We start from the raw sequence: 57,671 nt of genomic DNA, 5'->3' as shown, positions 1-57,671 counted from the left end.
CGCGGTGGCGGCGGGCACCAGGCAGGAGGCGACGAGACGGCCGTCGACCTGGACGTTGCAGGCGCCGCACTCACCCTGCGAGCAGCCGTCCTTGGCGCCGGCGAGGCCGAGCCGTTCGCGCAGCACGTACAGCAGGGATTCGCCGATCCACGCCTCGGTGACGGGGCGGTCGGTGCCGTTGACGCGCAGCACGTACGAGATGTGCGGGTGCTCGTCGCTGTCCGTGACGTGGGTGGCGGCCGGGGGCGCCGCCGCCTCTTGGGCCGGTTCCTGAGCCGGTTCCTGAGCCTGTCCTTGGGCCGGTTCCTGAGCCGGTTCCTGAGCCTGTCCTTGGGCCGGTTCCTGGGCCGGTTCCTGGGCCGGTTCCAGGACCGGGTCATGAACCGGATCCGGTTCCGGATGCGGGCTCGGTTCCGGATTCCGTTCCGGTTCCGGTTCCGGCGTCGGATCCGGCGCCGGTCTCGGTTCCGGGGCGTCCTCGGCCGGGACTGGGGCCGCGTCATGGGCCGGCTCCGGCGTCGCCCATGGCGCGGGCGCACCGCCCGGCAGGGTGGCCGGGGGGTTGCCGCTCGTCCACTGCGAGGCCAGCGCCGACGTCGTGAACTCGCCCGACTCGTCCGGAAGATCCCCCTGGGCGACCGGGATCGTCCACTGCCCGGTCAGCTCCGAGGGAGCGGGTGCGGGCGCCGCCGGGAAGTTCCACTGCGCCGTCGCGTTCGGGTCGTGCGTCGCCCACGCCTCCGGCGGCACGTACCCGTGCCCGGGCGCCTCCAGTGGGGCGCCGCTCGTGGACATGTCGGGCGGCAGCTGGACGAAGGCGGTGGCGTCGCCGTCGTACTCGCCCTGGGGCGTCGGCTGCCAGCCGCCCTGCCCCTGCCCCTGCTGGTTCTCGTTCTCGTCGGTGGTCACGACAGCGCCCTCCCCAGTACCCGTCGGGCCAGCGCGGCGACCGTGCGCCGCAGGTGCAGTACGGCGGGCGGCAACTGCTCCTCGCCCGGCGGGTCCGGGATGCACGCGGCCGCGACGTATTCGCCGAACGCCGTCAGCGCCTCCGGCGCCAGCCCCCGGTCGCCGTCCCAGTCGATGAGCGAGGCGATCCAGCGCTCCGCCTCCAGCGGCCGCAGCGGCATCGGGGCGATCGCCCCGACCGCGCAGCGCACGCCGCGCCGCGCCGGGTCCAGGACGACCGCGACGGACGCGGTGGCCCGCCCGGGGCCGGTCCGGCCGGTCGCCTTCAGGAACACCTGCGGGGCGTGCAGGAGGGGGACGCGTACGAAACCGATCAGTTCGGCCGGGCCGAGCAGCTCCCGGCCCGCCAGCAGGTGCGTCACCGGGATCTCGCGCGTACCGCCCGGGCCCGCGACGACCAGGTCCGCCTCCAGGGCGGCCAGCACGGGCAGGGAGTCGCCCGTGGGCGCGGCGGTGACGATGTTGCCGCCCAGGGTGCCCGCGTTGCGGATCTGGGGCGGTCCGGCCGCGCGGGCGGCGGCGGCCAGGGCGGGGATGAGCGCCGCGAAGTCGGGGCGGCCCATGCGCGCGTGCGTGAGGCCGGCGCCCAGCAGGGCGTGGCCGTCCTGGTACTGCCAGCCCCGGATCTCGTTGACGCGGCCGAGGCCGACGAGGCCGGCGGGGCGCAACTGGCCCTTGTTGACGGCGGCCATCAGATCCGTACCGCCCGCCACGGGCACGGCGGCGGGCATGGCGCTGAGCGCCGCCACGGCCTCGCCGAGCGTGGCCGGCAGCGTCACGGACTGCGCCGCCTGCGGTGCGTGCGTGGTCAACCCAGCTGCCCCTTCCCGGTGTCCCGGCTGTCCCGGCTGTCCCGCCTGTGTTGCCGTACCGTACGTGCTCACAGCCCCGACGTGGCAACTCTGGCACATCTTCGAGGCCGCTCGACGCGAGGGTCCACGAAGGACGCATCCGCCCCGGACATCCCGTGACCTGCGAGATGGACCGGTTTGCCACGCCCTTGGCGGCACGCGCGGATTGCCACTTCTCGGCGACCTTGTACGACTTATTCCTGGCGGGTCGGCGGGCCCCACGGTCCCAGGTGCCGGGCTCGGGCGCGTGGGCCTTGCCCCGGGGCTCACACGTTTGGCGGCGCCCCCTCGATCGGGCGTCCGAGCACCCCCGGTCGCCTCTGCCACGGCAACGGGCCGCCGGGCGGGCGGTAGTCGACGCCGAGCGCGTCGAGGCGCCGGTAGTGGGCGGTCATGCGGCGCTCGAAGTCCGCGAAGTCGCGCTCGGCGGGGGCGGCCGGGAGCCGGGTGGACCAGGCCACCTCGGCGAAGGCGGCGAGGCGCGGGAAGACCTGGTAGTCGACGCGGGAACGGCTCTCCATGACCTCGGTCCAGACGTTGGCCTGGGTGCCGATGACGTGCGCGGCGGCGTCCGGGGACAGCCCCGGCGGTACGGGCTCGAAGCGGTAGACGTCCTCCAGGGTGCGTACGTAGCCGATCGGCACCGGCTCGTCGGCGCCGCCGTCCTGCCGGTGGTCCAGGTACACGTGCTGCTCGGGGCACATGACGACGTCGTGGCCCGCCTCGGCGGCGGCGATCCCGCCGGCGTACCCACGCCAGGAGGACACGGCGGCGCCGGGCGCGAGGCCGCCTTCCAGGATCTCGTCCCACCCGATCAGGCGGCGGCCCCTGTCCGCCAGCCAGCGGTCGAAGTGCCGGATGAACCACGCCTGGAGCTCCTCCTCGCCGGCGAGCCCGAGTTCCTCGATGCGGGCCTGGGCGACCGGGGAGGCCTTCCACTGGTCCTTGGGGCACTCGTCGCCGCCGAGGTGGATGAAGGGCGACGGGAAGAGAGCGAGGACTTCCTCGAGTACGCCTTCGTAGAAGCGGAGGGTGCTGTCAGTGGGGGCGAGTACGTTCGGATTGATGCCCCAGGTGTCCCAGACGGGGAGGGTGGTCGTGTCGATGACGTCGGTGTTGCCGAGCTCCGGATATGCGGCGATGGCGGCCTGCGAGTGGCCGGGTATGTCGATCTCGGGTACGACGCGGATATGCCGCTCGGCGGCGTACGCGACGATCTCGCGGATGTCGTCCTGGGTGTAGTAACCGCCGTGCGGGGTGTCGTTCCAGAGGTCCGAGGCCCGGTGCCCCCACTTCGTACGCGTCCGCCAGGCGCCGATCTCGGTGAGCCGGGGATACCGCTCGATCTCGATGCGCCAGCCCTGGTCGTCGGTGAGGTGGAGGTGGAGGACGTTGAGCTTGTGGGCGGCGAGGAGGTCGACGTAGCGCAGGACGTCGTCCTTGGGGAGGAAGTGGCGGGCGACGTCGAGCATGACGCCGCGCCAGGAGAAGCGGGGGCCGTCTTCGACGGTGACCATGGGCAGCTCCCACTCCCGGCCGGCCGGCCCGATGGGCGCCTTGCGGTACGCGTCGGGGCCGAGCAGTTGACGGAGCGTCTGGGCCCCCCAGAACACCCCGGCGGCGCTGCCTCCCTCGATGACGACCGCGACGTCTTCGACGGAGCCGTCGGTGGACAGCCGGTAGCCCTCCGGGCCGTACTCCCGTTCCACGCGCGCGCTGATCCGCAGCAGGATCCCGCGCGGATCCCTGCCGGGCGCCAGCGGGAGACCGGTGGCGGCGCCGATCGTGGCGCGGAGCCGGCGGGCCACGCCCTCGGTTCCGGGGCGCGCGTCCAGTGTCGTGCCCTCGTCGAGCGAGAGGTAGCCCGGGGAGCTCCCCCGGCACGCGGCGGTACGGGGCGCCGGGATCAGGTCCGTGAGCTCCACGGGGTCCATCGAGTCGTGCGGGTCCACCGGTTCCGCCTTTCGGGGTGCGGGAGTTCGGGAGTTCGGTTCGAAAGAAGCGGCGGCGCGTCAGTCCTTGACCGCGCCGCCCAGGCCCGAAACAAGGCGGCGCTGTACGAGTACGAAGAAGACCAGCACCGGGATGGTCATCACGGTCGACGCGGCCATGATGCCGCCCCAGTCGTTCTCGTCCGGCTTGAAGAAGACGAGCAGGGCCATGGGGAGCGTCGACTGGGAGGTGTCGCTGATGATGAACGACTTGGCGAACAGGAAGTCGTTCCACGTCGAGATGAAGGAGAAGACGCTCGTCGCGACGAGCCCGGGGAAGACCAGCGGGAAGAGGATCTGCCACAGGAAGCGGGTCCGGCTCGCGCCGTCGATGTACGCGGCCTCCTCCAGGACCTCCGGGACCGCCTTGACGAAGCCGCGCAGCATCCAGATCGCGAAGGGGAGGGAGAAGGCGATGTGCGGCAGGATCAGCGAGCCGAGGGTGTTGAGCTGGCCGAGGTCCCGCATGAGGAAGAACAGCGGGATGGTGAGCGCCTCGATCGGCACCATCTGCGCGACCAGGAACATCACCAGCAGCGTCGTACGGAGCCGGAAGCGGAACCGGGTGACCGCCGTCGCCGCGAGGAACGCGATGAGCGCGGAGGCGACGACGACGGCGGAGGCGACCAGCAGGCTGTTGAGGAAGTAGCGGCCGAAGTCCTGCTGTTCGAAGACGCGGCGGAAGGAGTCGAGGGACGGGGACAGGGTCCAGGGGCGGGGGTTCGTGGACTGGATCTCGCCGGCCGGTTTCAGGGCGGAGAGGGCCATCCAGTACAGGGGGAAGGCGACGACGGCCGCCACGAGGAGGGCGGTGGCCTCGGCGGCGAGGCGCCAGGGGCGGTGGACGCGACGTATCGGGCTCACAGCTCTTCTCCCTGACGGCGCAGCAGGCGGAGGTACACCAGGGTGACCGCGAGCAGGATGAGCAGCATGACGACGCCGATCGCGGAGCCGAGGCTGTACTGGGAGGACGCGAAGGCCTTCTGGTACGCGTAGACGTTCAGGACGAGGTTCTGGCCGGCGATGCCACCGCCGTTCGTCATCACGTAGATCTGGGTGAAGACCTTGAAGTCCCAGATGACCGACTGGATGGTGACGACGACCAGGATGGGCCGGAGCATCGGGGCGGTGACGGAGCGCCAGGTCCGCCACTGGGAGGCGCCGTCGAGGGCGGCGGCCTCCAGGACCTCGGAGGGGATGGCCCTGATGCCCGCGTAGACGGTGACCATCACGAACGGGAACGAGCACCAGACGACCTCGAACAGGACGAGCGCGAAGGCGCTGTAGCGCCCGTACGTCCAGGAGAAGTCGCCCAGGCCGAGCAGCCTGTTGACGGGACCGAAGTCCGGGTCGAAGAGGAACACCCAGACGGTGGAACCGGTGATGGCGGGCGTCGCCCACGCGCCCAGCGCGGCCAGCATGAGCGCGAGGCGGGGCACGGCGCGGACGCGGGTGAGGAGTACGGCGAGGGCGCACCCGACGGCCAGGGTGGCGACGACACACGCGGCGGCGAACAGCACAGTGGCGAGGAGGACCTGCCAGAACTGCGGGTCACGGAAGAGGGCCGCGTAGTTGCCCAGGCCCTGGAAGGAGGTCGGTTCGCCACCGCTGACCTGGGCCTGGGTGTACTCCAGGAACGAGATGAGCCCGAGCTGGTAGATGGGGTACACGAGCAGGGCACCCAGCACGACCAGCGCGGGCGCGAGGTACATCCACGGGGCCCGTCCCCCGTGCCGCCCCGGCGCCGTCCGGCCCTTCGCCGACCACCCGCCCCGGCCGCCGCGCTTCCCCGAACCGGGGAGGGCACCCTGGCCGGACGGGATGGACGGGGTGGACGGGCCGGCCGGGATCACGTCGGACGTCATCGGGTCAGCCCGCCGCCGAGGCGAACGCCGCGTTCATCTTCTTCGCCGCGTCGTCGGACGCCGTCGCCACGTCCTTACGGCCGCTCACGATCTCCTGGAACATCGTCGGCAGGACCAGCGAGGCGTCGATCCCGCCCCAGCCCGGGGAGGCGGGGACGAACTTGGTACCGGCCGACAGCGTGTCGATGAACGGCTTCACGAACGGCTGCTTCTTCGCCGCCTCCGCCCGCACGTCCGCGTACGTCGGCAGGAAGCCCATCGCGTCGAACAGCCTCCGCTGCGTGTCCTTACCCGCCAGCGACTTCATCAGGTCCACGGCCAGCGTGCGGTGCGAACTGCTCTTCAGTACGCCGATGTTGTTGCCGCCCGCGAACGCCGGCGCTATGGACCCGGCGGTCACGCCCGGCAGCGGGACGACCGCGTACCTGCCCTTCGCCTCGCCCGCCTCCACCGCCGCGCGGCTGAAGTCGCCGCCGATCGCCATCGCGGCCTTGCCCGAGGCGAAGGCCGTGACGGTCGCGTTGCCGCCCATGGAGGCGCACTTGGCGGCCGGGCAGTTGTCGTCGCTGAAGAGCGAGGTGTACGCGGTGATGCCCGTGCGGGCGGCCGCGCCGTTGATGACGGAGGTGTACGAGCCGTTCTTCTCCGTGGCCAGTTCGCCGCCGTTCGCCCAGATGAAGGGCAGCGCGCCGTACGTGTACGCGCCGCCGACGGCGATGCCGTACAGCTCCGGCTTCGCCGTGCGGATCTTCTTCGCGGTCGCGATCAGTTCGGCCTGCGTCCTGGGCGGGGCGAGGCCCAGTTCCCTGAACACGTCGGTGCGGTAGTACAGGGCCCGTACGCCGACGAAGAGCGGTGCGCCGTACACCTTGCCGTCCACCGTGACCGACGCCCGCGCGGTCGGGTCGGTGTCCTTGGCCTCGGCCCAGGCGCCGAACTCGGCGGTGACGTCGGCGAGTCCGCCGTCCTTCACGTACCCGGCGGTGTCGGTGTTGCCGTACTCGATGACGTCCGGCGCGCTCGCCGGGTCGTTGAAGGCGGCCTTGACGCGCTGCGCCCGGGTGTCGACGGGGATGTACTCGACCTTGACATCGGCGCCCTCGTGCCGCTTCTCGAAGGCGGCGACGGCCGCGTCGACGACCTGCTCCTTGGGCTTGTTGTTGACCTCCTGGAAGAGCCAGACGCGAAGGGTGCCGGTCTTCGCGTCCTCCTTCGCGCCGGTGCCGGCGGAGGTCTGCGGGGCACATGCGGCCATCGCGAGGACGACGAAAGGAGCGACGAGTCGGGCAGGAAGTTTCATGGGCGGATCCCCTCCGAAGGCGTTGCAACATACGCAACGGTCATTTCGTACCGCACAACATGCAGGAGGGTAGAGCCGGCCCGGGACCCCCACAAGAGGTCTCGACCACTTCGTGATCACACGACGACGAAGGCCCCCGGAGCGCGTACACACGTACGCGCTCCGGGGGCCACCGCCCGTACGGCCCGCCGGGCCGGGGGCGTTACTTCTTGTCCTTGCCGCCCTTGTCCTTGTCCTTGTCGCCACCGGCGCCCATGGACTCGTAGATCTCCTTGCACATGGGGCAGACCGGGTACTTCTTCGGGTCACGACCCGGTACCCAGACCTTCCCGCACAGCGCCACCACGGGAGTGCCGTCGAGGGCGCTCGCCATGATCTTGTCCTTCTGGACATAGTGGGCGTAGCGCTCGTGGTCGCCGTCGCCGTGCGACACCTGCGGCGTCGGCTCTACGAGGGTCCCCGTACCTGCCCCGCGCTCGGGCTCAAGAGTGCTCATGAGCTCCAAGGGTACTCACGTCGGCGCCATCCCGGGAGCGAGGCCCCGCGCGCCCGGCGGCGCACACCGGCGTACGGGTGTGAAGCCCGTCACCCACCGGTCTCCGGGGCGGGCAGCCTGGGCACGGCCCGGGCACATGGCCGAAAGTTGTCGTAATTACCCCGAGTGGCCCGACGAGCTCAGTTGAGCGAGGGATCGTCCGGGTACGTGGCGATCATCGCCAGCTCGCTGCGCTGGCGGCGCAGGACCTCCCGCCACAGGGTCTCCGGCCTCGGCGACGAGACGTCCCCCGGCTCGGACTCCACGACGAACCAGGCGCCCTCGGCGAGCTCGTCCTCCAGCTGACCCGGGCCCCACCCCGCGTACCCGGCGAAGATCCGCAAGCTGCCCAGCGCCGCGGCCAGCAGTTCCGGCGGGGTCTCCAGGTCCACGAGCCCGATCGCGCCGTACACCCGCCGCCAGCCCAGCGGCCCCTCGTCGCCCGGGATGACCGCGAGCCCGAGCGCCGCGTCGAGCGAGACCGGACCGCCCTGGAACACCACACCCGGCTCGCCCGCCAGCGGGGCCCACCCTTCGAGGATGTCGCCGACACCGACCGGTGTCGGACGGTTGAGGACCACGCCGAGGGAGCCCTCGTCGTCGTGATCGAGCAGCAGCACCACCGCGCGGTCGAAGTTCGGGTCCGCCAGCGCGGGGGTGGCGACAAGCAGCCGTCCTGTGAGCGAGGACACCTCGGTCATGCCAGACATGATCCCGCATCCCGGCCCTCCGCGGGGGGTGAGCGGCCGACTCGCGACCACCGGGAACGATCCGCTGCTCACACGGCGCCCGGTGTCCGTCCTGGCCGAAAGCGGACCGTAACCGTCCGCAAGGAGTGAAGGACAGAGGGTGTTGTGCCGAATTCATTACATCTGACTGGCGTCCTTGGGCTACCAAGAAGCCCACTCCGCCCCCTTACCCTTTTCCCTGGCCCCCTGCCCCCCTCTCCGGAACGCGAGATTCATGACCGGCACAGACGATGTACTGCTTGTCCACGGCGGAACCCCGCTGGAGGGCGAGATCCGCGTCCGCGGCGCGAAGAACCTCGTGCCCAAGGCGATGGTCGCCGCCCTCCTCGGCAGCGAGCCGAGCCGACTGCGCAATGTGCCCGACATCCGTGACGTCCGCGTCGTCCGCGGACTGCTCCAGCTGCACGGTGTGACCGTCCGCCCCGGCGAGGAGCCGGGCGAGCTGGTCCTGGACCCCACGCACGTCGAGTCCGCCAACGTCGCCGACATCGATGCCCACGCGGGCTCCTCCCGCATCCCGATCCTGTTCTGCGGCCCGCTGCTGCACCGCCTCGGCCACGCCTTCATCCCGGGCCTGGGCGGCTGCGACATCGGCGGCCGGCCGATCGACTTCCACTTCGACGTGCTGCGCCAGTTCGGCGCGACGATCGAGAAGCGGGCGGACGGCCAGTACCTGGAGGCCCCGCAGCGGCTGCGCGGCACGAAGATCCGGCTGCCGTACCCCTCGGTCGGCTCGACCGAGCAGGTGCTGCTGACGGCCGTGCTGGCCGAGGGCGTCACGGAGCTGTCCAACGCGGCGGTGGAGCCGGAGATCGAGGACCTCATCTGCGTTCTGCAGAAGATGGGCGCGATCATCTCCATGGACACCGACCGGACCATCCGGATCACCGGTGTCGACAAGCTCGGCGGCTACACCCACCGCGCGCTCCCTGACCGCCTGGAGGCGGCCTCCTGGGCGAGCGCGGCGCTGGCGACCGAGGGCAACATTTATGTGCGCGGCGCCCAGCAGCGCTCGATGATGACGTTCCTCAACACGTTCCGGAAGGTGGGCGGCGCCTTCGAGATCGACGACGAGGGCATCCGCTTCTGGCACCCGGGCGGCCCGTTGAAGGCGATCGCCCTGGAGACCGACGTACACCCCGGTTTCCAGACCGACTGGCAGCAGCCGCTGGTGGTGGCCCTGACGCAGGCGGCGGGCCTGTCCATCGTCCACGAGACGGTGTACGAGTCGCGGCTCGGGTTCACCTCCGCGCTCAACCAGATGGGTGCGCACATCCAGCTGTACCGGGAGTGCCTGGGCGGCTCGGACTGCCGCTTCGGGCAGCGGAACTTCCTGCACTCGGCGGTCGTGTCGGGCCCGACGAAGCTCCAGGGCGCGGACCTGGTCATCCCGGACCTGCGCGGCGGCTTCTCGTACCTGATCGCGGCGCTCGCGGCGCAGGGCACGTCGCGGGTCCACGGCATCGACCTGATCAACCGCGGCTACGAGAACTTCATGGAGAAGCTCGTGGAGCTCGGCGCGAAGGTCGAACTGCCCGGCAGCGCGATCGTCTGACGCCCCGTAAGCCCTTCCGACGGCCCCTCGCCCCCCGCGAGGGGCCGTCGGCCGTTCCCGGCCCGTACGGGCCCGTAGGGGGCCTGTACGGGCTCGTACGGGGCCGGTACAGGCTCGTTACGGGGCCGGTACGGGCTCGCACGGGGGCCGGGTACGGGCTCGTACGGGGCCGGGTACGGGCGTGTACGGGCTCGTACGGGGCTCTACGCGGCCGCAACGCCGCCGCACGGCCGTCAACGCGCGGAGGCCCGTCGCACGCGGCCGGCGTTACGTGCGGGCGCCGGGACGCGGCCGCAAGAAAGCCGCATCAGCGGCGCACGAGCCGCCGCCCCTGCGGGACGTACGCGCCGCACACACCGGGCCGCACGAGCCCCGCACCAACGGCGCACGGGCCCGCCCGTACGGGACGCACGAGGCCCTATGGCCCGCCCACGGGGGCTGTGCCGGGCAACCACGCACGCGTGCGGTGCTGTGTACCGGGCCGGCCGCGCCGGCCTCCCGCGGCGGACGCCGGGCACGCGGAAGGGCGGCCACCCCCTCAGAGGGGTGGCCGCCCTTCTCAACGCGCCATGGCGGCTTACTTGCCCTTGGCGGCTTCCTTGAGCTTGGAGCCCGCGGAGACCTTCACGCTGAACCCGGCCGGGATGTTGATCGGCTCGCCGGTCTGCGGGTTACGAGCGGTGCGAGCGGCACGCGAGGTGCGCTCGAAGGTCAGGAAGCCGGGGATGGTGACCTTCTCGTCGCCCTTGGCGACGACCTCACCGACGGTCTCGGCGAGCGCGGCCAGCACGGCGTCGGCGTCCTTGCGGGTCACCTCGGCGCGGTCGGCCAGGGCGGCCACCAGCTCACTGCGGTTCATGTTGTTACTCCCGTGTTCTTCTTGCTGTTGAGGCGTGCCACGCGGCGGAGCCGCATATTGGGCACAGCGAAGCCGATGCTGCCAGGGCCCTCGGACAGTCCCCGGGCCCGGGTCTGCTGTCAGACCCTCGCGCCCGAATACGCATCCTGCCCCCACCAGCGGCGGGAAAGCCAATCCGGCACCCTCCGGAGTCACACGAAAAGCGCCACAGCCCCGCCGTGGTGACGTTGGGTCGACTCCTCCGAGACTCTCCGAGACTTCCCGGGGCCGAACCGCCACCCTAAAGGCGGGTTTACGGCCCCGGGAGTCACGACGCGCCGGAGGTCAGACGGACGTGGGCGCCGTCACACCGGAGCCGGCGGCCTTCGCGGCCTCGCGCACCGCGCCCGCCACCGCGCCCGCGACCTTGTCGTTGAAGACCGACGGGATGATGTAGTTCGGGTTCAGCTCGTCCTCGGTGACGACGTTCGCGAGGGCGGTCGCCGCCGCCAGCATCATCTCCGTGTTGACCGTGCGCGACTGGGCGTCGAGCAGGCCGCGGAAGACGCCCGGGAAGACCAGCACGTTGTTGATCTGGTTGGGGAAGTCGGACCGTCCCGTGGCCACAACTGCCGCCGTCTGGCGGGCGATTGCCGGCTCGACCTCGGGGTCCGGGTTCGCGAGCGCGAACACGATCGCGCCGTCCGCCATGCCCGCCACGTCATCGCCGGACAGGACGTTCGGGGCGGACACGCCGATGAAGACGTCGGCGCCGTGGACGGCCTCCTTGAGGGTGCCGGTGACGCCCTCGGGGTTGGTGTTGTCGGCGATCCAGCGCAGCGGCGACTCGGAGTCGGCGGCGACGAGGTCCTCGCGGCCCGCGTGGACGACGCCGTGGATGTCGGCGACGACCGCGTGCTTGACGCCCGCCGCGATCAGCAGCTTGAGGATGGCCGTACCGGCCGCTCCGGCGCCCGACATGACGACCCGTACGTCGCCGATGGCCTTGCCGACGACCCGGAGGGCGTTGGTCAGGGCGGCGAGGACGACGATCGCGGTGCCGTGCTGGTCGTCGTGGAAGACGGGGATGTCCAGGGCCTCGCGCAGCCGCGCCTCGATCTCGAAGCAGCGGGGTGCGGAGATGTCCTCCAGGTTGATGCCGGCGAAGCCGGGGGCGATCGCCTTGACGATCTCGACGATGGCGTCGGAGTCCTGGGTGTCCAGGCAGATGGGCCAGGCGTCGATGCCGGCGAACCGCTTGAAGAGGGCCGCCTTGCCCTCCATGACCGGCAGCGCGGCCTTGGGGCCGATGTTGCCCAGGCCCAGTACGGCGGAGCCGTCCGTCACAACTGCGACGGAATTGCGCTTGATGGTGAGGCGGCGGGCGTCCTCGGGGTTCTCGGCGATCGCCATGCACACGCGGGCGACGCCGGGCGTGTAGACCATGGAGAGGTCGTCACGGTTGCGGATGGGGTGTTTGGACGCCATCTCGATCTTGCCGCCGAGGTGCATCAGGAACGTACGGTCGGAGACCTTGCCGAGGACGACGCCCTCGATGCCGCGCAGCTTCTCGACGATCTCCTCGGCGTGCGCCGTGGACGTGGCGGCGATGGTGACGTCGATCCGCAGCTTCTCGTGGCCCGACGCGGTGACGTCGAGGCCGGTGACCGAGCCGCCGGAGGATTCCACAGCCGTGGTGAGCTGGGAGACCGCGGTTCCGCTCGCGGGCACCTCCAGCCGGACCGTCATCGAGTACGAGACGCTGGGCGCCGTTGCCATGGCCGTGTTCCTCTGCTTTCCCTGGTTCGTTGCCGCGCCGCGCCGGCGGGTGGCCGGGCGGAGCCCTCCGATGGTCGCACCTACCTGCGAGTAGCAGGTAATAGCGGTCGTTTCGGTCGTTCAGTTTTTCGGAAACTGTTTTCCACCATACGAGAGATCATGGTCTTGGCGGAAGCCCCAACGGACAAACGACAGCAGGCCCGCGCCATCGGAGGATGACACGGACCTGCTGTTCACTGCTTGAGTGGCACCGACCCGCCATGCTCGCCTCGCGGCAAGTGGTCGCTCGTAGCGACGAAGGTTGGGCCCGGGGGCTTGGATCGAGCCGGTGCCACCACCCAGGCTAACAAACCGCCCCGGTAAGTGATCCCCCTCCCGCGCGTTCAGTCCCTGAGCAGGTCCGGCACGCCGTCCGCGTCCGGTTCGTCCCGCCGCCCCGACACCACCGTCAGCTGCTGCGTCGCGCGCGTCAGCGCCACGTACAGCACCCGCAGGCCGGCCGGGGACTCGTCGGCGATCTCCGCCGGGGAGACGACGACCGTCGCGTCGTACTCCAGGCCCTTCGCCTCCAGGCTGCCCAGCGCCACCACCCGGTCGCCCAGGTCCGCCAGCCACCGCGCCACGTGCCCGCGCCGGTTCATCGCCACCACGACGCCCACCGTGCCGTCCACCCGGTCCAGCAGCCGCCGCGCCTCCTCGCGTACGACGTCGGCGAGGTCCCCGTCCCGCACGGCGACGAAACGCGGCTCCACGCCCGTGGAGCGGACCGCCCGCGGCGCCTCCATCCCCGGCATGGCGAGGGCCAGCACCTTCGAGGCGAGCTCCGCGATCTCGGCCGGGTTGCGGTAGTTCACCGTCAGCTCGAAGCGGCGGCGCGGCCGGGTGCCCAGCGCCTCGTCCCGCGCCCCGGCCGCCTCGTCCGGCAACGGCCACGACGACTGGGCCGGGTCGCCCACCACCGTCCACGTGGCGTGCCGCCCGCGCCGGCCCACCATCCGCCACTGCATGGGCGTGAGGTCCTGCGCCTCGTCGACGATCACGTGGGCGTACTCGGTCCGCTCCTCTGCCAGCCGCTCGGCCCGCTCGCGCTGGGTCTCCTCCCGTACCGGCATCAGCTCCTCCAGCCCCGTGAGCTGGTCCAGCGGGTCCAGCTCCCGCTTCTTGCGCGGGCGCGCCGGGGCGCCGAGCAGCGTCTGGAGCTCGTCCAGCAGCGCCACGTCGTGCACGGAGAGCTCGTCGCGTCTGAGGGAGCGGGCCAGGCGCCGCACCTCGCCCGGGTTGAGCACCCGGCGCGCCCAGCGGCCCAGCCGCTTCTCGTCGGCCATCGCTTCCAGGACGCGCCGGGGTGTGAGCTCGGGCCACCAGGCGTTCAGGAACTCGATGAAGCTGTCCTCGGTGGTCACGTCCTCGTCGAAGGAGGAGCGCAGCTCGGCGGCGAGCTCCGCGTCACCGGGGTGCCGCGATGCCGCGCCCGACTTGGTGTACAGGGCGTCCAGCAGCAGCTTGCGGGCCCGGGGGCGCAGCAGGTTGACCGGCGCCGTGCCGCCGAGCACGGCGTGCCGGATCCGGGCCAGCTCCTCGCCCTCCAGCTCCAGGCGGCGCCCGAAGGCCACCACCCGCAGCCGCTCGGGCGCGTCGCCCAGCTCCAGGGCGCCCCGCACGGCCTTGCGCAGCACGGCTCGCATCCGGGAGGAGCCCTTGACGCGGGCGACGGCCGGCTCGTCGTACGCCGTGGCCTCCGCCCCGTCGACCAGGCTGCCGACCGCGCGGATCGCCACCTGGCCCTCCTCGCCCAGCGACGGCAGGACGCCCTCGGTGTAGGCGACCAGCAGCGGGGTCGGCGAGACGATCAGGATGCCGCCCGCGTATCTGCGCCGGTCCTGGTAGAGCAGGTAGGCCGCGCGGTGCAGCGCGACCGCCGTCTTGCCGGTGCCGGGACCGCCCTCGACGTACGTCACGGAGGCGGCGGGCGCGCGGATGACCAGGTCCTGCTCCGCCTGGATGGAGGAGACGATGTCGCGCATGGTGTGGCTGCGCGCCTGCCCGAGCGCGGCCATCAGCGCACCGTCGCCGATCACCGCCAGCTCCTCGCCGCCGAGCCGGGCCTTCAGCTCGGGGCGCATCAGGTCGTCCTCGACGCCGAGGACCTTGCGGCCCCGGGAGCGGATGACCCGACGGCGTACCACCCGGCCCGGGTCGACCGGTGTGGAGCGGTAGAACGGCGCGGCGGCCGGGGCGCGCCAGTCGATGACCAGCGGCGCGTAGTCGGAGTCGAGGACGCCGATGCGGCCGATGTGCAGGGTCTCGCCGATGTCGGCGGTGCTGTCCGGGCGTACGGCGTCGTCGGCGGGCTCGACGGAGGTGTACGCGCCGTCCGGGCCCTTCTTGCCGTCCTTGCCGTACAGCAGGTCGATGCGGCCGAAGAGGAAGTCCTCGTACTCGTTGTTGAGCCGGTTGAGGTGGATACCGGCCCGGAACACCTGGGCGTCCCGCTCGGCGAGCGCGCCGGGCGTGCCGACCTGGCCGCGCTTGGCGGCGTCGTTCATCAGGAACTCCGCCTCGTGGATCTTCTCCTCGAGGCGGCGGTACACCTGATCCAGATGGTCCTGTTCGATACCGATCTCTCGGTCCCGGACCGTATCGACACCACGGTCGGCTTCCTGCGCGGCCACCGAGGCCCCCTTCTGACGTGCTGGGCAGCCGTCGAGCGTACGCCACGGGAAGGGGGTATGTCAGGCGGTGGCCGCGTCGACCTCCACCAGGCGCTGTCCGTCGAACGTCCGGACCTCGAAGTGGTCGATGTCGTTCCGGTCCATGGCGGCGCCCCCGTGGACGTACAGCGGGTTCTTGCCGACCTCGTGCGTGCTGCCCGGGATGCCGTATCCCCACTTCGGGACGGCCCAGGACGTGACGACCTCCTCCTCACCGGTCTTGGAGACGGCGATCAGGTTGCACTTGAGCGGGCCCTTGACGTTCTTCAGCTCCAGGACCGTGTGGGTGCCCCAGGCCTTCTTCTCCATGCCGACGGTGGCGCTGACCTTGGTGGACGCGTCGGTGTGCTGGACCTTCTCATCCATATGGTGGAAGAAGGCGTCCTCGGCGGGGCTGGTGGGGTGCGGGTCGATCGCCTGGTTGGTCCGGTTCGTCTCCTCGCCGGAGGTGGCGACGAACGCGGCCGTGGGACCGCCGATGATCAGCGCGGCGGCCGCCGCGACCAGGAAACGGCTGCGGCGGCGGCGCTGGGCCCGTTTGGCGGCCACCTCGTCGACGAGGCGGTCCAGCATGGGTGCCGGTGGCGCGCCGCGGGCGCCGGGCCGGTCCGGCACCGGGAGGACGACGGGCTGGGCCGCCGGGCCGGGGGCCTCGGCGAGCATGGCCAGCATCGGTTCCATCCCGGAGAACTCCTCCAGGTGGTGGGCGCACAGGTCGCAGCCCGCCAGATGCGCCTCGAAGGCGGTGGCTTCGGCGTCGTCCAGAATGCCGAGCACGTACGCGCCGACGGCGTCGTGCACCGACTCGTTCCCCTGTGGAGCGTGGTGCGACGTCATGCCGAGATCCCCCTCTCCTCCAGCGCGAGCTTCATCGAACGCAGTGCGTAGAACACCCGGGACCGGACGGTCCCGCTGGGTATGCCGAGGATCTCGGCAGCCTCGTTGACCGTACGCCCCTTGAAATAGGTCTCGACCAAGACTTCCCGGTGAGCCGGGGTCAAATCGTCGAGCGCATCAGAGAGCGTCATCAGCCACAACGCCTTGTCGATCTCGTCCTCCGCGGGCATGACCTCGAGCGGCGACGGATCGACCTCCTGCGGCCGGGCCTGCCGGCTGCGGTGGCCGTCGATGACGATACGCCGGGCGACCGTCACCAGCCAGGGTCGGACAGAGCCGGTCGCCCGATTGAGCTGACCGGCGTTCTTCCAGGCACGGATGAGCGTCTCCTGTACGACGTCCTCGGCGCGCTGGCGGTCGCCGGCGACGAGGCGGAGTACATAGGCGAGCAGGGGCCCGGCGTGTTCACGGTAGAGGGCCCGCATCAACTCTTCGTCCGGGACGTCGGGTTGGGTGCGGGCGGGCACCGCTCGATGCCGGGCTCGATGCGTCCCCCGACGGTCATCGGCCACGGCGGCATCCTTGCGCACCTGGAACCTCCCGGTCGAGACCTTGATCTGACTCGTTGTCCCCCATCACTACGGACGCGGCAGCCGATCGACTCAACGCGGGGAGATTCTTTCTCAGGAAGTTTTCGGAACTAGCCGTGTGTACGCGCCCGGTGACGGGCCACCCGCTCCCGGTTGCCGCACATTTCGCTGGAGCACCAGCGGCGCCGGCGCCCCCGCGAGGTGTCCAGGTACACACGCCGGCAGCGCTCCCCCTCGCACTGGCGCAGCCGGGCGCGGGTGGCCGGGTCGGTGAGCAGCTCGACGGCGTCGCGGGCGACGACCGCGAGGAGAGCTCCGCAGTCGGGCGGGGCGGTCAAGGCCCGTACGAGGCGGCCTTCTTCGCCCGGTACGGCGCGGGGCGCGGGCGGCGGGGCGGCGGCGAGGGCGTTGAGGTGGTCGAGGCGGGGGCCGGCGTACCGGCCGTGGCCGGCGAGTTCGTCCCGTACCAACCCGTCGATGTCCCGGGCGAGTTCGGCGAACCGTTCCACCCAGTGCCCGTCCACCGCGTCGAGCGGGGTGCCCGCCGGTACGAGCCCGGCGGTGTGGAGCCACTGTGCGAGCCGCCCGGCGTCGGACGGCGGCTCGGCCATCAAATCCAGGCAGAGCCGCCCGGAGTGGAACCGCCATGCCACCATGCGCCCCAGAGTGCCCGCCCGGACCCCGGACCGGAACCCCGCCTACCCGATCGGTGGGCCCTCGTCGGCGGGGTCGGCGTGGCCGGAGTACGCCCATTGCGCGAGCGCGTCGGCATGGTTCGCCCCCTGAGTCGCTTGCGGCACACCCCCCCGCGCATGCACAATGCATGCATGGTGGCTCTTCAGATCCGTGACGTGCCGGACGAGGTGCGCGACATACTGGCCGACCGAGCTCGGCAACTTGGCCAGTCGCTCCAGACCTATCTCCTGTCCCTGGTCACCGCCGAAGCGGAACGGGCGAACAACCTGGCGCTGCTGCGCGCTTTCGAGGACCGCGCCGACGGCGTCGACACGGATATGACGGAGACCGTGGCCGAGATCGAGGCAGGCCGGACGGAGCGCGACAATTGATCGTCATCGACGCCTCCGTACTCACCGAGGCCCTGACCGGTGACGGCACAGCAGGAAAGGCCGCCCGTGCCCGGCTCATGCGCGACACCCACTGGGCGGCCCCCGAGCATCTCCTTGTCGAGACCTTTCACGCGGTCCGGGGGCGACTGCTCGGACAGAAGATCACCCCGGAAAGGGCCGACGCGGCAGTTGCAGCCCTGTCCGACGTATCCCTCGAGACGGTCCAGGTACGGCGTCTGCTCCCGCGCATGTGGGAGCTGCGGCAGAACGTGTCGGGCTACGACGCCGCCTACATCGCGGCGGCAGAGACCTTCGGGTGTCCACTGATCACCGGAGACGCGCGTCTCAGCCGCTGCGGAGCCTCGCGGTGCACCATCGAGGTCATCGGCTGACGCACCCCTCCGCCCTACGCGTCTGCGTACTTGGCGTCCGCGCCGGGGTCCAGGGCCAGGCGGTAGCCGCGTTTGACAACCGTCTGGATCAGTTTGGGGGCGCCGAGGGCCGAGCGGAGGCGGGCCATGGCGGTTTCGACGGCGTGCTCGTCGCGGCCGGCGCCCGGGAGGGCGCGCAGCAGGTCGGCGCGGGAGACGACCCAGCCGGGGCGGCGGGCCAGCGAGTGGAGCAGGGACATGCCGGCCGGCGGCACGGGGCGCAGGTCGCCGTCGACCAGGACCGCGTGGCCCCGGATCTCGATGCGGCGCCCGGCGACGGGGAGGGTACGCGCCCGCCCGGGCAGCTCCTGGCACAGCAGCTGCACGAGGGGGCCGAGCCGGAAGCGGGCCGGCTGGACGGTGTCGATGCCGTGCGCCTGGAGCGGCAGGGCGGTGACCGGCCCGACGCAGGCGGCCAGCACGTCGTGGCGCAGCGCGTCGAGCAGCTCGGGCAGCAGGCCCCGGTCCTGGGCGCGGGCCAGCATCGACGCGCCCGCCGGGGCGCTGGTGAAGGTCACCGCGTCCAGCGACCGGGAGACGGTCGCGTCGATGAGCCGGTCCAGGGGCGCGAGGTCCTCGGGCGGCATCCACCGGTACACCGGGACGACCACGACGTCGGCGCCCGCGACGCGCAGCGCCTCGACGAACCCGGGGAGCGGCTCCCCGTGCAGCTGGAGCGCGATGCGGCGGCCGGTGACGTCCTGGTCGAGGAGCCGGTCCAGTACCTCGGCCATGGAGTCCGAGGCGGGCGACCACTCCTCGGTCAGCCCGGCCGCCCGTACCGCGCCCTTGACCTTGGGGCCCCGGGCGAGGACCTGTGCGCCGCGCAGGCGGTCGAGCAGGTCCTCCCCGTACCCCCAGCCGTCGGCCGCCTCCAGCCAGCCCCGGAAGCCGATCGCGGTGGTGGCGACCACGATGTCCGGGGCCTGGCTGACGAGGGCCTTGGTGGCGTCGAGGAGTTCGGCGTCGTCGGCGAGTGGCACGATCCGCAGCGCCGGGGCGTGCTGGACGGCGGCGCCGCGGCGTTCCAGCAGCGCGCCCAGCTCGTCGGCGCGGCGGGCCGCGGTGACGCCGACGGTGAACCCGGCCAGCGGGCCGTGGGAACCATGCTCGTGCTCGTGCATGAGACCAGAGACTGGCAAGGATCCGTGACGGTCTCGGTTCACTGGTATTTCCCCCCCGTTACGGCCGTGGGCGTTCACACCTCGGAGTAGCTGAGCTGCCGCTTGGCGGGGACCTCCACCGGGCGGCGAAGGTATACCGCCCAGGTGACGGTCACGCACGCACCGTAGAAGAGGAGGAAGGCGACGAAGGCGGAGGTGCCGGTGCCGGCGGTCTGGAAGGACTGCCGGAAGGCCAGGTTGATGCCGAGCCCGCCGATCGCGCCGATCGCCCCGATCAGTCCGATCGCGGCGCCGGACAGCCGCCGCCCGTACGCGTCGGCCTGCTCGCCCTCCAGTCCAGAGGCGTGCGCCTTGGCCTGGAAGATGGCGGGGATCATCTTGAACGTGGAGCCGTTGCCGAGCCCGCTGAGGATGAACAGGGAGATGAAGCCGACGAGGAAGACGGCGAGCGACTCGATCACGGAGGCGTAGACGACCACACCGGTCGCGGCGGCCATGGCGACGAAGGTCCACACCGTGATGCGGGCGCCGCCGTGCTTGTCGGCGAGGGAGCCGCCGAACGGCCGGATCAGGGAGCCGAGCAGCGGCCCGATGAAGGTGAGGGACGCGGCCTGGAGCGGCGTACGCCCGAACTGGGTCTGCAGGACCAGGCCGAAGGCGAAGCTGTAGCCGATGAACGAGCCGAAGGTGCCGATGTAGAGGAACGCCATGATCCAGGTGTGGGCGTCCTTGACGGCCTCCTTGACGGCGCCGGTGTCGTTCTTCACGGGTGCCAGGTTGTCCATGTACAGCGCTGCGCACACGGCGGCGATCACGATCAGCGGGATGTAGACACCGAGGACGATCCGCGGCTGGGCGGCCCCTGCCGTACCGATGATGAGCAGGCCGACCAGCTGGACGACGGGGACGCCGATGTTGCCGCCGCCCGCGTTGAGGCCGAGGGCCCACCCCTTCTTGTGGAGTGGGAAGAAGGCGTTGATGTTCGTCATCGAGGAGGCGAAGTTGCCGCCGCCCACGCCGGTGAGCGCGGCGACCAGCAGGAAGGTGCTGTACGACGTGCCCGGCTCCATCACGGCGTACGCGGCGCCCGTGGGCAGCAGGAGCAGCAGCGCGCTGAAGATGGTCCAGTTGCGGCCGCCGAAGCGGGCGACGGCGAAGGTGTACGGGACCCGGATCACGGCGCCGACCAGCGTCGCCACGGCGATCAGGGCGAACTTGCCGGCCGGGTCGATCCCGTACTCCGGGCCCATGAACAGGACCATCACGGACCACAGCGTCCAGATGGAGAACCCGATGTGCTCGGAGAAGACGGAGAAGAGCAGATTCCGCTTGGCGATCTTCTCCCCCTTCTCCCGCCAGAAGGTCTCGTCCTCAGGGTCCCACTGCTCGATCCACCGGCCGCTCATTCGCGTACCTCCACTGCTGCTGTCAGGTCCTGAATCCCGTCAGGACCGACGCTAGGGAGGATGCGTTTCAGCCCGGTCATATGACGTGACCGGGCTGAAACCTTGCTCTCACCCGAGGCTCGGGCGGACTGTGAGCGCCGCGTCTAGCGCTGCGCCTTCTTCGGTGCGCCGTTCGGCCAGAGCCTGGGCTTGCGCTTGGCCGCGACGTCCTCCAGCCACCCCACGGCCATGATCATCAAGCCGATCAGCGGGAAGACGACTATCAGCATGAGCACGGTGTACGCGCTCTCCAGATAGCCGGAATACGTCGGCCAGACGCCCGGGATCTTCCACAACAGGTCGATGATCGGGATCGTGGCCATGATCAGCAGGTTGTGCCAGAGGTAGATCGTCACGGCCCGGTTGTTGGCGAGGGTCACCAGTGTGTCCCAGGCGGCCAGCTTGCCGGGCAGTTCCTTCCAGGACGGCGAGTACTGGAGCAGGATCACGCAGAAGCCGAAGGACCAGGTGGCCTGGGCGAGCGGGATGTCGTTGAGGTCCCAGCCGTCCGGCCCGAGGTGCCCGGACGCCCACCACAGGCCGAAGGACATGATCAGCGCGGACACGGAGACCGAGATGTAACGGGGGACCTTCTGGAACAGGCCCTCGTTGTGCGCGAAGCCCAGCACCCAGCAGGAGCCGTAGGTGGCGAAGTCGGTGATCGCGTTGCCGGTCTCGCCGGGGATCTTGATCAGGCCGGAGCCGACGATCGCGGTGAGCCCGAGCGGCGCGAGCAGCGTCACCCATGGCAGCTTGCGGAACGCCCACAGCAGCAGCGGCGAGGCGATCACGAACCACAGGTACGCGCGGATGTACCAGAGGGGCCCGGCGGCCTGCACCGCCCACGTGTCCTCCAGCAGGCCGGCCTGGTCACCACTGTGCCACGGGAACGGCGGGGCGCCGACCGGGAAGATGTAGGTGGCCAGCTTGGCGAACCACCACAGGCCCTCTTCCTTCAGCGGCTTCCAGCCGAAGTAGAACATGATCGGTACGACGGTGAGCGAGAACACCCACATGGGCGGCAGCAGCCGTCGGATACGCCCCCGGATCACGCCCCACGCGGGCCGCGACAGCGAGCGCGCCATCAGCGACCCGGCGAGCGCGAACATCACACCCATGGAGGGGAAGAGGACGGTCAGCCACGCCCAGCCGAAGATGTGGTAGACGATCACCCGGACCAGCGCGATGGCGCGCAGCACGTCCAGGTACCGGTCACGGCCGGGCCGCGACGCCGCCGGCGCGGGACCGCCCGCCGCGGGCGCCTTGTGCCGCGCCCGCGGCACGCCGCCGGTGGTTTCCAGGGCGGGGGCGGTGCCCACGGCACTCATGGTGGCCGTGTTGCCGGCCGTCTCGCCGGCGGAGCCGATACGGAGCCCGCCCGGCTGCTCGGGGCCCGGCTGCTCGGGGCCCAGCGGGTCGGGGCCCAGCGGGTTGGGGCCGGTTCCGTACGGGTCGGCGGCGGGGCCGCTGCCGTACGGCTCGGGGCCATTGCTGTACGGGGCGGCGGCGGGGGCGACGGGGGCCGGGGCGCTGCCGTACGGGTCGGGCTCGTTGCCGTACGGGTCGGCGGCGGGGCCGGCCGGACCGGAGGCGTTGCCGAACAGGTCGGCACTCCCGTACGCGTCCACGCCGTGCGCCGCCGGGGCGGGGCCGTTGCCGACGGGGCCGTTGCCGTAGACGTCGGGGCCGACCGGGCCGGGCTCGCCGAACGCGTCGGTGCCGGAGCCGAGCGGGCCCACGCCCCGGAAAGGCGCGTCGCCCTCGGCCGGGGCCGGGGCCGGGGCGCCGAACCAGTCGGAACCGTCGCCCGGAGGGCGGTTGTTGGGGGTCGTCATGCGACGGGCCTCCGATCGTCACCGCTGCGCCGCTGGCTCGGTATGGAGCCGGGCGCCTCCACCACACCGGTCCGGCGCAGCTTCTGCCAGCGCAGTCGGCCGCCGGTGAGAGCGGTGATCCAGGACTGGAGCAGCACCACATACATGAGCTGCCGGTACAGGAGCTGCTGGAGAGGCAGCGAGATGAGGTGGACCATGGGCTCGCGGTCGAGCTTGAAAGCGTACGCGGCGCACACGGCCTGGATGGCGAGGACGCCGAGCCAGGCGACAACGGTCTGGCCGGTGGGTCCGAAGACCAGCCCGTACAGCAGGAAGACATCGATGAGCGGGGCCAGCAGCGGGAACAGCACCATGAACAGCGACACCAGCGGCAGGCCGACCCGGCCGAAGCGCCCCGAGGGGCCGCTTTCGATGAGCGCGCGGCGGTGCTTCCAGATGGCCTGCATCGTGCCGTACGACCAGCGGTAGCGCTGCGACCACAGCTGCTGCACGGACTCCGGCGCCTCGGTCCAGGCGCGGGCCTTCTCCGCGTAGACCACGCGCCAGCCGTCGCGGTGCATGGCCATGGTGATGTCGGTGTCCTCGGCGAGGGTGTCCTCGCTCATGCCGCCGACCCGCTCCAGGGCCTCCCGGCGGAACGCGCCGACCGCGCCCGGGATGGTGGGCATGCAGCCCAGCAGGTCGTACATGCGGCGGTCGAGGTTGAAGCCCATCACGTACTCGATGTGCTGCCAGGCCCCGATGAGCGAGTCGCGGTTGCCGACCTTGGCGTTGCCCGCGACCGCGCCGACGCGCGGGTCGCCGAACGGCTGCACCAGCTCGCGGACGGTGGACGGTTCGAAGACCGTGTCACCGTCCATCATCACGATGATGTCGTAACGGGCGTGCCGGATGCCGTTGTTGAGTGCCTCGGGCTTGCCCGAGTTCACCTGGCGCACCACCCTGACGTTGGGCAGCCACATGTTCTCGACGATGTCGGCGGTGCCGTCCGTGGAGCCGTCGTCGATGACGATGACCTCGATGGGATGGTCGCTGGCCATCAGGGAGCGCACCGTGTTCTCGATGCACTCCTTCTCGTTGTACGCGGGGACCAGCACCGTCACCGGTTGGGTGACGGGCGCGCCCCACGTGAAGCCGCGCCGCCGCACCTTGCGGGCGTGCGCGAACGACAACAGCAGCATCAGGCCGAAGCGGGCGATGACGAGGACGCCGATGATGGCGAGGCCGCCGACCAGCACCGTGGTGGTGCTCTCCGAGACGGCGACGGCCCCGATCCAGGCCCTGCCCTTCCACAGCTCGAAGCCGGTGACCGGGGTGTGGGCGCTGGGCGCGCCGAGTGCCTCGGTGAGGACGGTGAACTCGTACCCCCGCTGCTGCATCTGCGGCAGGAAGCGGTCGAGGGCCGCGACGGTCTGCGAACGGTCGCCACCGGAGTCGTGCATCAGCACGATCGAGCCCTGGGTGCCCTTGGGCGTGGCGCGCTTGATGATCGCGTCGGCGCCGGGGCGCTTCCAGTCCTCGGAGTCGGTGTTGTTGAAGGCGGTGATGTAGCCGCGGGTGCCTATGTACTGCGTAACGGGCCAGGCCTCGTTGTCGAGGGCGCTGGAGAACGACGAGTACGGCGGGCGGAAGAGCGACGTGCGCACACCGGCGGCGCCGGCGATGGCCAGCTGGTTCTGGGACAGCTCCCAGTCGATGCGGTTCTTGGTCTGGAAGGACAGGTCGGGGTGGTTGAAGGTGTGCAGGCCGACCTCGTGGCCCTCGTTCACCATCCGCTCGACCAGGTCCGGGTAGCGGGAGGCCATGGTGCCGGTGACGAAGAAGACGCCGTGGGCGTCGTACTCCTTCAGCTTGTCCAGGACGCGCGGGGTCCAGACCGGGTCCGGGCCGTCGTCGAAGGTCAGGACGAGCTTGTTGTCGGGCACGCTCAGCGCCGTGGGGGCGTTCTTGTCGCGCGCGTCGATGACCGGTCCGCCCTTGAGGATGTGCTCGGGCACCTGGTCGTAGGCGACCGGGGGGCGTACGCGGTGGTCGGCGAGGATCTCGCTGTGGACGTAGCCGCGCAGCATCAGCATCGCGAGGAGGGCGACCAGGAAGAGGGAGGGCAGCAGATAGCGCATGGGCAGCCTGCGCCGGCGGACACGCCTCTGTTTCGGGGCGCGCCGCCTGCCGGGGGATGTCATTTACTGTGCGCCTTCCGCGGCCATCTGCTGGCCGCCGCTCTCTCCGACCGGCGGGTCGGTGGGTTCGTCTTCCGTCGGGGTCGTCGGGGTGTCCGTGGGATCCGGATCAGCCGTCGGGGGCGGGGTGACGGGCGGCGGCTGCTGGGTGACGCCACCGTCGGTGGGCCGGGACGCGGTGGGCCTGTTGCCGGGCTTGTCGACGTCCGGTCCGCCGTCGGTTTCACGGCTGGGCGTGACGTCCGGCGCCGAGGACGCGCCGGGGCGGGGGGTGGCGGACACGCCCTGCGAGGCGCCGTCGGCGGGCTGCGGGATGACCGCGCCCGTGGAGTCGGTGGGCGCCGGGGCGCCGGGGACGGCTCCTGGGGTGTCGTCCCTGGGTGCCTCGCTGATGCTGGGCGCGGGCTCGACCTGGGTGGTCTCGGTCTTCTTCTCGTCGGCGGGGCCGGGTATGAGCAGCCAGGGCGCGGCGGAGTTGCCGCCGATCACCGAGACGACGAGCGTGATGGCGTACACCGCGCACGCGGTCGCCAGCACCCAGCCGAGCCTGCGGAACTTCTTGCTGCGGCGGCCGCTCTCGTCGACGAACACCGGTCCGTCGGAGGGCTCCTGGTCCGCGGCCGCGGGCGCGGGTACGGACGGCGGTCCGGAGGCGACCGCCGCCACGGTCGCGGTAGCGGTCACGGCCGGGAGCTGTGCGGTCTGGAACTCCGGACCGCCGGCCTCCAGGCCCAGGCTGTCGGCCCGGTAGGCGATGGTCTCGTCCTCATGGCCGAGACCGATGCCGCCGGGCTGGTGTCCGAAACCGTCGCCGGCCGCGTGCCCGGAACCGTCGGCAAGGTAGCCCAGCGCGTCGGCCACGTAGCCGGAAGCATCGGCGCGGTACCCCTGACCGTCAGCAACGTGTCCGGAACTGTCGGCGCGATAGGCCTGGTCGTCGCCGGCGTGTCCGGAACCGTCGGCGCGGTAGCCGGAACCGTCGGTGCGGTAACCCGGCCCGTCGGCCGCGTAGCCGGAAGCATCGGCCCGGTAGCCCCGGCCGTCAGCAGCGTGTCCGGAACCATTGGCGCCGTAGCCCGGCCCGTCGGCGGGGTAGCCCAGCGCGTCGGCGTGGGGTTCGAGGCGGTCTGCCTGGTAGCCGTGTTGGTCAGCCTGGTATCCAGGCGTACCGTCCTGGTATCCATGGCCGTGGGGCTGGAGTCCGGAACCGTCGCCTCGACGCCCGAAGGCGTCGAACGCGTCGAAGGCGCTCAGGCTGTCCACCTGGACGGTGCTGTCGAGTGGCTCATTCTGGTGCCCATCCCAGGCACTTTCTCGCCAATTGTCCACTTTTGTACGCACATCCCCCACTGAATGGACCAAGGGTGCGCACACGGACTACCTGGGTACTCGCGCCGGACCGGGCCCCCACCCTGCCGGAGCGCCCCCACCTACTGCACCCGGACCATGAATGTAGCGCACGCCTGTGACAACAGGGCTTATGGTTCATTCATTCGGGCACATGTGCGTCAAATCACCCTCCGGAAGCCAGGCCCCGGCCGGCCGCTCCAGCCATCCCTCCTTCCCGGCCAATTCGGCCGCCGCCGCACGCAGCGCGTCGAGGCCCGGGTGTTTCAGCCCCTTGCGCCACACCAGCGAGACCGGTGAGAGCGGTACGGGGTCGACGAGTGGCCGGAGCACGCTCCCGGGCATGGCCGGAAAGTCCACGGCGACCAGGACGGGCGTACGGGTTTTGGCCATGACCCGGCGGAACTCCTCGAACCCGATCGCCACCGGTGCCGGCGGGGCGATCTTGATCCCGCGCCCGGCGAAGAGCCGCTCGGCCAGGTCGGTCCACTCCCTGGTGCCGGGGTTGCCGGCACCCGCGTACACGGACTCGCCCGCGAGCGCGTCCAGTTCCACCTCCGGCCGGCCGGTCAGCGGGTGGCCGGGCGGCAGCAGCACGGCCATCGGCTCGTACCGTACGGGCTGCGCCGCCAGCCGGGCGCGTACGGCGGACGGCAGGCCGGCGAACCGCCCGAAGGACACGTCGAGCCGTCCGGCGACTATCTCGGCGGCCGCGCCGGTCAGCCCGCTCTCGTAGCGGGCCATCAGCTCGCAGTGAGGGGCCAGTTCGCGGGCCCGTGCCAGCACCCGGCCGCTGATCATGCCGTCGGTGTTGAGGTCCACCAGCAGCGGCCGCGCCTCGTCGGCGAAGGCGGCGCCCAACTCGTCGTACGCCGCCAGCACGCCGTTCGCGTACGGCAGTAGCCGCTCGCCGTCCACCGTGAGCGCCACCTGCCGGGTGGTACGGGTGAACAGCTCGGCGCCCAACTCCCGCTCCAGGCGCCGGATGTCGCGGCTGAGCGCCTGCTGGGCGACGTACAGCCGGGCGGCGGCGCGGGTGAAGTGCAGCTCGTCGGCGACGGCCACGAAGGCGCGCAGCAGCCGTGGTTCGATGTCTTGGGGCACGCGCCGAATTTACAACAGGGGTGCGTCAATGGGCCCTCACCAGGTGTTGGACCCCGGCAGCAGCGCACGGCAAGGCTGGGCGCATGCCGCAAACGACGAACTCTCCGCTGCTCGCCCTCACCCCCGACTCCCTCGTCCTGACCCCGCGCTACCAGGAACCCCGCGCCACCAAGTCCGCCCACAAGTCGCCCGGAGCCCTCGCCTCCTACCGCCGCCTGTTCGCGACGCCGGGCGCCCGGGCCTTCACGGCCGGGAACCTGATAGCCCGCCTCCCCATGGGGATGTTCAGCGTGAGCGCGGTCATCATGATCGCCGGTACGTACGGTTCCTACGCCCTCGCCGGCGCCGTCACCGCCACCGGGCTCGCCGCCACCGCGCTGGTGGCGCCGTTCACCGCGCGGCTGGTGGACCGGTACGGGCAGGCGCGCGTCGCCGTGCCCGCCACCGTGGTGGCCGTCCTCGGATCGCTCGCCCTGCTGCTGTGCGTGCACCACCACGCGCCCGCGTGGACCCTGTTCGCCGCGTACGCCGCGACCGCGACGACGCCCAACACCGGCGGCATGTCCCGCGCCCGGTGGGCGCATCTGCACCGGGACGACCCCGCCGCCTTCCACACCGCGAACGCCTTCGAGCAGGCCGCCGACGAGCTGTGCTTCATGCTGGGCCCGGTGCTCGCCGCGTTCCTGTGCGCCGCGCTGTTCCCGGAGGCCGGCACCCTGACCGGTGCGATCCTGCTGCTCACCGGGGTGCTGGTCTTCGCGGCGCAGCGCGCCACCGAGCCCCCCGTCTCGCCCCGCACCGGCCGGGCGCGCACACCGCTGCGTACGCCCGGTATGCCTGCCCTGCTGGCGGTGTTCCTGGCGACGGGCGCGGTCTTCGGGTCGATGGAGGTCGTCACGCTCGCCTTCGTGGACGGCCCGGCGGCCGGCGCGGTGCTGGCGCTCCAGGCGGCCGGTTCGTGCGTGGCGGGCCTGGTGTACGGCTCGGTGCGGCCGGCCCGCCATGTGGGGCGCCGGCTGCCGGCCTGCCTCGCCGCGATGACCGCCCTGATGTCGCTGCCGCTGCTCGCGGCGACCGGCACCGGCTCGCTGCTCGCGCTGGCGGGCGCCCTGCTGCCGGCGGGGATGGCGACCGCGCCGACCATGGTGACGGGCATGACGCTGGTCCAGCGCCTGACGCCGCCGGCGCAGCTCAACGAGGGCATGACGCTCGCCGTCACCGCCCTGCTCGGCGGTATCGCGGTGGGCTCCGCGTCCGGCGGCTGGACGGTCGAGCACGCCGGCGCCCCCGCCGGTTACGCCGTGCCGGTCGCGGCGGCGGCGGTCGCCCTGGTCCTCGCGGCGGCGGGTACGACGAAGGCCCGGCCGTCGTGACGACAGCCGGGCCTTCGCCCACATGGGATGACGGGTTCCGGGGGCACGCCCCCGGAGGTACCGCTCGTGGAGATGGCGGGAATCGAACCCGCGTCCAACGGTGCAGAATCAGGGCTTCTCCGTGTGCAGTCCGCTGCGATTTTCTCGGCCCCGGAGATCACGCGGACAAGTCTCCGACGGGCTCAGTCACTGTTTGGTTTCCCTCTACACCCCGTGACCGGGTCTAGAGGTTTAGTTCCCTGGCTGATGCCAGGATCCGGGTCGGGAACAGCCCCGGGCTGACACTTCGCAAGCTCGCTACTTAGGCAGCGAGGGCGAAGGAATCGCGCTTGGTGTTGGCGATTATTTTTTGCGACATATGGTTTACGAGATCATTGCCGCTTCCTCGACACGCTTCCCCTGCTTCGACATCCGCTGTCGAAACCGATCATCCCCATGTTGATTTTTCAAACCGTGCCCCGGAGGGGGCGCGCCCCCGCTGTGAGGGGCAGGTGCCATCGTACGTGACCAACGCCGGACGGTGCCAGCCTATTCCGGGGCGGCGGGCGTTTCCGGGGCGGCGGGCGTTTCCGGGGCGGCGGGCGAGCCGGTCAGGCCCGCTCGCGGCGCTTGACCGCCGAGATCACCCGCTCCGCCTCACGGCGGTCCTGCTTCTCCCGCAGCGTCTGGCGCTTGTCGTACTCCTTCTTGCCCTTCGCCAGCGCGATCTCGACCTTCGCCCGGCCGTCCTTGAAGTACAGCGACAGGGGCACGATGGTGTGACCCGTCTCCTGGGACTTCGACTCCAGCTTGTCGATCTCGTACCGGTGCATCAGCAGCTTCCGCTTGCGGCGGGCACTGTGGTTGGTCCACGTCCCCTGCGCGTACTCCGGTACGTGCACGTTGTGCAGCCAGGCTTCGTTGCCGTCGATCTGGACGAACCCGTCCACCAGCGAGGCCCGCCCCTGGCGCAGCGACTTCACCTCGGTGCCGGTCAGTACCAGCCCGCACTCATAGGTGTCGATGATGGTGTAGTCGTGCCGCGCCTTCTTGTTCTGCGCGATCAGTTTGCGCCCTGTGTTCTTTTCCTTGGCCATAGTGCCCCCATTTTCGCACTACGAGCCGCCCCCGAGGCCACTCAATACCGTGCGGGCCCGCTCCTCGGCACGGTCGGCGGCCACCAGGTCCGGCGTGATGCCCCGGCCGTCGACACTGTGCCCGGCGGGCGTGCGGTAGTGGCCGACGGTCAGCTCGGCGACCGACCCGTCGGGCAGCCGGCTCGGCATCTGGACCGACCCCTTGCCGAAGGTGCGGCTACCGACCGTGACCGCCCGGCCACGGTCCTTGAGGGCCCCGGCGAGCAGCTCGGCCGCGCTCATGGTGCCGCCGTCCACCAGCGCCACCAGGGGCCTGCCGGTGTCGCCGCCCGGCTGCGCGTACAGCGCCTGTTCCTTGCCGTGCACGTCGTACGTGGCGACGAGGCCGCCGTCCAGGAACGCGGAGGCCGCCGTGACGGCCTCGGTGACCAGGCCGCCGCTGTTGCCCCGCAGGTCCAGCAGGACACCCGCGCCCTTGGGAGCCTTCCGCACGGCGTCCCTGATCCGCTGCCCCGTGCCCTTGGTGAACGCCGCGACCCGGATCCTCAAGGAACCGTCGTCCAGCCGCTGCACGGTCACGTCCTCGGTGGCGAGCATGGCCCGCCGCAGCCTCTCGCTCCACGCACGCGTGCCGCGCTGCACCCCGACGGCGACGACCGAGCCGGGCGGGGCGCCGTCCCCCCGCAGCAGGGCGACGACCTCGGCGGCGGGGCGGCCGTCCACGCGGCGGCCGTCGACCGTGCGGATCCGGTCCCCGGCCTTCAGGCCCGCTCGGTCCGCCGGGCCGCCGGGCTGGACGCGGTCCACCTCGATACGCCCGTCGGCGGCGCGGCGGGCGGACAGGCCGACACCCGTGTACCGCCCGTCCAGGGCCTGCTCGAACTCCTCGTACGCGCGCTGGTCGTAGACGGCGCCCCAGCGGTCGCCGCTGCGGCTGACGACCTCCTGGGCCGCCTTGGCGCCGGACTTGCCGTCCGCCATGGCCTCGGCCGCCGCGCGGGCCAGCTCCCGCCGGTCGACCTCGCCGCGCCCGGCACCGGCGCTGGGGGCGGCCCGGGAGACGGGCCGCTCGGGCGGGTCCTCCTCCTGGGGAAGGCAGTTGGTCACCGCGGCGGCGGCGAGGACGGAGGCGAAGACCAAGGTCAGGGCCGCCCCGCGGCCGCGAGCGCCGCGGGGCCGGGTACAGAACTCGGGGCCCAGCATGGCGACCACTCTAGGACAAGCGAACGGCGCCGTACGGTTGTTGACCGTACGGCGCCAGGGGCGATCGTCACACCTTCAGGTACTTGCGCAGCGCGATGGCGGCCGCAAGGGAGGGCATCAACAGGCCGATGACGACGACGAGCGGCAGCACCGTTATCACCGCGTCCCAGCCGATGAAGTTGACCAGCGGCATGCTCTGGGCGAGGTTGAGCCCCGCGTCGATCATGAAGTACCGGCCGACCAGCAGCATCACGCAGGCCACGACGCCACCCAGCAGACCCGCGACGGCGGCCTCCATGATGAACGGCATCTGGATGTAGAAGCTCGACGCGCCGACCAGCCGCATGATGCCGGTCTCCCGGCGCCGGCTGAACGCCGAGACGCGCACCGTGTTGACGATCAGCATCAGTGCGATGACGAGCATCAGCGCCATGACGCACAGGGCGGCGACGTTCATGCCCCGCATCATCTGGAACAGGTTCTCCAGCGTCTGGCGCTGGTCCTGTACGGAGTGCACACCGGCCCGCCCGGCGAACGCGGTCGCCACGACCTTGTACTTCTCCGGGTCCTTCAGTTTGACCCGGTACGACTCCTGCATCTGGTCCGGCGTGATGATGCTGGCGATGGCGGTGTCGCCGTACTGCTCCTTGTAGTGCTTGTACGCCTCGTCCGCCGTCTCGTGGTGGACCTTCTCCACGATGTTGTCCAGCTTCTTGAGGTCGGCCTCGATCTCCTTCTTCTGCTGGGCGGTGACCGCGCCCTTGTTGCACGTTCCGCCGGCCGCGGCGTCGTTCTTGTTGCAGAGGTAGATCGTGACGTTGACCTTGTCGTACCAGAAGTCCTTCATCACGCTGACCTGCTCGCGCATGAGGAGCGCACCGCCGAAGAGGGCGAGTGACAGAGCCACGGAGACGATGACGGCGAAGGTCATCGTGAGATTGCGACGGAGGCCGACACCGATCTCCGACAGTACGAACTGGGCGCGCATCGCGTGCGTTCAGCCTTTCCTTGCTAGCTGCTCAGTGCTGGTAGCCGTAGACGCCGCGCGCCTGGTCGCGTACGAGACGGCCCTTCTCCAGCTCGATGACCCGCTTGCGCATCTGGTCGACGATGTTCTGGTCGTGCGTCGCCATGATGACGGTGGTACCGGTGCGGTTGATCCGGTCCAGCAGCTTCATGATGCCGACGGAGGTCTGCGGGTCCAGGTTGCCGGTCGGCTCGTCGGCGATCAGCAGCATCGGCCGGTTGACGAACGCGCGCGCGATGGCGACCCGCTGCTGCTCACCGCCGGACAGCTCGCCCGGCATCCGGTCCTCCTTGCCGCCGAGGCCGACGAGGTCGAGGACCTGGGGGACGGCCTTGCGGATCTCGCCGCGCGGCTTGCCGATGACCTCCTGCGCGAACGCCACGTTCTGCGCGACGGTCTTGTTGGGCAGCAGGCGGAAGTCCTGGAAGACGGTGCCGAGCTGGCGCCGCATGTGCGGCACCTTCCAGTTGGACAGCCGGGCGAGGTCCTTGCCCAGAACGTGCACCGTGCCGTGGCTGGCGCGCTCCTCGCGCAGGACCAGCCGCAGGAAGGTGGACTTTCCGGAGCCGGAGGACCCCACCAGGAAGACGAACTCGCCCTTTTCGATCTCGAGGGAGACGTCCCTCAGCGCGGGGCGGTTCTGCTTCGGGTAGGTCTTGGAGACGTTGTCGAATCGGATCACGGGTGCACCACGGTCGGCCGGGAGTAGGTGTGCGTGACCATACGCGACTGGGGATGCCGCGTGCAGTCGGCGTTCTGCCTTGCGCCTTTTGTCCGGGTGAGGTACAAGCCCGAACCGGGGGAATCCGGCGGGGCGCGCCTAAACTCTCCGGAGCTGGCACAGTGGTAGGGGGAACGGATGCGTTTCCCTGAGCGTTGTGCGGAGAGAACTGTGTGCACAGTCCGCGTCACGGTGCACGGTCCGCGTCTGCGGCTCCGCCGCGCGGGAGGAGGAGAGCGCATGACCTACGACCGACTGGTGTGCGCCAACTGCGCGGCGCCCGTCAGCGAGGGCCGGTGCCCCGTCTGCCGGGCGAACCGGGAGCGCCTCCAGCAGGAGGGCCCCTTCGGTGGACTGAGCCCGGTGGCCCTGCTGGCGCTCCTGGTCATTCTGGTTGCGGCGGTGGCCCTGCTGGCCCACCAGACCGCGTAAGGCTTCGCTGTACGCACGGAAGGGCCCGGGCGGCCATTGTGGCCCGCCCGGGCCCTTCCGTCGCTCTACGGCCCCTTAGGCGACCGTACGGCCACCGCCCACGAGACGCGGCAGCATACGGAAGCCGATGCCGCCGGCGATCATCGTCGCGGCACCGATGAGCAGGAACGAGGTCTCGGCGGCGCCGGTCTCGGCGAGCTCCTCCTTGGCCTTGCCCTGCTCGACCGGCTTGGAGCCGGCGGAGTCGGTGTCGGTGTTGTCGGCGCACTCGGCACCGTCGAGGTCGACGGTGCAGGTGCCGGCGTCGCCGCCGCCGGTCACGGAGCCGGAGGTGCCGGAACCGCCGGTGGAGCCGCCCTGGTCGCCACCACCGTTGTTGCCGCCCGTGGTGCCACCGTTGCCGCCCGTGGCACCGCCGGAGTTCCCGTTACCGCCGGAGTTCCCGTTACCGCCGCTGTTCCCGTTACCGCCGCTGTTCCCGTTACCGCCGTCGGTCGCACCGCCGTCGGTCGCACCGCCGTCCGTCGCGCCGCCGTCCGTCGCGCCACCATCGGTCGCGCCGCCGTCGGTCGCGCCACCGTCCGTGACACCGCCGTCGGTCACGCCACCGTCCGTGACACCGCCGTCGGTCACGCCACCGTCCGTGACACCACCATCGGTGACACCACCGTCCGTGACACCACCATCGGTGACACCACCGTCCGTGACACCACCGTCCGTGACACCACCGTCCGTGACACCACCATCGGTGACACCACCGTCCGTGACACCACCATCGGTGACACCACCGTCCGTGACACCACCATCGGTGACACCACCGTCCGTGACACCACCATCGGTGACACCACCGTCCGTGGCACCGCCATCGACACCGCCCGGGTCACCACCGATGCCGAGGCCGGCCTCCAGGCCGTTCTCGTCCGCTTCGGCGCGGACACCGATGCCGGCGACGTTGACGTCTATGCCGACCGCCGAGGCGGCGCCCGCCGCGGTCAGGGACGCTCCGGCCGCGATCACCGCACCGGCTGCGATCCGCGCTACGCGGACCCGCGTCTTCTTGGTCATCTGCGTGCTACCCCCAGTAGCTGATTCGTCAGTGGAGCAGCGCTCGGGGCAGCGGACGCTGGGGGTCCTGTTCAGCTGCCCCCGATCACACGCGCCCCAGTCATGCGCATGCCGCGCGTCAGCTTTCCCAGTTTTCGTACAAGCGTCAAGGCGGTTGCGCGTGCGATGCCCGAAATGATCACAGTTGCCTGGCCTGCAACGATGCAACTGTGACCTAAAAGGCGAACACCCGCCTGCCAAAAGCCAGTTTCCTTGTCGACAAAGCGAGCTCAGGGCCAACAGGCCGCTTGCGCCAGCGAATTCCCACCCGTACGCGAGCGGCGCCGGACCGCCCGCTCGACGGGCTGTCCGGCGCCGAAAGGCCCGGTGAATTCGGGGGGTTACTTCTGGGTGTTACTTCTCCTGCTGCTTCCGCCAGCGGATGCCCGCTTCGAGGAATCCGTCGATCTCGCCGTCCAGCACCGCCTGCGGGTTGCCGACCTCGAACTCCGTACGGAGGTCCTTCACCATCTGGTACGGGTGCAGGACGTACGAACGCATCTGGTTGCCCCAGGAGTTGCCACCGTCACCCTTGAGGGCGTCCATCTTGGCCTGCTCCTCCTGGCGGCGGCGCTCAAGGAGCTTCGCCTGGAGGACGTTCATCGCGCTCGCCTTGTTCTGGATCTGCGAGCGCTCGTTCTGGCAGGAGACCACGATGCCGGTCGGGATGTGCGTGATGCGCACCGCCGAGTCGGTGGTGTTGACGCCCTGGCCGCCGGGGCCGGAGGCGCGGTAGACGTCCACGCGCAGCTCGGACTCGTCGATCTCGACGTGGTCGGACTGCTCGACGACCGGCAGCACCTCGACGCCCGCGAATGACGTCTGGCGGCGGCCCTGGTTGTCGAACGGGGAGATGCGGACCAGGCGGTGAGTGCCCTGCTCGACCGAGAGCGTGCCGTAGGCGTACGGGGCCTTGACGACGAAGGTGGTCGACTTGATGCCGGCCTCTTCCGCGTACGACGTCTCGTAGACCTCCGTCGAGTAGCCGTGCCGCTCGGCCCAGCGCAGGTACATGCGCTGGAGGCGCTCGGCGAAGTCGGAGGCGTCGACGCCGCCGGCCTCCGCGCGGATGTTGACCAGTGCCTCGCGCTCGTCGTACTCACCGGACAGGAGGGTGCGTACCTCCATCTCCTCGAGCGCCTTGCGGACGGAGACGAGCTCCGTCTCGGCCTCGGCGAGGGTGTCCGGGTCGTCCATCTCCTCGGCGAGCTCGAAGAGGACGGCGAGGTCGTCGATGCGACTGCGCAGCGCCTCGGTCTTGCGCACCTCGGCCTGGAGGTGCGAAAGCTTGCTCGTGATCTTCTGCGCCGCCTCCGGGTCGTCCCACAGGGACGGGGCCGCGGCCTGCTCCTCGAGCACGGCGATGTCTGCCCTCAACTTGTCGAGGTCCAGGACGGCCTCGATCGACCCCATGGTCGAGGAGAGGGACTTCAGCTCTTCGGATACATCGACGACTGCCACGACACCAGCGTAACGGCTGTGTGCGACACCCCGGGCCCCCAGGCAGCGCCTAGGGCTGTGAGGGGGCCGACTGCTTGGAGTCCTGGGGCGGGGCGCCGGGGTCGTCATCGCTGGTGGCCACGTAGCCGCCGACCCCGGCGGCCGTCACCAGGGCGAGGGCGGCGATACCCAGCGTGATGCGGCGCCTGCGGACGGTTTCGGACTTGTGGCGGGCGGAGCCGGGGCGGCGCCCGCCGGCGGGGCGGGGGGCGCGGGCGGTGCCATGGGGGCCGCCGGAGAGCTCGTCGGGAGCCGGGACGCGCATCGAGGTGTGGGTGTCCCGGTTGGAGTCGGTGGAGGAGCCCGGGACGAGCGGGACGGCGGCCCTGCGCGGGGCGTTCGGGACGGTCGGGTACGGATCGTCCTCGTACGGCTCCGGGGCGGGCTCGGCGTCCGGCTCGTCCACGTCCAGCGGCGGCATGCCCGCGACGAGCGGCAGCAGGTCGTGCAGGCGGGCGGCGAGCTCGGAGGCGCGCAGCCGGGACGCGGGGGCCTTGGCGAGGCACTGGACGATCAGCTGCCACAGCTCGTCCGGGATGCCGGGGAGCGGGACGACGGTCTCGGTGACGTGGCGGCGCAGTACGGCGCCGGGGTGGCCGCCGCCGAAGGGCGTGAAGCCCGCCAGCAGCTCGTACAGCACCGTCGCCAGGGCGTAGATGTCGACGGCCGCGCGGGGCGGGAGGCCCTCGACGATCTCCGGGGCCACGTAGTCGGGCGTGCCGATGACGCGGGTGGACTTGGTACGGCCCGGGGTGTCGATCAGCTTGGCGACGCCGAAGTCGGTGAGGAGGGCGGGGCGGGCGCCGCCGGGACCGAGCGGGCCCTCCATGTCGAGCAGGATGTTCTCCGGCTTGACGTCGCGGTGGACGACCCCGGCGGCGTGCGCGGCGGCCAGGCCCTCGGCGACGTCCGCGACGATCGAGACGGCCGCCGCCGGGGCGAGCCGGCGCTCGCGGTCCAGCCGGGTGCGCAGGTCGGTGCCGCGGACCAGGTCCATGACGAGCGCGAGGTCGTTGCCGTCGACGACCAGGTCGCGGACGGCCACCACGCGCGCGTGGTCCAGCCCGAGCAGGGCGGTGCGCTCCTGGACGAAGCGCCCGACGAGTTCCTGGTCCGAGGCCAGGTCCTCGCGCAACAGCTTGATGGCGACGGGGCCCTCCGGGCCCTCGCCGAGCCACACCGTTCCGGCACTGCCCCGCCCCAGGATCTGGTGGGCGGTGTACCGGCTGCCGATTTTCCGTGCCAAGACTGCTCCCTCAGCGGCTGGCGTTCCCGACAAAGTTACGCGGGCTCAGGCGCCGGTATTCACCTCCGGGGGGAAATCACCCCTCGGAAGTCGACAAATCGGCAGGGTTACTGCCCGGAGGGTGTGCCGGAGCCGCCGGTGCCGCCGGTGCTGTCGCCGATCTCCGAGATCCACTTGGACACCGCCGACACCCCGTCGCCGATGGCCTCCCAGTAGGTCTTGCCCTCGGCGATCCAGCTCTGGAGCGGGGTCAGCTCCCAAATGAGCCAGCCCGCCACGATGAACAGGACGATCGTGAACAGGCAGCCCTTGAGGCAGCCGAGGCCTGGGATGCGCATCGGGTTGGCGCTGCGCTGCCGGGGCGGGCGCGGCTCGCGCGGCGGGCGCGGGGCCGGCTGCTGGGGCTGCTGCGGCGGGTGCGGCTGGTGGTGCTGCGGCGGATAGTGCTGCTGCGGGGGCGGGGGCGCGTACTGCTGGCGCTGCGGCGGGCGCTGCTGTTGCTGGTGGTGCGGGGGGTAGGGCTGCTGGTGCTGCGGCGGCTGCTGGGGCGCCTGGCGCTGCGGGCGGCGGCGCAGGGGGTCCTGGCTGGGGTCGAGGTACTGGACCTGGGTCTGCTCGTTGCGGTCCCGGGCGGCGCGCAGCTGGCTCTGCCACGGGTGCGGCTCTTCCGGCTGCGGCGGACCGTCGGAACGCGGGGGTACGGGAGGCATGACCGCGGTCGGGTCGGCGGCGCCGTGGCCGGGGCCCCCGTGCCCGCCGGGGCCGCTGGTGGGCAGCACGCTGGTGGGCGCGGCCGGGTCGTACTGGCCCCCGTTGCTGGGCAGCACCTGGGTCGGGTCCGCCGCGCCCGGGGTCTCCGGGACGGGCGCCGGCGCCGGGTCGGGGGCGAGCAGCGCGCCCACACCCTCGGCCGCCTCGATCTGGGCGGGCGCGGCGTGCACGCCGATGCCGGCGGCGACGGTACGCAGGCCCCGGGCAAGGTTCTCGGCGCTGGGGCGGCGCTCCGGGTCCTTGCTGAGGCAGCGCTCTATGACGGTCCACAGCGGGCCCGGGACCGTCGAGGGGCGGCGGGGCTCCTCGCTGAGGTGGCGGTGCAGGACCTCCAGCGCGCTGCCGCCGGCGAACGGCGGGCGGCCGGTGACGAGCTCGTACAGCAGGATCCCGGCGCCGTAGACGTCCACGGCGGAGGTCTGCGGGCGGCCCTCGGCGGACTCGGGCGCCACATAGGCGGGTGTGCCGACGAACTCGTGCGTACGGGTCAGGCCGGGGCTGTCCGCGAGGCGCGCGATGCCGAAGTCGGTGAGCATCGGGTGCATCTGGCCGTCGCGCTCGGCGAGCAGCACGTTGGCGGGCTTCAGGTCGCGGTGGACGACGCCGTCGGCGTGGCTGGCGGCGAGCGCGTCGGCGATCTGGGCCGTGAGGAGGGCGGCGGCGACCGGGCTGAGCGGGCCGTTCTCCCGGATGTAGCGGTGCAGGTCCGGGCCGTCGACCAGGTCCATGACCAGGGCGAGGAGATCGCCCTCGACGACGAGGTCGCGGGTGCGGACGATGTTGGGGTGGGTGAGGCGGAGCAGGACGGAGCGTTCCCGGAGGAAGCGCATCACCACGTCCGCGTCGTTCGCGAGCTCCTCCTTGAGGACCTTGATCGCGACGGTCTCGCCGGGCTGGCCCGGTACGGCCGCCTCGGCGCCCGCGGTCTCCCGCTGGCGGGCTCGCCAGACGGTGCCCGTGGCGCCGCGTCCGAGCGGCTCCTCGAGCAGGTACTTACTGCCGACTGGCCGCACGTCCTGCGCTCCCTGCGATCGTGGTCCTTGCCTGTCCGGGCCTCCCTCGCGGGCCCGCCCGGGTGTCCGCCCCACTGTAGTGCCGGACGGTGGCACACCGGTGGGTCGTCTTCCGCCAACCGTTCGATCCTGCAAGACGCTCTCGAACGGGACACGGTTGCCAGGGTGACATGACTGCGACCGGTTCACATGATCCCAAGATGTGCGCAAGCAGGGGTTTTCGCGAGCGGGGGCGATCGGTCAAGATCATTTCTTTCCGGGGCGCGGGCGGGCTGTCAGTGGCAGGTGGGAGGATGCCTGCAGCACGGCGCATCGCGGGGTCGGGAGCCTCGTGGTCCGTGCCGACCTGACCGGACGACGCGTCCGTGGTGGGTGGGGGGAGAGCGAGACGGGCCATTCCCCTTCCCTGCCGGGCGCGCCGCGCAGAAGGGACCGCTGACGGCGATGCAGATCCGGCTGACCGTCCTCGCGGCGCCGCCCGGCGGCCAGACCGCGGGGCGTGCCTGTGACGTGCTTGTCACCGCCCCGGCCGGGACCGCGCTGGCCGCCGTCGCCTCCGGGCTGGCGTCCGCCGTGTCGGGCGCCGACCCCTCGGGGGCCGTAGTGCTGTACGCGGGCGGGGAACGGCTGGACGCCCAGCGCCGCGTGCTCGGCGAGCCGCCCCTGGTGGACGGCGCGGTGCTCTCGCTCCAGGTGCCCGGCGAGGACCACGCGCCCATGGACGGCGTGCCGGCGCGGCTGCACGTGGTGGCCGGGCCGGACGCGGGAGGCGTCCACCTGCTGCACGCCGGCCAGATCCGTATCGGCCGCTCCGCCGACGCCGACGTACCCCTCGACGACCCGGACGTGTCCCGCCTGCACTGCGCGGTGACCGTCACGGAGAGCGGCCGGGTCACGGTCGCGGATCTCGGCTCCACGAACGGCACCACCCTGGACGGCGCCGAGGTCGGCCCCCGCCCCGTCCGCCTGGCGCCGGGCGCGCTGCTGCGGCTGGGTGAGTCGTCGCTGCGGCTGACGGCGGGCCCGCCCGCGTCGGACGGCACCCCGCTGCCGACCACCCCGGACGGCGAGGGCCACCTCCGGGTCGCCCGCGCGGCCGGTTCCGGCGGCGGCGTCCCGGTGCCCCACGCCCCGGGCGACGCCGGGCCGTCCGGCCCGGGAGCGGGTGGCGCCCCCGGCCCGGGCCGGCCTGGCTCCGGTTCGCCCTCGGCGGGCTCCAGTGAGCCGGGCCACCCGGACGGCGGCGCTCGGACGGGCGGCCGGGCCGGGAGCGGTGCCGGACGGGCGGGCGACCCGGCCCGGCGCGGTGGCGGTGCGTACGCCGCGTCGGCGGCTGCGTCCGGCGCGGAGGGCACCGTCCCGGCGCGCGGCCGGGCAGGCGGCACACAGGCCGGCCTTGGCGGTGTGCCCCACCAGGGCGGTGCGGGCACCCCGCAGCCCACCCCGCCGCGCGGCACCCGCACGGACACCACCCCGGTGGGCGGCACGCCGGTGGGCGGCACGCCCGCGGGGGGCACACCCATGGGCGGCACGCCCGTGGGCGGCACCACCGAGGGCGGCACGCCCGTGAGCGGCACGCCCACCGGTGGCGCCCCCGTAGGCAGCAGCGCCACAGGCGGCCTCCCCGTGGGCGGCGCCCGCATGTACGGCACGCCGACAGGCGGCACCGCCATGGACGGCGCCCCCATCGGCAGCGCCCCCTTGGGCGGCACCCCATCCGGCGGCGCCCCCACGAGCAACGCTCCCACCGGCGCCCCCCAGGGCGCCCCGTCGGACGGCGCCCCAACCAGCGGCACCCCCGCCGGCGGCTCCCCCACGGGCAACGCCCCCACCAGGGGCACCCTCACCGACGGCGCCCCCACGGGCAACGCCCCAGCCGGGGGGAGCCGCGCGGATGGGACTGTCCCCCAGGGCGCCCCCGCCGGGGGGCGGTCTGCCGCGCCCGGGCGCAGGCGGGGCATAGGGGCCTGGGCGCGGCGGCTCGCGGGCGGGCGGGGCGACGGGCCGGCCGAGGCGCCGGAGGGGCCCCTTCCGGCGACCCTCGCGGGCGGCGCCGTCCAGGAGACGTGGCCCGACCCGGCCGCCGTGCTGCTCACCGCGCTGGGCCCCGGGCCCCGCCTGTGGGAACGGGGCCCCGGCCACCCGGAGACCCTGGCCGTACGGCTCGGCACCACCGACCGGGCCGACCTGGCCGGCGTGCCCGTCACGGTGGGCCTCCGCGAGGCCGGGTCGCTCGGGCTCGCCGGGCCCCGGGCGCGGCTCCTGGGCCTGACCCGCTCCGTCGTGGCGCAACTGGCCGCGCTGCACGCGCCCACCGACCTGGAGATCGTGCTGATCAGCAGCGCGCGCCGCGCCCGCGAGTGGAGCTGGCTCGGCTGGCTGCCGCATGTGCGCCCGGCCCACGGCCAGGACTGCCGCCTGCTCCTCGCGTACGACCGGGAGCAGGCGGCCGCCCGGACCGGCGAGCTCACCCGGCGGCTGGACGACGGGCCCCTCGGGCCCGGCTGGCCGAGCGCCGACCGCAAGGCCGTCGCCCGGGCGGCCGAGGAGCACGGCGCGGCGTACGGCACGTACACGGTGGTGATCGTCGACGGCGACCCCGGCTCGGCGGCGCTGCGCGAGACGACCGCGCGGCTCGCCGGGGCGGGCGCGGCGGCGGGCATCCACCTCGTCTGCCTGGCCGAGACCCCGGCCGCCTCGCCGCTGTCCCCGGTCGCGGCGACGTACGAGACGGCGTGCTCCGCGTCCCTCGCCTTCCGCGAGTGCGGTGCCGCCGCGCTGCTCTCCGGTGACGTGGCGACCGCGCTGCGCCTGATGCGTACGGCCGGAGGGCAGCCCGCCGGTCACGGCACCGTCGGCACCGTCGACGCGGTGTCCGCCGCCTGGGCCGAGCGGTTCGCGCGGGCACTGGCCCCGCTGCGGGCCGACCGCGACAAGGGCGCCGAAGCCCGGGGTGCCCTGGGAACCGCGCCCCGCGCCACCGCCGTACCGCTGCCGCCGTCCTCCCGGCTGCTGGACGAGCTCGGGCTGGCCCGGGCGACACCCGCGTCCCTGATGGCCCGCTGGGCCTCCGCCCCGGACGGCACCGCCGTGCTGGGCACCGGCCCGCGCGGGCCCCTGGCCGTGGACCTCACCACAGAGGGCCCCCACCTGCTGATCGAGGGCCCCACCGGCAGCGGCCGCACGGAGCTGCTCCGCTCCGTCGCCGCCTCCCTCGCGGCCGCGTCCCGCCCCGACCGGCTGGGCCTGCTGCTCGTCGACGGCGCGGGCGGCGAGCGCGGCGAAGGGCTCGCGCCCTGCACCGAGCTGCCGCACGCCACCGAGCACCTGGTGGCCTCCGACCCGGTGCGGATGCGGGAGTTCGCCCAGGCGCTCGGGGCGGAGCTGAAGCGCCGCGCCGAGTTGCTGGGCCGCCAGGAGTTCACCGAGTGGCACACCCAGCGGGAGGTCGCGGACCGCATGGTCGGGCAACGCCCGCCCACCCCCGGTGACCTCGACGCCCCGCCCAGCGGCACGCTCCGGCTGCGCCCCACCGCCCGTACCGGCAAGGACGACATCCCGCCGCCGCTGCCGCGCCTGGTGGTCCTGGTCGACGACTACGACGCGCTGGTCGCCCCCGCGCTCGGCAGCCCCGGCCGCCCCGCCGCCGGGTCGGTCGTGCGGGCGCTGGAGGCCGTGGCCCGGGACGGCCACCGCCTGGGCGTGCACCTGGTGGCGACGTCCGCGCGCCCGGACCGCACGGCCGACACGGAGCTGGCCCGCGCGGCGCGGCTGCGCGTGGTGCTGGACGCCCCGCCGGCCTCCCCCGGCCCGGACGTCCCGGCGCCGGGGCGCGGCCGGCTGGGGCACCCGGACGGCCGGGTGACGCCGTTCCAGGGCGGCCGGGTCACCGGGCGCATCCCCCGTACGGCGACGCAGCGGCCCACGGTGGTACCGCTGGAGTGGGAGCGGATGGGCGATCCGCCGACCCGCCGCCCGGTGCGGGAGCTGGGCAACGGCCCGACGGACCTGGCGCTGCTGGCCAGCGCGCTGGACCGGGCGGCCCGCTCGGTCGAGGCGACCCCGCTGCCGCCGCTCGTGCCCACGCACCCTGCCTGACGGCACGTCACGACCCGATCACGATCCCCGACTTGACATGGAAGGCGGTATTGCGGCCCCCGTACGCCGGGCGTAGACCTGACGGACGGGACGCGTACGCGCACGGAAGAGACGGGGCAGTGATGCGCACAACTCTTCGGACACGCCGGGTAAATACGTCACGCAGGGTCGCCGTGGCCATGGCAGCCGCCTGCGCTCTCGCCCTCACCGGCTGCGGTGACGGCGACGGCGGCAAGGGCGGCTCCGAGCCGGACAAGGACACGAACACCGGCGCGGCGAGCGTCGAGCTGCCCAAGCTGGACGGCCAGAAGGTCCAGGTCGTGGCGGTGTGGACGGGCCCGGAACAGCAGGCGTTCACCAAGGTCCTCGACGAGTTCGAGAAGCGCACCGGGGCGGAGGTCGCCTACGTACCGACGCAGGACGCGATGCTCAACTACATCGGTACGAAGATCGCGGGCGGTGCCCCGCCGGACGTCGCCATGCTCCAGCAGGTCGGCGCGCTCCACCAGGCCGTGGAGCGGAAATGGGCCAAGCCGGCCGGCGCCGAGACGAAGGCGCAGCTGGCGAAGAACTACTCCAAGGGGTGGCAGGACCTCGGAGCGGTGAACGGCACCCAGTACGGCGTGTACTTCAAGGCCGCCAACAAGTCGCTGATCTGGTACAACACCGCCGTCTTCGAGAACGCGGGCGTGTCCGAGCCGAAGACGTGGAAGGAGCTGCTCACCACCGCCGACACGGTCTCCGCCTCCGGTGTGACGCCCTTCTCGATCGGCGGCGCGGACGGCTGGACCCTCACGGACTGGTTCGAGAACGTCTACCTCTCCCAGGCCGGGCCGGAGAAGTACGACCAGCTCGCCAAGCACGAGATCCCGTGGACCGATCCGTCCGTGAAGCAGGCGCTCACCACCCTCGCCGAGCTGTTCGGCAAGCCGAACCTGATCGCGGGCGGCGCGGCGGGAGCGCTTCAGACGGAGTTCCCGGCGTCCGTGACGCAGACGTTCACCGGTGGCGACGCGCCCAAGGCCGCGATGGTCTTCGAGGGCGACTTCGTCTCGATCAACATCGCCCAGACCGAGGCGAAGATCGGTACGGACGCGAAGGCGTTCCCGTTCCCGGCCGTCGGCTCTGCGGCGCCGGTGGTGACCGGCGGCGACGTGGCGGTGGCGCTGACCGACAAGCCCGCCACCCAGGCGCTGCTGACGTTCCTGGCATCGCCGGACGCCGCGAGCATCTGGGCGGCCGAGGGCGGGTTCATCTCGCCCAACAAGGCGATGGACCCGGCGGCGTACCCGAACGACGTCCAGCGCGAGATCGGCAAGGCGCTCATCGCGGCCGGGGACGACTTCCGCTTCGACATGTCGGACCAGATGCCGCAGTCGTTCGGCGGGACGCCCGGGAAGGGCGAGTGGAAGGCGCTCCAGGACTTCCTGAAGAACCCGAAGGACATCGCGGGTACGCAGGCGAGGCTGGAGGCCGACGCGGCCAAGGCCTACAAGGGCCAGAGCTGACGCCATGACGGCGCCGACAACGAAAGACGCGGCGGCCACGTCGCCGACACCTCCGGGGTCACGCGAGAGCGTCAAGAGCGTCACCGGCACCCGCAAGCTCGTAGCGGCCGGCTTCCTGCTGCCCGCGCTGGTGCTGCTGGGCGCGCTCGTGGTCTACCCGATCGGGTACTCGGTCTACCGGTCCTTCTTCGACCAGGCGGGCAGCGGTTTCGCCGGCCTGGACAACTACGTCGAGATCTTCACCGACGACACGATCCTCACCGCCGTCAAGAACAACGCCGTCTGGGTCGTGGTCGCGCCCACCGTCGCGACCGCCCTGGGCCTGATGTTCGCGGTCCTCACGGAGCGGGTGCGGTGGGGTACGGCGTTCAAGCTGATCGTCTTCATGCCGATGGCGATCTCGATGCTGGCCGCCGGGATCATCTTCCGGCTGGTGTACGAGCAGGACCCGGACCGTGGCGTCGCCAACGCCGTGTGGGTGGGCGTCCACGACACGTTCGCCGAGTCGGCGAGCTACCCGAAGGCGCGCCCGCTGGACGTGCACCCGCTGAAGGCGGCGGGCGGCGGGGTGTTCATCACCAAGGAGCCGGTACGGGCGGGCACGCCCGCCCAGCTGCCGCTGATCGGTGTGGCGGCCCCGGACATGCCGGAGGACGCGCAGCCGGCCAAGGCCCCGGAGCCGGTGAAGGACCAGGTCACGGGCACCGCCTGGCTGGACTTCACCCGGGGCGGCGGGGGCACGGCCAACACCGTCGACGCCAAGGAGCTGGGCCTGAAGGGCCTGAAGGTGGAGGCGGTCAAGGACGGCAAGGTCGTCGCCACGGCGACGGCGGCCGCCGACGGCACCTTCTCCCTGCCCAAGGAGGCGGACGGCGCCCACCTGCGGCTGCCCGAGAGCAACTTCCGGGAGCAGTACAACGGTGTGGACTGGCTCGGCCCGTCCTTCGTCACCCCGGCCATCATCGGCAGTTACGTCTGGATGTGGGCGGGCTTCGCCATGGTGCTGATCGCCGCCGGCCTCGCGGGCCTGCCGCGCGAACTCCTCGAAGCCGCCCGGGTGGACGGCGCCAACGAGTGGCAGGTCTTCCGCCGGGTGACGGTCCCGCTCCTCGCGCCCGTCCTCGCGGTCGTCCTGGTCACCCTGATGATCAACGTCCTGAAGATCTTCGACCTGGTGTTCATCATCGCGCCCGGCTCGGTCCAGGACGACGCGAACGTACTGGCGCTCCAGCTCTACCGTTCCTCCTTCGGCACGGACGCGCATCTCGGCGTCGGCAGCGCCATCTCCGTACTCCTCCTCCTGCTGGTGATCCCGGTGATGTTCTTCAACATCCGCCGCATACGGAAGGAGACCCGGCGATGAGCGGAACGACGACCGTGAAGGCCAGGCAGTCGTTCGCCTCGCGGGTCGCCGCGCGGACCGGCGGCGGGGTCATGCGGGTCTTCCTCGTCCTGGTCGCGCTGTTCTGGCTGATGCCGACGGTCGGGCTGCTGCTGTCCTCGCTGCGCGACCCCGCCGACATGAACGCCAGCGGCTGGTGGACGGTGTTCACCGCGCCCGCCCAGCTCACCACCGCCAACTACGCGAACATCCTCGACAACGACACCATCACCGGCTCCCTCCTCGCCACGGTCCTGATCACCGTCCCGGCGACCGTCCTCGTCGTCGTGATCGGGTCGCTCGCCGGGTACGCCTTCGCGTGGATGGAGTTCCCCGGCCGGGACTGGTGGTTCCTGGTGGTGGTCGGGCTGCTGGTGGTGCCCGTGCAGGTGGCCCTCGTACCCGTCTCGAAGCTGTTCGGCGCGGTCGGGATCTTCGAGACGACGCTCGGTGTCGTGCTGTTCCACGTCGCGTTCGGCCTGCCGTTCGCGATCTTCCTGCTGCGCAACTTCTTCGCCGAGATCCCGCGCGAGCTGCTGGAGGCCGCCCGGCTCGACGGGGCGGGCGAGATCCGGCTCTTCACGCGGGTGGTCATGCCGCTCGGCGGCCCGGCCATCGCCTCGCTCGGGATCTTCCAGTTCCTGTGGGTGTGGAACGACATGCTGGTCGCGCTGATCTTCGCGGACTCCGAGTCGCCGCCGATCACGGTCGCGCTCCAGCAGCAGGTGCGGCAGTTCGGCAACAACGTCGACATCCTGGCGCCCGGCGCGTTCGTGTCGATGGTGATACCGCTCGCCGTCTTCTTCGCCTTCCAGCGGCAGTTCGTCTCGGGGGTGATGGCAGGCGCCGTCAAATGAGTGAAGCGCTCGTCCCCCGTATGCCACGGCGGGCGTAACCCGGTCGGTTCATCCGACGTTCCCGGGCCATGCCCCGGTTCAGCGTCATCGTCCCCGCGTACAAGGTCCAGGCCTATCTGCACGAGTGCCTGGAGTCGGTGCTCACCCAGTCCTTCGAGGATCTGGAGCTGATCGCCGTGGACGACTGCTCGCCCGACGGTTGCGGGGCGGTGATCGACGAGTTCGCCGCCCGTGACCGCCGGGTCGTCGCCGTCCACCTGCCCGAGAACGCCGGCCTGGGGCCCGCCCGCAACGCCGGGCTCGCCCGCGCGAGCGGCGACTACATCGTCTTCCTGGACGGCGACGACACCTTCGTACCGGGCGCCTTGCAGGCCATCGCCGACCGCCTCAAGGAGACCGGCTCGCCCGATCTCCTGGTGTACGACTACGCCCGCGTCTACTGGTCGGGGGAGACGGTACGCCACGAGTTCCGCAGCCACCTCGCCGAGACGGGCCCGGCGCCCTTCCCGCTGACCGAGCGGCCGGGGCTGCTGAAGGTCCTGATGGTGGTGTGGAACAAGGCGTACAAGCGGGAGTTCGTCGAGCGCGAGGGGTTCACCTTCCCGCCCGGCTTCTACGAGGACACCCCGTGGACGTACCCGGCGCTGATGGCCGCCGGGTCGATCGCGACGCTCGACCGGGTGTGTGTCCACTACCGCCAGCGCCGTACCGGCTCCATCCTGCGCACCACCAGCCTGAGCCACTTCGACCTGTTCGAGCAGTACGAGCGGGTCTTCGCGTTCATCGACGCGCGCCCCGAGCTGGCGCGCTGGCGGCCGGTGCTGTTCCGGCGCATGGCCGACCACTTCACGTCCGTGTTCACCGCCCGTGGCCGCCTCCCGCGCGGCACCCGCGCCGACTTCTTCCGCCGCGCCCGCCGCCACTACCGCCGCTTCCGCACCCGAGGCGCCACGCCCAAGTTCACGACGCGGCTGCGCCACGCCCTGGTCCGGCTCGGCAGCCACCGCACGTACCGCGCCATCATGACCGCCCGCGCGCTCAACAAGCAGGCCGGGCAGTACGCCTCCTCCGGGGCCAGGGCCCTGCGCGGAGCCCTGCTCCAGCTGCACTACCGGATCCAGCTGTGCCTGCCGCTGCGCGCGGACCGCGCGGTGTTCGCCGCGTACTGGAACCGGGGTTACGCGTGCAGCCCGGCCGCCATCGAGGAGCGGGTGCGCGAGCTGGCCCCGCACGTGCGCACCGCCTGGGTGTGTACGCCCGAGCACTTCCACACCGTGCCGACCGGGACACGGAGGCTGCGCCCGGGGTCGGCGGCGTACTGGACGGCGCTGGCCCGCTCCACGTACCTCGTCAACAACGTCAACTTCGACCGTCGGCTGGTCAAGCGGCGCGGCCAGCTGCTGATCCAGACCCAGCACGGCACGCCGCTCAAGCACATGGGCCTGGACCTCCAGTTCCGGCCGGCCGCCGCGCGGGACATGGATTTCGCGCAGCTGCTGCGCAACATCGACAAGTGGGACGCGCTGGTGTCCGCCAACCGCCACTCCAGCCTGGTGTGGGAGCGGGTCTACCCGGCCGCCTACCGCACCCTGGAGTTCGGCTCGCCACGCAATGACGTCTTCCAGCGGGCCACCGCCTCCGACGTCGCCCTGCTGCGCGAGTCGCTGCGCATCCCCGAGGGCCACACGGCGATCCTGTACGCCCCCACGCACCGCGACTACGTACGCCCGCAGCCGCAGCTGCTCGACCTGGAACGGCTGCTGCCGGCCCTCGGCCCCCGGTACGTGATCCTCGCCCGCCCCCACCCCACGCACGGCTCCCCCTTCGCCACGACCGGCAACCCCCGGATCATCGACGTGTCCGGGCACCGGTCGGTCGAGGAGCTGTGCCTGGCGTCGGACGCGCTGCTGACGGACTACTCGTCGCTGATGTTCGACTACGCGGGCCTGGACCGGCCGATCGTCGTCCACACCGAGGACTGGACGGCGTACGACGCGGCCCGCGGCACCTACTTCGACCTACGGGCCTTCCCGCCGGGCGCGGTCGCCCGCACCGAGGACGAGCTGATCGACATCTTCGCCACCGGCCACTGGCGCGGCTCACGCTCGGCACAGCTGCGGGCCGCCTTCCGGGCACGCTTCTGCCCGTACGACGACGGATACGCGGCCGAGCGGGTGGTGCGGCACCTGTTCCTGGGCGAGGACCCGGCGGCCCTGCCGCCCGTGATCCCGCTGGAGGAGCGCCGCCCGGCCCCGTCGCTGGGCGGGGCGGGGGCGATGCTGTTCCCGGCGCCGCGTTAGTGCTGTGACCGGTACCGCCTCTCCACCAGTCGGACGGCGGCGTGGAGGCGGTGGAGTACCGCGTGTGGGTGCGTGCCCCGATCATGTGCGGCCGGGTCGACGGCGTCGATGACAACCAGGTCGCAACAGAGCGGTTCGAGCCGTCACCCAGGTCGGCGGTCCGCGAGGTTCTCGGAGAGCTTCGGCCTTCGGGCTGGATGCTCCAGAAGGCGCGCGGCGGTCGCGGTCCGGCCGGAGGTGTCTTGCACGCATCCGACTGCAAGGAGGCCTCGCAGGATGCGCCCCTGCTGAGTCCCGAACGTGCCCTGGACCTCGCGCAGAACCCGGCGACACGGCTCTGCAGCCTGTGGAGCTGCGCGCCGGAGCTGACCCCGATGCTCCACGGCTTCGACCACATCACCGACTCCTGAACAGCGGGCGCCGCGCTGCCGACGGCCGGGCGCGCCCCAGCCGCGTGCCCGTGCCATCGCGCGACGTCATCTGGCAGCCGGTGTTGCGCGCTGTCCGAAGCCGGCCACGTCGGCCACGGTGACGTCCAGGCGCAGCCGTACGAAGCGGATCGGGTGACGCCAGGCATTCCGGTCGATGGCCGCGCGGGGCTCCTGCAGGCGCCGGCCGTGTCGGCGGCGCCAGCTAGGGTCCGCGACCATGGACAGAGTCGACCTCGAGCACCGCCACCGCACGTACGACGGCTGGATACCGCCCACCGTCGCCGCGCTCCTTCAGGAGCATGGCCACCACGACATCCTGCGCCAGGCGGCTGCCCATGGTGACTGGTTCTGCGCCCGTCGGCTCGCCGAGGCCGCTGTCGAGTCCTGCCCGGACGGACGGGCGACGGCGCTGGCATTGCTGGAGCCGTTCGCGGCCACAGGCTGGTGGCCTGCCGTCGACGCAGTCGCCGGGCTGCTCGCCGAGTGGGGGCGGCACGACGAGGCCATCGTGTTGCTGCGTCCGCTCGCCGACACGGGGCATCGGTACGCCCAGCGCGACCTGGCACGGCTGCTGGCTCGGCAGGATCACCTCGACCAGGTCGTCGCCCTGCTCGGACCGCGGGCCGCAGACCTCCTGCTCGCCGAGGAACTGGTGGAGCTCGCCACGGGCCACGGCCGCGACGCCGAAATTGCTGCACTGCTCCCCGATATCCAGACCGGCCCGACGGACCCGTTCGAGTCCTGGAGCTCGGATGCCGTGGACGCTGTCCCTCTGCATGCCAGGTTCCTGGAACTCCAAGGCCGAATCGACGAGGCAATCCACCTGCTGGGCAGGCACCTTTGTGTCGATGGTGTCGTGTACGCAGACCACGCCGGGCAGCTTGCTCGTCTCCTGGGCCGCCACGAACGTGAGGCCGAGTTGCGCGCGTTCCCGGCCGGCCGCGGCGAGGAGTACGCCCTTGCCGCCCTGGCCCAGTTGTTGGAAGAGCAGGACCGCATTCCGGAAGCGGTTGCCCTGCTCGGGCAGTCCGCTGGGGCAGGGAATCCTCACGCGGCCTTTGGCCTCGCCGAACTCCTCGCCCGTCACGGCCGCCACGGCGAGGCGGTCGAAGTGCTGCGCACGGCTGCAGAGACAGCCGGCGGGGATTGCGACTGGCTCATCCACCTGCTCTGCCGCATCCTGGTCGATGCCGGGCGGCCCGACGACGCCCTCACCTGGATCGACGACCACTTCACCCGCCGCGGTGGCAACCACCGGGAGCAGGCGTTCATGAGGGCCGAGGTCATGAAGCTGAGCGGCCGCGCCGTGGATGCCCAAGCGGAGCTGGCCGAGTTCGCGACATCAGACGAGGAGCTCCTTCGCTCCGGAACGGTGGACGGTGCCATCGCACTCGCTGAACGCCTGGTGCGGCGCGGCGAGCCGCAGAAGGCCGTCGCTCACCTCCGCGATCGCTTGGACGTGCTGAAGGTAGTACGCGGGTATTACCTGCGCTGACTGACTTCTACCCCTGGACCATGGGCCGCCAGGATCCTGCCCCCGGCATCGCGGAGGGCGCCGACTCGCTGTTCGCCGAGGTTGTGCTTGAGGTCGGCGGCCGTCTCGTCGTAGTGATCCCCTCACGGGATTACCGGCAGAACAAGGTCAGACCTGACCACGCCGAGACATTCGACCGTCTCGTGGCGGCCGCGGCTGAGGTCATCGTCCTCCCGCATGAGGCGGCGAATCGCCAGGCTTACGAGGCTGCGAACCGTACGTTGCTTCAGCGGGCGGACCGTCTGGTCGCGGTGTGGGACGGCGGGCCGCCGTCCGGTAAGGGCGGGGGCACTGCGGACACCGTCGAGGAGGCACGTGAGGCGGGCATGCCGGTGGACGTGGTGTGGCCCGAGGGCGCCGCGCGCCGACGCGCTTGGCGACGTCCGGCCTGGGCCGGGCATGCGGAAGGCCTTCTCACGCCAGGCGAGTGCGTCATTCGGCTGGACCGGTTGCCCGCTTTGGCTGGGGGCGCCCCGCTACCGGGAGGCACCGCCCTACCGGCGTACGAGTGCCTTCGCGGCCCGCCGCACCGGCCCCCGCTGCACCACCGGCCCCAGCAGTCGGCCCACCACTCCCCCGGGCCGCCAGCGCAGTTGCAGACGTCCCGCGTCCCGCCCCTCCGGTTCGACCGTGACGCGGTGCCGGCCGGCGCCGACGACCTCGAACGGCGCGAAGTGCAGGGGCGCGAGCAGGATCCCGGTGTTGCCCGTGCGCCCGTCGGTGACCTCCAGCACGGGGTGCCGCACGCCCCGGAAGCCGTGCACGGGCAGCGACGCGGCGGCCACGTCGAGCCGTACGGTGCCCTCGAAGACGCCCCGCCCCGCCGGGTCCATCCGCAGCGGCACGGTCAGCCGCCGCCCGGCGGGTGAGACGTGCAGGCGCGCCGGGAGCGGGGCGAGCGGAAGGCGCCGCCCCGGGTCGTACGTCCGCAGGCCCAGCTCCACGGCACCGTCCTCGCCGCGCCCCACCCGGGTGATCTCGTGCCGGAACCGGGCGGAGCCGAACGGGCACCGCTCCAGGTCCAGTTCCGTCAGGTCCAGGTCGGCCCGGCCCGCCTCCGTCCGGGGCAGCGCGCTCCCCCAGTACGTACACCCCCGCCCGTCGCCCACCGTCTCGCGCGGCCCCACACCGTGGGCCATTCCCCGCGCGGCCAGCCGGGCCTCCTCGTACCGCCCCTCGCGCAGCAGCCCCACCACGACCCGCTCGTCCCGCCGCATCCGCCGGAAGGCGGCGGCGGACAGCCCGTCCAGGTACGGCAGGACCTCCGCCGCGAACTCCCCGACCCACGCGGCCTCCCGGTAGGGCAGGTCACCGGCGTACAGCCGCAGGTCGTGGGAGAGGAACTTGTGGTCCTTCTCCTCCCGTACGGCGTCCGACACCCCGTGCCCGGCCAGGAACTCGTCGATCAGGCGCGCGATGGCCACCCGGTCGCGGACGTTCGCCATCAGATGCCGCCGGTTGGAGATGGTCGCCGCCTCCGACGGGGCGTACGGGGCGATGTACCAGCGGTAGACCGGCTCGGTGATGACGGTGAAGGCGCGGGCGAGGGTGTAGGCCTGGGCGGAGAAGAGCTGGTCCTCGTAGTGCACGCCCTCGGGGAAACGCAGGGCGTGCCGGTCCAGGAACTCCTTGCGGTACATCTTGTTGGTCGAAAGCGGCTCGAACAGCAGCCGGGGCTCGTCCTCGATACCCCGGACCGTGCGGCGCCTCGCGAACAGGTGGGCCATCCAGGCCGAGACGTCACCCGTGTCCGTGCGTACCCGCTCCACCGCCCCCATCGTGAAGTCGACGTCCGACTCGGCGTGCGCGGCGAGCAGCAGTTCGCAGGCGCGGGGTGGGAGTTCGTCGTCGCTGTCGAGGAACATCAGGTAGGGCGCGCGGGCGGTCCGAAGGGCCCGGTTGCGGGGCGCGCCGCAGCCGCCGCTGTTGCGCTCCAGCCGCAGCACCCGGATGCGGTCGTCCTGGGCGGCCAGTTCGGCCGCGACCTGCGGGGTGGCGTCCGTCGAGTGGTCGTCGCTGATGACGATCTCGATGTCGCGGTGGGTCTGGGCGCGTACGGAGGAGATGGCGCGCGGCAGCCGTTCGGCGTCGTTGTGGACGATGACGGTGACGGTCACATCGGGGAGAGCGGTCATCGGCGCGTGGCCTCCTCGGGCGTGGGGGCGGGGGTGCGCCGCTCCAGCGGCAGGACGGGCGGCAGGCTCTCCTCGCCCTCGCCGAGGAAGACACGGCGTACGACGCGCTCGGCGGCGCGCCCGTCGTCGTACTCGCAGAACCGCAGCCGGAAGTCGTGGCGCTGTTTCACCGCCGCCTCGTCGCACCAGGTGCCGTCGCGGAGGATGCCGGTGAGCTCGTCCTGGCTGCGGGTGACGTGGCCGGGGGGTTCGGCGGTGATGTCGAAGTAGACGCCGCGTGTGGCGGTGTAGGTCTCCCAGTCGTCGGTGTGCAGGACGATGGGGCGGTCGAGGTTGGCGTAGTCGAACATGATCGACGAGTAGTCGGTGATGAGCGCGTCGGCGGCCAGGGCGAGTTCCTCGACGGGGTCGTAGCCGGTGACGTCGAGGACGCGCGCGTGGCGGCGCGGGCCGGGCAGCCGGTCGTGGAAGTAGTGGCCGCGTACGAGCAGGACGGTGTCGTCGCCGAGGTCGTCGGCGAGCCGGGGCAGGTCGAGGCGGGGCCGCCAGCGCGCTTCGTAGTCCCGGTGCGTCGGGGCGTACAGCAGGGCGCGGCGGCCGGGCTCGATGCCGAGCTTGGCGCGGGCGGTGCGGACGTCGGCGGCGGTGGCGCGGTAGTGGATGTCGTTGCGGGGATAGCCGTAGTCGAGGGTCCGGTAGCCGGCGGGGTAGGCGCGCTGCCAGGTCTCGGTGGAGTGGCTGTTGGCGGACAGGCTGTAGTCCCAGCGGTCGACGCGCTCCAGCAGGGCCTCGAGGTTGAGGCCCTGGGCGGCGGCGGGGTGGTCGCGCTGGTCGACGCCCATCCGCTTGAGGGGGGTGCCGTGGTGGGTCTGGAGGTGGACGGTGCCGGGGCGTTTGACGATCCCGTTGGGGAAGTTGACGTTGTTGACCAGGTACTTGGCGCGGGCGAGGACGTCCCAGTAGCGGGGCGTGCCGGGGACGACGTGGTCGGTGCCGGGGGGCAGCAGCGGGACGCGGTCGGGGTCGGCGATCCACACCTGGTGGATGTCGGGGGCCAGTTCGGCGAGTTCGGCGGCGATGGCGGCGGGGTTGCAGTGGACGCCGCGCCCCCAGTACGCGGAGAAGACGGCGAGGTCCTGGTCGAGGGTCCGGCGCAGTGCGCGGCGGTAGCGGTGGCGGGTACGGGCGGCCGTGACCTGCTCGGCGCGGGTGGCGGCGACGGCCTGGGCGGCGCGCCGCTTGTCGTTGGCGATGCGCAGCAGCCGGTAGCCGAGGTGGGCGCCCCGGCCGAGGAGTGCGTGACGTACGCCGTCGAGGCCGCCGGGCCGCTGGTGGCCCTCGGGGCGGAAGCGGGCGGTGTGGCGGGCGGCGCACCGGAAGTACTCGGTGAGCAGGGCGGGCGGCAGTTCGTCGCGCCGGGCGAGGGTGGCCAGGTAGTCGCCGACCATCCGGTCGTAGAGCCGGGCGCGCAGGGCGGGGGGCGCGGCGGCGGCGTGGGCGAGCTGGTGGAGGCGTTCGTACTGGCCGAAGGCGGCGAAGTGCTGCTCGGGCCCGGCGGCGCGGCGCTGGGTGGGGCGGTCCTTGTGGCGGACGAGGCCGACGGCGGTGGTGGCGGTGATGCGCCGGGCGAGGAGGAGGACGGCGTACGAGAGGTAGAGCTCGTCGTGCCCTTCGGTGCCGATCAGCTCGGGGTGGTCGGCGAGGAGCCGGGCGCTGATGAGGCGGTTGCCGAGGAGGGGCGCGACGTCGAGGAAGCCGGGGCGGTCGGCGAGGGTGGTGGGTCCGGGGACCTGGGCCTCGGCCAGGAGGTCGGTGGCGCCGCTGGGTACGGCGTCGTCCCACCAGTGGGCGTGGTGGTGGTCGAAGAGCAGGACGTCCGGTGCTTCAGGGAGGGCGTCGAGGCGGGCGGTGAGGGCGGTGGCCGCGCCGTCGGGCAGCCGGTCGGTGGCGGGGTGCAGGAACTGCAGGTACGCGCCGCTCGCGGCGTGGGCGGCGGCCGCCCGGCCGGTGGCTGCGGGGGCGCCCGGGGCGACGGGGACGACGGTGACGCGGGGGTCGCTCACCTCGTGGAGCGCGGCGAGCGCCCGTGGGGGGCCGTCGGTGTCGGGGACGGTGACGACGATGTCGAGGTCGGGCGCCGTCTGGGTGGTGACGCTGTCCAGGCAGGCGCGCAGCCGGCTGTGCGGGGCGTGGCCGGACACGATGACGCTGAGTGTGGGCATGGGGCGTTCGGTCCTTCTGAAGCTTCCGAGGTGGATCAGTTCCGTTGGCCGAGGAAGACCGTCACGAGGCCGATCACCACCAGCAGCGAGCCGGCCCAGGTCCACACCGAGGTCCGCTCGTGCAGCAGCGTGGAGCCGGCCAGCACGATCAGCAGATAGCCGAGGGCGTTGAAGGGGTACGCGATGGACAGCGGAACCCGCGCGAGGGTGGACATCCAGGCGACGGCGGACACCGCGAAGACGGTCAGGCCCAGCACCACCCAGGGGGTGGTCGCGGCGCGTACGGCCAGGGAGCCGCCGGCCTTCTCGGCGGCGGTGGCGGCGGTCTGCATGCCGTGCTTGAGCATGATCTGGCCGGCCGCCGAGGAGAACACCGCGAACAGCAGCAGCACGAAGCTGGGCAGGGTCAACGTCCGCCTCTCACACGCCGAGGCGGTGGGTGGGGGCGTCCACGGGGACGAACTGACGGTTGAGGATGTCCTGGACATCGATGTGCTCCCCAGCGATGATCGTCCGCGCCGCATGCGGGGTGAGCAGTGCGACGTACTGGTAGCCGAAGAGGGTGGGCCGCAGCCGGGTCAGCACTCTCGACACCCCGCCGAGCGCCCTGGAGGCCGGTCCGCCGCCGAGGACGGACCAGAAGGGCGCGCCGGTGGCGGTGATGGACAGGACGTCGTACCCGGCGGCGCGCACGGTGCGGCGGAGGCTGGCGCGGCTGAAGAAGCGCAGGTGCGTCTCGTCGAGGATGCCGCGCCGGTCGTAGTCGAAGATGCCGAGCGCGACGCGCAGCCGTGAGTACCAGTGCCCGAAGTTCGGTACGGACAGCCACACGTGCCCGTCGGGGCGCAGGACGCCGCGCAGCTCGGCGAGGAGGCGTTCGGGGCGGGAGAGGTGTTCGATGACGTCGCCGGCGACGACGTAGTCGTACCCGTCGCCGATGCCGTCGGGCAGCCCGTCCTCCAGGTCGGCGAGGAAGAACCCGCCGGAGCACTTCTCGCTCACGCCCTCGACCTCCACGCAGTCGATGCCGGTGACCGTGTGCCCGAGGGCCTCCAGGCGCTCGGCGAACGCGCCGCCGGAGCAGCCCACGTCGAGGACCCGGCCGGGCGGCAGGCCGCGCATCCGGTCGAGGATGACGGCGTGCGAGGAGCCGTCGCCCTCCTTGAAGGCGTACTCGACGGGCTTGGGGATCCACCCGCACGTCCCGAACCCCTTCTTCGCCAGCCGGTATTCGAGGACGTCCTTGACGACGTCCTTGGCGTAGCGCATGCCGTTGACGTAGCAGATCTCGTCGCCGTAGTACGTCGGGATGGGGATCTCGCGGATGCGCATCCCGGCGTCGGCCAGCTGCACGATGATCTGGGTGTCGAAGTCGAAGGCGTCGGTGTTGCGCTCGATGGGCAGGCGGCGCAGGGCATCGACCTTGTACGCGCGGTAGCCGGAGTGGAACTCGGTCAGCTCCGACCCGAGGAGCTTGTTCTCCAGCCGGGTCAGGACGCGGTTGCCGAGCCACTTGTAGAGCGGCATGCCGCCACGGAGGGCGTCCCTGGGCCGCATCATCCGGGACCCGAACACGGCTTCGCACTCGCCGCGTTCGAGGGGCTCGACCATCCGGGGCAGCAGCTCGGGGGCGTACTGCCCGTCGCCGTGCAGCAGGACGACGATGTCCAGCCCCCGCTCGGCGGCAAGCGCGTAGCCGGCCTTCTGGTTGCCGCCGTACCCGAGGTTCTTGGTGTGCCGCATGACGACGGTCGGCGGCATCCCGTCGAGCTGGGACCAGCGGCAGCCCGCGGTGAAGGTCGCGTCATGACTGGCGTCGTCGAGGATCAGGATCTCGGCGATCCTCTGCCGGAAGTCGGCGGGGATCCGGTCGAGGGTCTTCTCCAGCGTCGCCTCCGCGTTGTACGCCACCACCAGGATCCCGATCCTGGGGCTACTGCTTCGGCTGCTGCTCTGGCCTTCCGTCACGGGCTTCTCCACTCTCGCGGGGGTTCGGGCGGGTCAGTCGGCGGGGGACGCGCCACCGGCACCCGCGCCGCCCCGCACGGGCACGCCCGGGACGTCGGCGCCTTGCGCGGCGGACGCGGCGGCGGTCGCAGGCTCGGCTCCGCCCTGCGTGGCGGGCATCGCCGCGCCGGCCGCGCCGCTCGCGGCGGGCCCGGGGGCGGGTACGGCGCCCCGCGCGGCGGGCGCCACGTCCGGGCTCCCTGCCGGTGCCGTGGCTGGTGCCGTGGCGGTAACGGCCGCAGGGCCCACAGCGTCCGGAGCGTCAGGCACCGGCACGGCGTCCGTGGCGGCCGCGGCGGAAGCCGATCCGCCGGCACGAGCGCGCGGCGCCTCGGCGGCAGGAACTGCGGCCACCCGACCGTCCTCCGCGCCGCCCCGCGCGGGAGGCGTTGCCGCGCCGGCCGCGCCGCTCGCGGCGGGCCCGGGGGCGGGTACGGCGCCCCGCGCGGGGCGCGCGGCGGGCCCTGTGGCCGCGCCGCCTCCGGCCGGCATGGTGGACACGACCACGGCCCCGTCACCCGCTCCCCGCCCAGCACGCGCGCCGTCCCCCGTGGCGGGCGTCCCGGGGGCCGGGCCGCCCGGCGGCGAGGCGGCCGCGGCGACGGCCTCAGCCGGGGCGGGCGTTGCCG

46 protein-coding genes, 1 other RNA gene and 1 pseudogene (1 of these 48 running past the window's edge) are annotated in these 57,671 nt (G+C 72.1%); 13 read left to right on the top strand and 35 right to left on the bottom strand.

The window, feature by feature from the left end:
- From BKD26_RS00240 to BKD26_RS00205, 8 genes are all read right to left on the bottom strand, one after another.
- Window positions 1–909, bottom strand: partial view of a (2Fe-2S)-binding protein gene (locus BKD26_RS00240; protein WP_241518446.1) — the 5' portion only. Its footprint begins 393 nt before the window's first position; 909 of the gene's 1,302 nt are visible here — the first part of the coding sequence; the start codon lies at window positions 907–909; the stop codon falls past the left edge of the window.
- Entirely contained in the window at window positions 906–1,781 is an 876-nt protein-coding gene (locus BKD26_RS00235; RefSeq protein WP_084894458.1) for an FAD binding domain-containing protein, read from the bottom strand. Before BKD26_RS00235 ends, BKD26_RS00240 begins: the two co-directional genes overlap by 4 nt.
- Window positions 1,782–2,086: 305 nt before the next feature.
- Complete coding sequence (locus BKD26_RS00230) at window positions 2,087–3,754, bottom strand: beta-N-acetylhexosaminidase (protein ID WP_084895274.1); 1,668 nt, start codon at window positions 3,752–3,754, stop codon at window positions 2,087–2,089.
- Between the two features lie 78 nt (window positions 3,755–3,832).
- On the bottom strand, window positions 3,833–4,675 hold the full coding sequence (locus BKD26_RS00225) for a carbohydrate ABC transporter permease (protein ID WP_084894455.1): 843 nt from the start codon (window positions 4,673–4,675) through the stop codon (window positions 3,833–3,835).
- Entirely contained in the window at window positions 4,672–5,676 is a 1,005-nt protein-coding gene (locus BKD26_RS00220; RefSeq protein WP_084894452.1) for a sugar ABC transporter permease, read from the bottom strand. Before BKD26_RS00220 ends, BKD26_RS00225 begins: the two co-directional genes overlap by 4 nt.
- 4 nt (window positions 5,677–5,680) lie before the next feature.
- On the bottom strand, window positions 5,681–6,976 hold the full coding sequence (locus BKD26_RS00215) for an extracellular solute-binding protein (RefSeq protein WP_084894450.1): 1,296 nt from the start codon (window positions 6,974–6,976) through the stop codon (window positions 5,681–5,683).
- Window positions 6,977–7,178: 202 nt separating this feature from the next.
- Window positions 7,179–7,472: a DUF3039 domain-containing protein gene (locus BKD26_RS00210; RefSeq protein WP_084894448.1), complete on the bottom strand. Its 294-nt coding sequence runs from the start codon at window positions 7,470–7,472 to the stop codon at window positions 7,179–7,181.
- Between the two features lie 179 nt (window positions 7,473–7,651).
- Entirely contained in the window at window positions 7,652–8,212 is a 561-nt protein-coding gene (locus tag BKD26_RS00205; RefSeq protein WP_073750575.1) for a YqgE/AlgH family protein, read from the bottom strand.
- Window positions 8,213–8,474: 262 nt separating this feature from the next.
- Here BKD26_RS00205 and murA point away from each other — a divergent pair, with 262 nt between their 5' ends.
- Window positions 8,475–9,815, top strand: coding sequence for a UDP-N-acetylglucosamine 1-carboxyvinyltransferase (gene murA, locus BKD26_RS00200; protein ID WP_073750574.1), 1,341 nt, complete (start codon window positions 8,475–8,477; stop codon window positions 9,813–9,815).
- A 577-nt stretch (window positions 9,816–10,392) separates the two neighbouring features.
- On the opposite strand, the gene BKD26_RS00195 is transcribed toward murA, so the two are convergent.
- The 6 genes from BKD26_RS00195 to BKD26_RS00170 all read right to left on the bottom strand — a co-directional run bounded on the left by BKD26_RS00195 (window position 10,393) and on the right by BKD26_RS00170 (window position 17,226).
- Window positions 10,393–10,674 carry an HU family DNA-binding protein gene (locus tag BKD26_RS00195; RefSeq protein WP_084894445.1) on the bottom strand — a complete coding sequence of 94 codons (282 nt, stop codon included), beginning with the start codon at window positions 10,672–10,674 and terminating at the stop codon, window positions 10,393–10,395.
- Window positions 10,675–10,998: 324 nt separating this feature from the next.
- Complete coding sequence (locus BKD26_RS00190; protein ID WP_084894443.1) at window positions 10,999–12,432, bottom strand: NAD-dependent malic enzyme; 1,434 nt, start codon at window positions 12,430–12,432, stop codon at window positions 10,999–11,001.
- 383 nt (window positions 12,433–12,815) lie between these two features.
- Window positions 12,816–15,104, bottom strand: a complete 2,289-nt coding sequence (locus tag BKD26_RS00185) for a UvrD-helicase domain-containing protein (RefSeq protein ID WP_084894441.1) — start codon at window positions 15,102–15,104, stop codon at window positions 12,816–12,818.
- Between the two features lie 60 nt (window positions 15,105–15,164).
- The gene (locus BKD26_RS00180; RefSeq protein WP_084894439.1) at window positions 15,165–15,980 is read right to left on the bottom strand and encodes a zf-HC2 domain-containing protein; all 816 of its coding nucleotides are present in this window, start codon (window positions 15,978–15,980) and stop codon (window positions 15,165–15,167) included.
- Entirely contained in the window at window positions 15,977–16,570 is a 594-nt protein-coding gene (locus BKD26_RS00175; protein WP_064072166.1) for a sigma-70 family RNA polymerase sigma factor, read from the bottom strand. The genes BKD26_RS00180 and BKD26_RS00175 overlap by 4 nt, the downstream gene beginning before the upstream one ends.
- A 110-nt stretch (window positions 16,571–16,680) precedes the next feature.
- The gene (locus BKD26_RS00170) at window positions 16,681–17,226 is read right to left on the bottom strand and encodes a CGNR zinc finger domain-containing protein (RefSeq protein WP_084894438.1); all 546 of its coding nucleotides are present in this window, start codon (window positions 17,224–17,226) and stop codon (window positions 16,681–16,683) included.
- Between the two features lie 171 nt (window positions 17,227–17,397).
- On the opposite strand from BKD26_RS00170, the gene BKD26_RS00165 reads away from it, so the two are divergent.
- Both BKD26_RS00165 and BKD26_RS00160 read left to right on the top strand, forming a co-directional pair.
- Window positions 17,398–17,637, top strand: coding sequence for a hypothetical protein (locus tag BKD26_RS00165; protein ID WP_084895272.1), 240 nt, complete (start codon window positions 17,398–17,400; stop codon window positions 17,635–17,637).
- The gene (locus BKD26_RS00160) at window positions 17,634–18,029 is read left to right on the top strand and encodes a type II toxin-antitoxin system VapC family toxin (RefSeq protein WP_084894436.1); all 396 of its coding nucleotides are present in this window, start codon (window positions 17,634–17,636) and stop codon (window positions 18,027–18,029) included. Before BKD26_RS00165 ends, BKD26_RS00160 begins: the two co-directional genes overlap by 4 nt.
- 14 nt (window positions 18,030–18,043) lie before the next feature.
- Here BKD26_RS00160 and BKD26_RS00155 read toward each other — a convergent pair whose 3' ends face one another.
- The 6 genes from BKD26_RS00155 to BKD26_RS00130 form a co-directional block, all read right to left on the bottom strand.
- Window positions 18,044–19,192, bottom strand: a complete 1,149-nt coding sequence (locus BKD26_RS00155; protein WP_084894434.1) for a uroporphyrinogen-III synthase — start codon at window positions 19,190–19,192, stop codon at window positions 18,044–18,046.
- 74 nt (window positions 19,193–19,266) lie between these two features.
- On the bottom strand, window positions 19,267–20,598 hold the full coding sequence (locus BKD26_RS00150) for a nitrate/nitrite transporter (RefSeq protein WP_084894432.1): 1,332 nt from the start codon (window positions 20,596–20,598) through the stop codon (window positions 19,267–19,269).
- A gap of 143 nt (window positions 20,599–20,741) precedes the next feature.
- On the bottom strand, window positions 20,742–21,965 hold the full coding sequence (locus BKD26_RS00145) for an acyltransferase (RefSeq protein ID WP_084895270.1): 1,224 nt from the start codon (window positions 21,963–21,965) through the stop codon (window positions 20,742–20,744).
- A gap of 503 nt (window positions 21,966–22,468) precedes the next feature.
- Window positions 22,469–24,592, bottom strand: coding sequence for a glycosyltransferase (locus BKD26_RS00140; RefSeq protein WP_241518443.1), 2,124 nt, complete (start codon window positions 24,590–24,592; stop codon window positions 22,469–22,471).
- A gap of 63 nt (window positions 24,593–24,655) precedes the next feature.
- On the bottom strand, window positions 24,656–25,915 hold the full coding sequence (locus BKD26_RS00135; RefSeq protein ID WP_084894428.1) for a hypothetical protein: 1,260 nt from the start codon (window positions 25,913–25,915) through the stop codon (window positions 24,656–24,658).
- 222 nt (window positions 25,916–26,137) lie between these two features.
- Entirely contained in the window at window positions 26,138–27,103 is a 966-nt protein-coding gene (locus BKD26_RS00130; RefSeq protein WP_084894426.1) for a LysR family transcriptional regulator, read from the bottom strand.
- Between the two features lie 83 nt (window positions 27,104–27,186).
- Here BKD26_RS00130 and BKD26_RS00125 point away from each other — a divergent pair, with 83 nt between their 5' ends.
- On the top strand, window positions 27,187–28,476 hold the full coding sequence (locus BKD26_RS00125) for an MFS transporter (RefSeq protein ID WP_084894424.1): 1,290 nt from the start codon (window positions 27,187–27,189) through the stop codon (window positions 28,474–28,476).
- A gap of 64 nt (window positions 28,477–28,540) precedes the next feature.
- Here BKD26_RS00125 and ssrA read toward each other — a convergent pair.
- From ssrA to ftsE, 5 genes are all read right to left on the bottom strand, one after another.
- Window positions 28,541–28,911, bottom strand: a transfer-messenger RNA (tmRNA) gene (gene ssrA / locus BKD26_RS00120).
- Window positions 28,912–29,066: 155 nt separating this feature from the next.
- Complete coding sequence (smpB, locus tag BKD26_RS00115) at window positions 29,067–29,552, bottom strand: SsrA-binding protein SmpB (RefSeq protein ID WP_073750546.1); 486 nt, start codon at window positions 29,550–29,552, stop codon at window positions 29,067–29,069.
- Window positions 29,553–29,570: 18 nt separating this feature from the next.
- On the bottom strand, window positions 29,571–30,755 hold the full coding sequence (locus BKD26_RS00110) for a S41 family peptidase (RefSeq protein WP_084894421.1): 1,185 nt from the start codon (window positions 30,753–30,755) through the stop codon (window positions 29,571–29,573).
- A 67-nt stretch (window positions 30,756–30,822) separates the two neighbouring features.
- Complete coding sequence (gene ftsX / locus BKD26_RS00105) at window positions 30,823–31,743, bottom strand: permease-like cell division protein FtsX (protein ID WP_073750544.1); 921 nt, start codon at window positions 31,741–31,743, stop codon at window positions 30,823–30,825.
- 31 nt (window positions 31,744–31,774) lie between these two features.
- The gene (ftsE, locus tag BKD26_RS00100; RefSeq protein WP_064072157.1) at window positions 31,775–32,464 is read right to left on the bottom strand and encodes a cell division ATP-binding protein FtsE; all 690 of its coding nucleotides are present in this window, start codon (window positions 32,462–32,464) and stop codon (window positions 31,775–31,777) included.
- 279 nt (window positions 32,465–32,743) lie between these two features.
- On the opposite strand from ftsE, the gene BKD26_RS00095 reads away from it, so the two are divergent.
- Entirely contained in the window at window positions 32,744–32,935 is a 192-nt protein-coding gene (locus BKD26_RS00095; protein WP_084894418.1) for a hypothetical protein, read from the top strand.
- 75 nt (window positions 32,936–33,010) lie between these two features.
- Here the strand turns inward: BKD26_RS00095 and BKD26_RS40045 are convergent, their stop codons facing one another.
- The 4 genes from BKD26_RS40045 to BKD26_RS00070 form a co-directional block, all read right to left on the bottom strand.
- Window positions 33,011–34,000, bottom strand: coding sequence for a hypothetical protein (locus tag BKD26_RS40045; protein WP_179166364.1), 990 nt, complete (start codon window positions 33,998–34,000; stop codon window positions 33,011–33,013).
- A gap of 393 nt (window positions 34,001–34,393) precedes the next feature.
- Complete coding sequence (prfB, locus tag BKD26_RS00080) at window positions 34,394–35,500, bottom strand: peptide chain release factor 2 (RefSeq protein WP_084894415.1); 1,107 nt, start codon at window positions 35,498–35,500, stop codon at window positions 34,394–34,396.
- A 49-nt stretch (window positions 35,501–35,549) separates the two neighbouring features.
- The gene (locus BKD26_RS00075) at window positions 35,550–36,785 is read right to left on the bottom strand and encodes a serine/threonine-protein kinase (RefSeq protein WP_084894412.1); all 1,236 of its coding nucleotides are present in this window, start codon (window positions 36,783–36,785) and stop codon (window positions 35,550–35,552) included.
- A 107-nt stretch (window positions 36,786–36,892) separates the two neighbouring features.
- Window positions 36,893–38,569 carry a serine/threonine-protein kinase gene (locus BKD26_RS00070; RefSeq protein WP_084894410.1) on the bottom strand — a complete coding sequence of 559 codons (1,677 nt, stop codon included), beginning with the start codon at window positions 38,567–38,569 and terminating at the stop codon, window positions 36,893–36,895.
- Window positions 38,570–39,013: 444 nt separating this feature from the next.
- Between BKD26_RS00070 and BKD26_RS00065 the strand changes: the two genes are divergently transcribed.
- The 6 genes from BKD26_RS00065 to BKD26_RS00040 all read left to right on the top strand — a co-directional run bounded on the left by BKD26_RS00065 (window position 39,014) and on the right by BKD26_RS00040 (window position 49,123).
- A complete protein-coding gene (locus BKD26_RS00065) occupies window positions 39,014–42,667 on the top strand; it encodes an FHA domain-containing protein (protein WP_084894408.1) in 3,654 nt (1,217 codons plus the stop codon).
- Between the two features lie 122 nt (window positions 42,668–42,789).
- Window positions 42,790–44,175 (top strand): ABC transporter substrate-binding protein, encoded by a 1,386-nt coding sequence (locus BKD26_RS00060; protein ID WP_084894406.1) that lies wholly within the window; start codon window positions 42,790–42,792, stop codon window positions 44,173–44,175.
- 4 nt (window positions 44,176–44,179) lie between these two features.
- Window positions 44,180–45,538: a sugar ABC transporter permease gene (locus tag BKD26_RS00055; RefSeq protein ID WP_084894404.1), complete on the top strand. Its 1,359-nt coding sequence runs from the start codon at window positions 44,180–44,182 to the stop codon at window positions 45,536–45,538.
- Window positions 45,535–46,413, top strand: a complete 879-nt coding sequence (locus tag BKD26_RS00050) for a carbohydrate ABC transporter permease (protein ID WP_084894402.1) — start codon at window positions 45,535–45,537, stop codon at window positions 46,411–46,413. Before BKD26_RS00055 ends, BKD26_RS00050 begins: the two co-directional genes overlap by 4 nt.
- 68 nt (window positions 46,414–46,481) lie before the next feature.
- Window positions 46,482–48,713 carry a bifunctional glycosyltransferase family 2 protein/CDP-glycerol:glycerophosphate glycerophosphotransferase gene (locus BKD26_RS00045; RefSeq protein WP_084894400.1) on the top strand — a complete coding sequence of 744 codons (2,232 nt, stop codon included), beginning with the start codon at window positions 46,482–46,484 and terminating at the stop codon, window positions 48,711–48,713.
- Window positions 48,714–48,781: 68 nt separating this feature from the next.
- Window positions 48,782–49,123: a DUF6233 domain-containing protein gene (locus BKD26_RS00040; protein ID WP_241518440.1), complete on the top strand. Its 342-nt coding sequence runs from the start codon at window positions 48,782–48,784 to the stop codon at window positions 49,121–49,123.
- Window positions 49,124–49,189: 66 nt separating this feature from the next.
- Here BKD26_RS00040 and BKD26_RS40040 read toward each other — a convergent pair whose 3' ends face one another.
- Entirely contained in the window at window positions 49,190–49,363 is a 174-nt protein-coding gene (locus BKD26_RS40040; RefSeq protein ID WP_179166363.1) for a hypothetical protein, read from the bottom strand.
- Here BKD26_RS40040 and BKD26_RS00035 point away from each other — a divergent pair.
- The gene (locus tag BKD26_RS00035) at window positions 49,362–50,639 is read left to right on the top strand and encodes a tetratricopeptide repeat protein (RefSeq protein WP_084894397.1); all 1,278 of its coding nucleotides are present in this window, start codon (window positions 49,362–49,364) and stop codon (window positions 50,637–50,639) included. The genes BKD26_RS40040 and BKD26_RS00035 overlap by 2 nt on opposite strands.
- Window positions 50,640–50,686: 47 nt before the next feature.
- Window positions 50,687–51,046: pseudogene (locus BKD26_RS40980) on the top strand (hypothetical protein); the annotation flags it as partial.
- Between the two features lie 126 nt (window positions 51,047–51,172).
- Here the strand turns inward: BKD26_RS40980 and BKD26_RS00025 are convergent.
- The 5 genes from BKD26_RS00025 to BKD26_RS00005 are packed head-to-tail and all read right to left on the bottom strand — an operon-like array spanning window position 51,173 to window position 57,231.
- Entirely contained in the window at window positions 51,173–52,813 is a 1,641-nt protein-coding gene (locus tag BKD26_RS00025) for a glycosyltransferase family 2 protein (RefSeq protein ID WP_084894394.1), read from the bottom strand.
- Window positions 52,810–55,035 carry a CDP-glycerol glycerophosphotransferase family protein gene (locus BKD26_RS00020; protein WP_084894392.1) on the bottom strand — a complete coding sequence of 742 codons (2,226 nt, stop codon included), beginning with the start codon at window positions 55,033–55,035 and terminating at the stop codon, window positions 52,810–52,812. Before BKD26_RS00020 ends, BKD26_RS00025 begins: the two co-directional genes overlap by 4 nt.
- Before the next feature lie 35 nt (window positions 55,036–55,070).
- Window positions 55,071–55,445 carry a hypothetical protein gene (locus tag BKD26_RS00015; RefSeq protein WP_241518437.1) on the bottom strand — a complete coding sequence of 125 codons (375 nt, stop codon included), beginning with the start codon at window positions 55,443–55,445 and terminating at the stop codon, window positions 55,071–55,073.
- A 10-nt stretch (window positions 55,446–55,455) separates the two neighbouring features.
- Window positions 55,456–57,003, bottom strand: coding sequence for a bifunctional glycosyltransferase/class I SAM-dependent methyltransferase (locus BKD26_RS00010; RefSeq protein ID WP_084894388.1), 1,548 nt, complete (start codon window positions 57,001–57,003; stop codon window positions 55,456–55,458).
- A 33-nt stretch (window positions 57,004–57,036) separates the two neighbouring features.
- Complete coding sequence (locus BKD26_RS00005) at window positions 57,037–57,231, bottom strand: hypothetical protein (protein ID WP_084894386.1); 195 nt, start codon at window positions 57,229–57,231, stop codon at window positions 57,037–57,039.
- Window positions 57,232–57,671 lie beyond the last annotated feature (440 nt).

The organism is Streptomyces sp. CB03238 (genome assembly GCF_002099185.1).
Classification (GTDB): Bacteria; Actinomycetota; Actinomycetes; order Streptomycetales; family Streptomycetaceae; genus Streptomyces.
This window is presented reverse-complemented; position numbering and strand designations above follow the sequence as displayed.

Excerpts from the sequence above, each read along its gene's own strand:
- BKD26_RS00230 (WP_084895274.1), bottom strand. The coding sequence starts at position 3,754 with ATGGACCCCGTGGAGCTCACGGACCTGATCCCGGCGCCCCGTACCGCC.
- BKD26_RS00220 (WP_084894452.1), bottom strand. The coding sequence starts at position 5,676 with ATGACGTCCGACGTGATCCCGGCCGGCCCGTCCACCCCGTCCATCCCG.
- BKD26_RS00215 (WP_084894450.1), bottom strand. The coding sequence starts at position 6,976 with ATGAAACTTCCTGCCCGACTCGTCGCTCCTTTCGTCGTCCTCGCGATG.
- BKD26_RS00210 (WP_084894448.1), bottom strand. The coding sequence starts at position 7,472 with ATGAGCACTCTTGAGCCCGAGCGCGGGGCAGGTACGGGGACCCTCGTA.
- BKD26_RS00205 (WP_073750575.1), bottom strand. The coding sequence starts at position 8,212 with ATGACCGAGGTGTCCTCGCTCACAGGACGGCTGCTTGTCGCCACCCCC.
- murA (WP_073750574.1), top strand. The coding sequence starts at position 8,475 with ATGACCGGCACAGACGATGTACTGCTTGTCCACGGCGGAACCCCGCTG.
- BKD26_RS00195 (WP_084894445.1), bottom strand. The coding sequence starts at position 10,674 with ATGAACCGCAGTGAGCTGGTGGCCGCCCTGGCCGACCGCGCCGAGGTG.
- BKD26_RS00190 (WP_084894443.1), bottom strand. The coding sequence starts at position 12,432 with ATGGCAACGGCGCCCAGCGTCTCGTACTCGATGACGGTCCGGCTGGAG.
- BKD26_RS00180 (WP_084894439.1), bottom strand. The coding sequence starts at position 15,980 with ATGACGTCGCACCACGCTCCACAGGGGAACGAGTCGGTGCACGACGCC.
- BKD26_RS00170 (WP_084894438.1), bottom strand. The coding sequence starts at position 17,226 with ATGGTGGCATGGCGGTTCCACTCCGGGCGGCTCTGCCTGGATTTGATG.
- BKD26_RS00165 (WP_084895272.1), top strand. The coding sequence starts at position 17,398 with ATGGTGGCTCTTCAGATCCGTGACGTGCCGGACGAGGTGCGCGACATA.
- BKD26_RS00155 (WP_084894434.1), bottom strand. The coding sequence starts at position 19,192 with ATGCACGAGCACGAGCATGGTTCCCACGGCCCGCTGGCCGGGTTCACC.
- BKD26_RS00150 (WP_084894432.1), bottom strand. The coding sequence starts at position 20,598 with ATGAGCGGCCGGTGGATCGAGCAGTGGGACCCTGAGGACGAGACCTTC.
- BKD26_RS00145 (WP_084895270.1), bottom strand. The coding sequence starts at position 21,965 with ATGAGTGCCGTGGGCACCGCCCCCGCCCTGGAAACCACCGGCGGCGTG.
- BKD26_RS00140 (WP_241518443.1), bottom strand. The coding sequence starts at position 24,592 with ATGCGCTATCTGCTGCCCTCCCTCTTCCTGGTCGCCCTCCTCGCGATG.
- BKD26_RS00125 (WP_084894424.1), top strand. The coding sequence starts at position 27,187 with ATGCCGCAAACGACGAACTCTCCGCTGCTCGCCCTCACCCCCGACTCC.
- smpB (WP_073750546.1), bottom strand. The coding sequence starts at position 29,552 with ATGGCCAAGGAAAAGAACACAGGGCGCAAACTGATCGCGCAGAACAAG.
- BKD26_RS00110 (WP_084894421.1), bottom strand. The coding sequence starts at position 30,755 with ATGCTGGGCCCCGAGTTCTGTACCCGGCCCCGCGGCGCTCGCGGCCGC.
- ftsX (WP_073750544.1), bottom strand. The coding sequence starts at position 31,743 with ATGCGCGCCCAGTTCGTACTGTCGGAGATCGGTGTCGGCCTCCGTCGC.
- BKD26_RS00095 (WP_084894418.1), top strand. The coding sequence starts at position 32,744 with ATGACCTACGACCGACTGGTGTGCGCCAACTGCGCGGCGCCCGTCAGC.
- BKD26_RS40045 (WP_179166364.1), bottom strand. The coding sequence starts at position 34,000 with ATGACCAAGAAGACGCGGGTCCGCGTAGCGCGGATCGCAGCCGGTGCG.
- BKD26_RS00065 (WP_084894408.1), top strand. The coding sequence starts at position 39,014 with ATGCAGATCCGGCTGACCGTCCTCGCGGCGCCGCCCGGCGGCCAGACC.
- BKD26_RS00060 (WP_084894406.1), top strand. The coding sequence starts at position 42,790 with ATGCGCACAACTCTTCGGACACGCCGGGTAAATACGTCACGCAGGGTC.
- BKD26_RS00055 (WP_084894404.1), top strand. The coding sequence starts at position 44,180 with ATGACGGCGCCGACAACGAAAGACGCGGCGGCCACGTCGCCGACACCT.
- BKD26_RS00050 (WP_084894402.1), top strand. The coding sequence starts at position 45,535 with ATGAGCGGAACGACGACCGTGAAGGCCAGGCAGTCGTTCGCCTCGCGG.
- BKD26_RS00045 (WP_084894400.1), top strand. The coding sequence starts at position 46,482 with ATGCCCCGGTTCAGCGTCATCGTCCCCGCGTACAAGGTCCAGGCCTAT.
- BKD26_RS00035 (WP_084894397.1), top strand. The coding sequence starts at position 49,362 with ATGGACAGAGTCGACCTCGAGCACCGCCACCGCACGTACGACGGCTGG.
- BKD26_RS40040 (WP_179166363.1), bottom strand. The coding sequence starts at position 49,363 with ATGGTCGCGGACCCTAGCTGGCGCCGCCGACACGGCCGGCGCCTGCAG.
- BKD26_RS00025 (WP_084894394.1), bottom strand. The coding sequence starts at position 52,813 with ATGACCGCTCTCCCCGATGTGACCGTCACCGTCATCGTCCACAACGAC.
- BKD26_RS00020 (WP_084894392.1), bottom strand. The coding sequence starts at position 55,035 with ATGCCCACACTCAGCGTCATCGTGTCCGGCCACGCCCCGCACAGCCGG.